General features: G+C 50.7%; 54 protein-coding genes and 1 pseudogene (1 of these 55 running past the window's edge). 34 read left to right on the top strand and 21 right to left on the bottom strand.

Features of this window, described 5'->3' with window-relative positions:
- Positions 1-32: 32 nt before the first annotated feature.
- The 5 genes from AC0YN0_RS15745 to AC0YN0_RS15725 all read left to right on the top strand — a co-directional run bounded on the left by AC0YN0_RS15745 (position 33) and on the right by AC0YN0_RS15725 (position 4,070).
- A complete protein-coding gene (locus AC0YN0_RS15745) occupies positions 33-1,001 on the top strand; it encodes an iron-hydroxamate ABC transporter substrate-binding protein (protein WP_475822093.1) in 969 nt (322 codons plus the stop codon).
- Positions 1,002-1,110: 109 nt separating this feature from the next.
- Positions 1,111-2,118 (top strand): FecCD family ABC transporter permease, encoded by a 1,008-nt coding sequence (locus AC0YN0_RS15740; protein ID WP_475822092.1) that lies wholly within the window; start codon positions 1,111-1,113, stop codon positions 2,116-2,118.
- Positions 2,118-3,125, top strand: coding sequence for a FecCD family ABC transporter permease (locus tag AC0YN0_RS15735; protein WP_475822512.1), 1,008 nt, complete (start codon positions 2,118-2,120; stop codon positions 3,123-3,125). Before AC0YN0_RS15740 ends, AC0YN0_RS15735 begins: the two co-directional genes overlap by 1 nt.
- Positions 3,126-3,261: 136 nt before the next feature.
- Positions 3,262-3,681: a MarR family winged helix-turn-helix transcriptional regulator gene (locus AC0YN0_RS15730; protein ID WP_475822091.1), complete on the top strand. Its 420-nt coding sequence runs from the start codon at positions 3,262-3,264 to the stop codon at positions 3,679-3,681.
- A gap of 20 nt (positions 3,682-3,701) precedes the next feature.
- Positions 3,702-4,070, top strand: a complete 369-nt coding sequence (locus AC0YN0_RS15725; protein ID WP_475822090.1) for a VOC family protein — start codon at positions 3,702-3,704, stop codon at positions 4,068-4,070.
- Between the two features lie 411 nt (positions 4,071-4,481).
- Here AC0YN0_RS15725 and AC0YN0_RS15720 read toward each other — a convergent pair whose 3' ends face one another.
- From AC0YN0_RS15720 to AC0YN0_RS15705, 4 genes are all read right to left on the bottom strand, one after another.
- Positions 4,482-4,958, bottom strand: coding sequence for a hypothetical protein (locus AC0YN0_RS15720; RefSeq protein ID WP_475822089.1), 477 nt, complete (start codon positions 4,956-4,958; stop codon positions 4,482-4,484).
- Positions 4,959-5,062: 104 nt separating this feature from the next.
- Positions 5,063-6,895, bottom strand: a complete 1,833-nt coding sequence (locus AC0YN0_RS15715) for an ABC transporter substrate-binding protein (RefSeq protein WP_475822088.1) — start codon at positions 6,893-6,895, stop codon at positions 5,063-5,065.
- 126 nt (positions 6,896-7,021) lie between these two features.
- Complete coding sequence (locus AC0YN0_RS15710) at positions 7,022-8,530, bottom strand: ABC transporter permease (protein WP_475822087.1); 1,509 nt, start codon at positions 8,528-8,530, stop codon at positions 7,022-7,024.
- 14 nt (positions 8,531-8,544) lie between these two features.
- The gene (locus AC0YN0_RS15705) at positions 8,545-9,975 is read right to left on the bottom strand and encodes an ABC transporter permease (RefSeq protein WP_475822086.1); all 1,431 of its coding nucleotides are present in this window, start codon (positions 9,973-9,975) and stop codon (positions 8,545-8,547) included.
- Positions 9,976-10,165: 190 nt separating this feature from the next.
- Here AC0YN0_RS15705 and AC0YN0_RS15700 point away from each other — a divergent pair, with 190 nt between their 5' ends.
- The 6 genes from AC0YN0_RS15700 to AC0YN0_RS15675 all read left to right on the top strand — a co-directional run bounded on the left by AC0YN0_RS15700 (position 10,166) and on the right by AC0YN0_RS15675 (position 16,445).
- Positions 10,166-11,911: an ABC transporter ATP-binding protein gene (locus AC0YN0_RS15700; protein WP_475822085.1), complete on the top strand. Its 1,746-nt coding sequence runs from the start codon at positions 10,166-10,168 to the stop codon at positions 11,909-11,911.
- Positions 11,912-12,010: 99 nt separating this feature from the next.
- Positions 12,011-13,057 carry a LytTR family transcriptional regulator DNA-binding domain-containing protein gene (locus AC0YN0_RS15695; protein ID WP_475822084.1) on the top strand — a complete coding sequence of 349 codons (1,047 nt, stop codon included), beginning with the start codon at positions 12,011-12,013 and terminating at the stop codon, positions 13,055-13,057.
- A gap of 145 nt (positions 13,058-13,202) precedes the next feature.
- Complete coding sequence (locus tag AC0YN0_RS15690; RefSeq protein WP_475822083.1) at positions 13,203-14,048, top strand: ABC transporter ATP-binding protein; 846 nt, start codon at positions 13,203-13,205, stop codon at positions 14,046-14,048.
- Positions 14,045-14,764, top strand: a complete 720-nt coding sequence (locus AC0YN0_RS15685) for an ABC transporter permease (protein WP_475822082.1) — start codon at positions 14,045-14,047, stop codon at positions 14,762-14,764. Before AC0YN0_RS15690 ends, AC0YN0_RS15685 begins: the two co-directional genes overlap by 4 nt.
- A 247-nt stretch (positions 14,765-15,011) precedes the next feature.
- Complete coding sequence (locus tag AC0YN0_RS15680; protein WP_475822081.1) at positions 15,012-15,794, top strand: SDR family oxidoreductase; 783 nt, start codon at positions 15,012-15,014, stop codon at positions 15,792-15,794.
- A 63-nt stretch (positions 15,795-15,857) separates the two neighbouring features.
- On the top strand, positions 15,858-16,445 hold the full coding sequence (locus AC0YN0_RS15675) for a GNAT family N-acetyltransferase (RefSeq protein WP_475822080.1): 588 nt from the start codon (positions 15,858-15,860) through the stop codon (positions 16,443-16,445).
- 59 nt (positions 16,446-16,504) lie between these two features.
- Here the strand turns inward: AC0YN0_RS15675 and AC0YN0_RS15670 are convergent, their stop codons facing one another.
- Positions 16,505-17,269, bottom strand: coding sequence for an SDR family oxidoreductase (locus tag AC0YN0_RS15670; protein ID WP_475822079.1), 765 nt, complete (start codon positions 17,267-17,269; stop codon positions 16,505-16,507).
- A 125-nt stretch (positions 17,270-17,394) separates the two neighbouring features.
- Between AC0YN0_RS15670 and AC0YN0_RS15665 the strand changes: the two genes are divergently transcribed.
- The 3 genes and pseudogenes from AC0YN0_RS15665 (at position 17,395) to AC0YN0_RS15655 (ending at position 20,276) form a co-directional block, all read left to right on the top strand.
- Positions 17,395-17,610 carry a helix-turn-helix domain-containing protein gene (locus AC0YN0_RS15665; protein WP_475822078.1) on the top strand — a complete coding sequence of 72 codons (216 nt, stop codon included), beginning with the start codon at positions 17,395-17,397 and terminating at the stop codon, positions 17,608-17,610.
- A gap of 64 nt (positions 17,611-17,674) precedes the next feature.
- Positions 17,675-17,848 (top strand): annotated as a pseudogene (locus tag AC0YN0_RS15660) (small acid-soluble spore protein H); the annotation flags it as partial.
- A 337-nt stretch (positions 17,849-18,185) separates the two neighbouring features.
- On the top strand, positions 18,186-20,276 hold the full coding sequence (locus AC0YN0_RS15655; RefSeq protein ID WP_475822077.1) for a carbohydrate-binding protein: 2,091 nt from the start codon (positions 18,186-18,188) through the stop codon (positions 20,274-20,276).
- A gap of 78 nt (positions 20,277-20,354) precedes the next feature.
- Here the strand turns inward: AC0YN0_RS15655 and AC0YN0_RS15650 are convergent, their stop codons facing one another.
- Positions 20,355-20,513 (bottom strand): hypothetical protein, encoded by a 159-nt coding sequence (locus AC0YN0_RS15650; RefSeq protein WP_337100422.1) that lies wholly within the window; start codon positions 20,511-20,513, stop codon positions 20,355-20,357.
- A 202-nt stretch (positions 20,514-20,715) separates the two neighbouring features.
- Between AC0YN0_RS15650 and AC0YN0_RS15645 the strand changes: the two genes are divergently transcribed.
- From AC0YN0_RS15645 to AC0YN0_RS15625, 5 genes are all read left to right on the top strand, one after another.
- Positions 20,716-21,366: a response regulator gene (locus AC0YN0_RS15645; protein WP_475822076.1), complete on the top strand. Its 651-nt coding sequence runs from the start codon at positions 20,716-20,718 to the stop codon at positions 21,364-21,366.
- Complete coding sequence (locus AC0YN0_RS15640; protein ID WP_475822075.1) at positions 21,366-22,499, top strand: sensor histidine kinase; 1,134 nt, start codon at positions 21,366-21,368, stop codon at positions 22,497-22,499. Before AC0YN0_RS15645 ends, AC0YN0_RS15640 begins: the two co-directional genes overlap by 1 nt.
- Positions 22,500-22,624: 125 nt before the next feature.
- On the top strand, positions 22,625-23,563 hold the full coding sequence (locus AC0YN0_RS15635) for an ABC transporter ATP-binding protein (protein ID WP_475822074.1): 939 nt from the start codon (positions 22,625-22,627) through the stop codon (positions 23,561-23,563).
- Positions 23,564-23,607: 44 nt separating this feature from the next.
- Positions 23,608-24,702 (top strand): ABC transporter permease, encoded by a 1,095-nt coding sequence (locus AC0YN0_RS15630; RefSeq protein WP_475822073.1) that lies wholly within the window; start codon positions 23,608-23,610, stop codon positions 24,700-24,702.
- The gene (locus AC0YN0_RS15625; protein ID WP_475822072.1) at positions 24,702-25,850 is read left to right on the top strand and encodes an ABC transporter permease; all 1,149 of its coding nucleotides are present in this window, start codon (positions 24,702-24,704) and stop codon (positions 25,848-25,850) included. The genes AC0YN0_RS15630 and AC0YN0_RS15625 overlap by 1 nt, the downstream gene beginning before the upstream one ends.
- A gap of 77 nt (positions 25,851-25,927) precedes the next feature.
- Here the strand turns inward: AC0YN0_RS15625 and AC0YN0_RS15620 are convergent, their stop codons facing one another.
- Both AC0YN0_RS15620 and AC0YN0_RS15615 read right to left on the bottom strand, forming a co-directional pair.
- Positions 25,928-27,157, bottom strand: a complete 1,230-nt coding sequence (locus tag AC0YN0_RS15620; RefSeq protein WP_475822071.1) for an S-layer homology domain-containing protein — start codon at positions 27,155-27,157, stop codon at positions 25,928-25,930.
- A gap of 179 nt (positions 27,158-27,336) precedes the next feature.
- Positions 27,337-28,092: a BTAD domain-containing putative transcriptional regulator gene (locus AC0YN0_RS15615; protein WP_475822070.1), complete on the bottom strand. Its 756-nt coding sequence runs from the start codon at positions 28,090-28,092 to the stop codon at positions 27,337-27,339.
- Between the two features lie 320 nt (positions 28,093-28,412).
- On the opposite strand from AC0YN0_RS15615, the gene AC0YN0_RS15610 reads away from it, so the two are divergent.
- Positions 28,413-29,258, top strand: coding sequence for a phosphotransferase family protein (locus AC0YN0_RS15610; protein ID WP_475822069.1), 846 nt, complete (start codon positions 28,413-28,415; stop codon positions 29,256-29,258).
- Positions 29,259-29,355: 97 nt separating this feature from the next.
- On the opposite strand, the gene AC0YN0_RS15605 is transcribed toward AC0YN0_RS15610, so the two are convergent.
- A complete protein-coding gene (locus tag AC0YN0_RS15605; protein WP_475822068.1) occupies positions 29,356-30,030 on the bottom strand; it encodes a YitT family protein in 675 nt (224 codons plus the stop codon).
- Positions 30,031-30,183: 153 nt separating this feature from the next.
- On the opposite strand from AC0YN0_RS15605, the gene AC0YN0_RS15600 reads away from it, so the two are divergent.
- The gene (locus tag AC0YN0_RS15600) at positions 30,184-30,624 is read left to right on the top strand and encodes an Lrp/AsnC family transcriptional regulator (RefSeq protein ID WP_475822067.1); all 441 of its coding nucleotides are present in this window, start codon (positions 30,184-30,186) and stop codon (positions 30,622-30,624) included.
- 17 nt (positions 30,625-30,641) lie between these two features.
- Here the strand turns inward: AC0YN0_RS15600 and AC0YN0_RS15595 are convergent, their stop codons facing one another.
- From AC0YN0_RS15595 to AC0YN0_RS15585, 3 genes are all read right to left on the bottom strand, one after another.
- A complete protein-coding gene (locus tag AC0YN0_RS15595; protein ID WP_475822066.1) occupies positions 30,642-31,394 on the bottom strand; it encodes an alpha/beta fold hydrolase in 753 nt (250 codons plus the stop codon).
- A 288-nt stretch (positions 31,395-31,682) separates the two neighbouring features.
- Positions 31,683-32,219, bottom strand: coding sequence for an SRPBCC family protein (locus AC0YN0_RS15590; protein ID WP_475822065.1), 537 nt, complete (start codon positions 32,217-32,219; stop codon positions 31,683-31,685).
- A 227-nt stretch (positions 32,220-32,446) separates the two neighbouring features.
- Positions 32,447-33,247, bottom strand: a complete 801-nt coding sequence (locus AC0YN0_RS15585; RefSeq protein ID WP_475822064.1) for a stalk domain-containing protein — start codon at positions 33,245-33,247, stop codon at positions 32,447-32,449.
- A gap of 338 nt (positions 33,248-33,585) precedes the next feature.
- Here AC0YN0_RS15585 and AC0YN0_RS15580 point away from each other — a divergent pair, with 338 nt between their 5' ends.
- The 3 genes from AC0YN0_RS15580 (at position 33,586) to AC0YN0_RS15570 (ending at position 39,629) form a co-directional block, all read left to right on the top strand.
- Positions 33,586-35,700, top strand: a complete 2,115-nt coding sequence (locus tag AC0YN0_RS15580) for a serine hydrolase (protein WP_475822063.1) — start codon at positions 33,586-33,588, stop codon at positions 35,698-35,700.
- A 222-nt stretch (positions 35,701-35,922) separates the two neighbouring features.
- A complete protein-coding gene (locus tag AC0YN0_RS15575) occupies positions 35,923-36,372 on the top strand; it encodes a HEAT repeat domain-containing protein (RefSeq protein ID WP_475822062.1) in 450 nt (149 codons plus the stop codon).
- A 188-nt stretch (positions 36,373-36,560) separates the two neighbouring features.
- Positions 36,561-39,629 (top strand): S-layer homology domain-containing protein, encoded by a 3,069-nt coding sequence (locus AC0YN0_RS15570; protein ID WP_475822061.1) that lies wholly within the window; start codon positions 36,561-36,563, stop codon positions 39,627-39,629.
- A 71-nt stretch (positions 39,630-39,700) separates the two neighbouring features.
- On the opposite strand, the gene AC0YN0_RS15565 is transcribed toward AC0YN0_RS15570, so the two are convergent.
- Positions 39,701-40,384, bottom strand: coding sequence for an MBL fold metallo-hydrolase (locus tag AC0YN0_RS15565; RefSeq protein WP_475822060.1), 684 nt, complete (start codon positions 40,382-40,384; stop codon positions 39,701-39,703).
- Positions 40,385-40,389: 5 nt separating this feature from the next.
- Complete coding sequence (locus tag AC0YN0_RS15560; protein ID WP_475822059.1) at positions 40,390-41,019, bottom strand: TetR/AcrR family transcriptional regulator; 630 nt, start codon at positions 41,017-41,019, stop codon at positions 40,390-40,392.
- A gap of 141 nt (positions 41,020-41,160) precedes the next feature.
- Here AC0YN0_RS15560 and AC0YN0_RS15555 point away from each other — a divergent pair, with 141 nt between their 5' ends.
- Positions 41,161-41,484, top strand: a complete 324-nt coding sequence (locus tag AC0YN0_RS15555; protein WP_475822058.1) for an antibiotic biosynthesis monooxygenase family protein — start codon at positions 41,161-41,163, stop codon at positions 41,482-41,484.
- A 31-nt stretch (positions 41,485-41,515) separates the two neighbouring features.
- On the top strand, positions 41,516-42,478 hold the full coding sequence (locus tag AC0YN0_RS15550) for a D-2-hydroxyacid dehydrogenase (protein ID WP_475822057.1): 963 nt from the start codon (positions 41,516-41,518) through the stop codon (positions 42,476-42,478).
- A gap of 59 nt (positions 42,479-42,537) precedes the next feature.
- Here AC0YN0_RS15550 and AC0YN0_RS15545 read toward each other — a convergent pair whose 3' ends face one another.
- From AC0YN0_RS15545 to AC0YN0_RS15535, 3 genes are read right to left on the bottom strand one after another with little or no spacing between them, the layout of a single operon-like run.
- A complete protein-coding gene (locus tag AC0YN0_RS15545) occupies positions 42,538-43,533 on the bottom strand; it encodes an ABC transporter ATP-binding protein (RefSeq protein WP_475822056.1) in 996 nt (331 codons plus the stop codon).
- Positions 43,534-43,548: 15 nt separating this feature from the next.
- Complete coding sequence (locus AC0YN0_RS15540; protein ID WP_475822055.1) at positions 43,549-44,367, bottom strand: ABC transporter permease; 819 nt, start codon at positions 44,365-44,367, stop codon at positions 43,549-43,551.
- 9 nt (positions 44,368-44,376) lie between these two features.
- Positions 44,377-45,174, bottom strand: a complete 798-nt coding sequence (locus AC0YN0_RS15535; RefSeq protein ID WP_475822054.1) for an ABC transporter permease — start codon at positions 45,172-45,174, stop codon at positions 44,377-44,379.
- 293 nt (positions 45,175-45,467) lie between these two features.
- Between AC0YN0_RS15535 and AC0YN0_RS15530 the strand changes: the two genes are divergently transcribed.
- The 3 genes from AC0YN0_RS15530 to AC0YN0_RS15520 all read left to right on the top strand — a co-directional run bounded on the left by AC0YN0_RS15530 (position 45,468) and on the right by AC0YN0_RS15520 (position 48,169).
- A complete protein-coding gene (locus AC0YN0_RS15530) occupies positions 45,468-45,971 on the top strand; it encodes an AAA family ATPase (RefSeq protein WP_475822053.1) in 504 nt (167 codons plus the stop codon).
- Positions 45,972-46,087: 116 nt separating this feature from the next.
- A complete protein-coding gene (locus tag AC0YN0_RS15525) occupies positions 46,088-47,866 on the top strand; it encodes a glycerophosphoryl diester phosphodiesterase membrane domain-containing protein (protein ID WP_475822052.1) in 1,779 nt (592 codons plus the stop codon).
- 57 nt (positions 47,867-47,923) lie between these two features.
- Positions 47,924-48,169, top strand: a complete 246-nt coding sequence (locus tag AC0YN0_RS15520; RefSeq protein WP_475822051.1) for a hypothetical protein — start codon at positions 47,924-47,926, stop codon at positions 48,167-48,169.
- 19 nt (positions 48,170-48,188) lie between these two features.
- Here AC0YN0_RS15520 and AC0YN0_RS15515 read toward each other — a convergent pair whose 3' ends face one another.
- On the bottom strand, positions 48,189-49,058 hold the full coding sequence (locus AC0YN0_RS15515; protein ID WP_475822050.1) for a LysR family transcriptional regulator: 870 nt from the start codon (positions 49,056-49,058) through the stop codon (positions 48,189-48,191).
- 115 nt (positions 49,059-49,173) lie between these two features.
- On the opposite strand from AC0YN0_RS15515, the gene AC0YN0_RS15510 reads away from it, so the two are divergent.
- Positions 49,174-49,677, top strand: a complete 504-nt coding sequence (locus AC0YN0_RS15510) for a GNAT family N-acetyltransferase (protein ID WP_475822049.1) — start codon at positions 49,174-49,176, stop codon at positions 49,675-49,677.
- Here the strand turns inward: AC0YN0_RS15510 and AC0YN0_RS15505 are convergent.
- On the bottom strand, positions 49,674-50,567 hold the full coding sequence (locus AC0YN0_RS15505) for a LysR family transcriptional regulator (protein ID WP_475822048.1): 894 nt from the start codon (positions 50,565-50,567) through the stop codon (positions 49,674-49,676). The two genes, AC0YN0_RS15510 and AC0YN0_RS15505, sit on opposite strands and share 4 nt — an antisense overlap.
- Positions 50,568-50,688: 121 nt before the next feature.
- On the opposite strand from AC0YN0_RS15505, the gene AC0YN0_RS15500 reads away from it, so the two are divergent.
- Positions 50,689-51,969 carry an adenylosuccinate synthase gene (locus tag AC0YN0_RS15500; protein ID WP_475822511.1) on the top strand — a complete coding sequence of 427 codons (1,281 nt, stop codon included), beginning with the start codon at positions 50,689-50,691 and terminating at the stop codon, positions 51,967-51,969.
- Positions 51,970-52,242: 273 nt separating this feature from the next.
- On the opposite strand, the gene AC0YN0_RS15495 is transcribed toward AC0YN0_RS15500, so the two are convergent.
- Entirely contained in the window at positions 52,243-53,226 is a 984-nt protein-coding gene (locus AC0YN0_RS15495) for a sensor domain-containing diguanylate cyclase (RefSeq protein WP_475822047.1), read from the bottom strand.
- Positions 53,227-53,250: 24 nt separating this feature from the next.
- Positions 53,251-54,057: an alpha/beta fold hydrolase gene (locus AC0YN0_RS15490; RefSeq protein ID WP_475822046.1), complete on the bottom strand. Its 807-nt coding sequence runs from the start codon at positions 54,055-54,057 to the stop codon at positions 53,251-53,253.
- Positions 54,058-54,264: 207 nt separating this feature from the next.
- Here AC0YN0_RS15490 and AC0YN0_RS15485 point away from each other — a divergent pair, with 207 nt between their 5' ends.
- From AC0YN0_RS15485 to AC0YN0_RS15475, 3 genes are all read left to right on the top strand, one after another.
- Positions 54,265-55,455 carry a GntR family transcriptional regulator gene (locus tag AC0YN0_RS15485; RefSeq protein ID WP_475822045.1) on the top strand — a complete coding sequence of 397 codons (1,191 nt, stop codon included), beginning with the start codon at positions 54,265-54,267 and terminating at the stop codon, positions 55,453-55,455.
- Positions 55,456-55,637: 182 nt separating this feature from the next.
- Entirely contained in the window at positions 55,638-56,930 is a 1,293-nt protein-coding gene (locus AC0YN0_RS15480) for a glycoside hydrolase family 125 protein (protein ID WP_475822510.1), read from the top strand.
- 86 nt (positions 56,931-57,016) lie between these two features.
- Positions 57,017-57,240 carry the start of an ABC transporter substrate-binding protein gene (locus tag AC0YN0_RS15475; protein ID WP_475822044.1) on the top strand. It continues 1,090 nt past the right edge of the window, so the window shows 224 of its 1,314 coding nt (coding positions 1-224); the start codon lies at positions 57,017-57,019; its stop codon lies beyond the right edge, outside the window.

The following is a 57,240-nucleotide window of genomic DNA, read 5'->3' as shown; positions in this document are numbered from 1 at the left end:
TGATAATCAATATCAATAAAAGGGGTATGAAAATGAATAAAAAGTTTCTATTGTCCATCTTTCTTATTTTGTCCGTTATTTTCGTAAGTGCTTGCGGTAACAATGCAGCGAACAATGGTGCAAATAATGCATCGTCGGCAACTAACACTCCAAGCGCAACGGATGCGCCTGCGACGGACGCTCCAGCCGAATCCGGCACGATCACATATGAATCCGAGGTTGGTCCAGTAGAAGTGCCAGCGAATCCACAACGTATCGTTGCTTTGACGAACGCGCCAAACATCCTGTCGTTGGATGGAAAGATCGTTGGCGTAGACGAGTGGACGAACAAGAGCCCTCACTTCACAGATAAGCTGGCTGGTGTAGAGGTCGTATCCGATGAGAGCCTTGAGAAGATCATCGAGCTTGAGCCGGATTTGATCATTGCCGGTACACATAACAAAAACATCGACAAATTGCAGGAAATCGCGCCAACTGTTGTGTACACTTGGGGCAAACTGGATTACTTGACGCAACAGCTCGAAATTGGCAAGCTGCTGAACAAGGAGCAGGAAGCACAAGCATGGATTGACGATTTCAAGACGCGTGCGGCAGCAGCCGGCGAAGAAATCAAAGCGAAAATCGGCGCGGACGCTACGGTGTCGGTATTGGAGACGGATTCGAAGAGCTTCTACGTGTTCGGCGACGCTTGGGCGCGCGGAACGGAAATTCTGTATCAAGCAATGGGACTGAACATGCCTGAGAAAGTTAAAGCCGACGCTCAAGGGCCTGGCTACTATACACTCTCCAACGAAGTTCTTAGCGACTATGCCGGCGATTATATCGTTCTCAGCAGAAGCGCTACGGGAGACAATTCGTTCATGAAGACGGAGACTTGGACGAAAATCCCGGCTGTTCAAAACAATCATGTCATCGAGATCGACACAGAAGCTGCTTCTTACAGCGATCCGATAACGCTTGAATACTTGTTGAACATCTTCAAAGAAGGTTTCTTGAAATAAGCGTTTGCTTAACGCACTGGCTGATGAAGAAGGCCGAGTTGCCTCAGTTAACAAAGAGGCTGTCTCGGTCTTCTTCTTGCCCGTTATGCCCTAAAGGAGGAATGGCAATATGAGTGCTATTCGGAAGCCAAAATCGTTTGTTCTCAAACTTATACTCAGCATAGCGGTACTAGCAGTCATGTTCGCGCTCGCTATGTTGCTTGGCGCGAAGGATGTATCCTTGCGCGAGCTCTGGTTAATATTAGCTAACCAAGGCGGAGATGATGATAAAATCTCGATGCTCAGGGAGATCCGTTATCCGCGGGAAGTGGCGGCTGTGCTTGTCGGTGCCGCGCTTGCGGTAGCCGGGGCAATCATGCAAGGGTTGACGCGCAATCCGCTTGCAGACCCCGGGCTTCTCGGTCTAACTGCCGGTGCGAGAGCGTCGCTCGCCTTGGCTATCGCCGTATTGCCGGCGATGAATTATGTCGGAATTATGCTCGTCTGCTTCGCTGGAGCCGCGCTCGGCATGTTCCTCGTTATCGGAATCAGCTCGGTGAAGAAAGGCGGCATGTCTCCGTTCCGGATCGTATTGGCCGGTTCGGCCGTATCCGCATTTCTATATGCCGTAGCGGACGGTATCAGTCTTCTAACGAAGACATCTAAAGAAGCGACGATGTGGACATCCGGAGGGCTGATCGGTACCACTTGGGGGCAGGTTCAAGCGATGAGTCCTGTCATCATCGTTGCGATTCTGGTTGCAATGGCCATGTCCAAGTCACTCACGATATTAAGCTTGAACGAAGAAGCTGCGGTTGGTTTGGGCATTCGCACGGCATACGTCAAAGCGGTATTATACATTATGATTATTCTGCTGGCCGGAGCCTCCGTTGCGCTTATTGGGAACATGGCGTTCATCGGGATGATGATTCCTCATATCGTAAGAGCGTTGTTCGGGACCGATTATCGCATCGTCATTCCAATGTCGGCGATCTGGGGTGCGACATTCATGCTGATGGCGGATACGGTGGGCCGAACGCTCAATGTGCCGTTCGAGACGCCGGTTGTGGCGATTATGGCCGTACTCGGACTTCCGTTCTTCTTGTTCGTGGTTCGTAAAGGAGTGAAGACGCTGTGATGTTCTCGAATGCGAAGGTTAAGAAACAAGTGGTCGTCTTCGCGGCATTGCTGCTGCTCATCGCGGCAACGATCATTGTCGGAATGAGTTTAGGCTCTGGGGCACTAACGATCAATCGACTGTTCCAGACGTTATTCGGGCAGGGGACGACCAAGGAAAATCTCGTGTTGTTCTCCATCCGCATGCCGCGAATCGCTGTAACGTTGCTGGCCGGCATGGCTTTGGCATTGTCGGGCGCAATCCTTCAGGGGATTACGCGGAACGACTTGGCTGATCCCGGCATTATCGGCATTAACGCCGGGGCCGGCGTGGCGATATCGGTATTTTTCCTCTATGCGCCTCTCGATCCGAAGTCGTTCGCTTATATGCTTCCGATTGTCGCATTTTTAGGAGGACTAATTACGGCCGCTCTCATTTATTTGTTCTCGTATTCGAGAAGAGACGGACTGCAGCCCGTGAAGCTGGTACTTGTCGGGATTGGGTTCGCCCTTGCCTTGTCCGGCCTGATGATTGTGCTGATCTCGTCCGCCGATTATCGGAAGGTTGAATTTATCGCGCAGTGGATGGCGGGCAACATATGGGGAGCGGACTGGCCATTCGTATGGGCGCTGCTGCCGTGGCTTGTCATTCTGCTCCCGTACACGCTGTACAAGTCGAACGCGCTTAATCTATTGTCGATGGACGAAGCGGTTGCCGTCGGGGCAGGCGTCTCCATCAATAGGAACCGGCTGCTGCTGCTCGGAACTGCCGTTGCTTTGGCCGCTGCGGCGGTATCCGTCACCGGGGGCATCGCGTTCGTCGGCCTGATGGCTCCCCATATTGCGAAGTCCCTTGTAGGGCGCCGTCATCAATATTATGTCCCCGTTGCCGTTCTGATGGGCGGGTGGCTGCTCTTGTTCGCGGATACGATTGGACGCAATCTTGTCGATCCGTCAGGCATTCCGGCGGGCATAATGGTCGCGCTCATCGGCGGACCGTACTTCTTGTATCTTCTTCTGAAAAAGTAGTGTAGTCGCTGTGACAGGTCATGAGCAATCATGCGGTCACAGCTTTTTTTATGAAAAATTAGTTGCAATAGCATTATATTTCTCGTATTCTAAAATTAGTTGCAATAGCATTCTATTCGAGAGGAGGATGAGAACAATGGAATCCGAATCGCACGGCCATTATATTTCAGCAATTTATCGTCATATGCAGGTGTTCATTTCAGCAGAGCTGGCACCTTATCGAATAGGCAGCGGCCAGTATATATTTCTTATGGCGATTGCGAATCAGCAGCCAACCACACAGAAGGAGCTAAGCGAGAAGCTGCTCATCGACAAGACGACTACCGCGAAGGCGATCGCCAAGCTGGAGGTGGAAGGTTATGTGCGAAGGGAGGCCGATCCTGCCGATAATCGCTACCAGCTGCTTTTTTTGACGGAATCGGGTCACGAGGTTGTACCTAAGGTTCAAGAAGCGCTGAATCGGGTCAAGAGCAAGTCGAAGAAGGGCATGAGCGACGAGGAGTATGAGTTGTTGATAGGTCTGCTGAAGAACGTGCTTCGCAATATAATCGAATGATATTTGGGAGGGTGTAAGAGATGATTGCACAACCTTTTATCGCAGTGGAAAATTGCAAAGAGGAAATCAAGTATTATCAAAGCGTCTTTGGCGGAGAGATCACGATTTTGCGCAAGCAGGGGGAAGAGGTGCTGAACGCGGATCTGCTTGTTGACGGAGCAAGCCTCAAGTTTGCGGATACAAAGGCGGCGAAGCCGTCCGCCAAGGGCGACTATGTGCGGGTATTCTTGAAAATCGATACGGAGGAAACGTTCAGAAGCATTTACGGCGAATTCGCGGCAAGCGGAACAGTTCAAACGGAAGTGTATGAAGCACCGTTCAACGGACTGCTGGCCATCGTGACCGACCGGAACGGCGTGTGCTGGGTATTGTCGTATTATCGCAGTTAACGATCAGAAGAGAGAAGCTCCCAACGTGCATTTTGCCAGATAGTTAATTTATACGATTTTTCGCATAAGATCAGTTAAACAAGGCGTAACTTGTAAAAAGTTATGCGATATTTCATACAAAAGCGTATAAATCATAGATGCGGCCGATGATTTTGTGCGATTTTTCGATCAAATGCTTTGATATGACTTATTGGTAAGGCTGCTTTATACGATTTATCGTACCACTATAGGTTAGTCATAGTTAATCTACAGCCTCAATCATCCAGTCAAATTGTCTCCGGGAGATGGAAGAAGCGCTTTTGAGTGGAAATCATACAGCCTAATTCGCCCAATTTGCTCGTTTCCGCCAATCTAGCTCCATTAGCCTGTATGAAATCCAATCTAACTACCTTTTTAATGTTATTAAGCCCGTTAGTCTGTATGAGATCCATTCAAACTGGCAGGCGCTATGCGGTAGACCGCACGGTCATCCTCTGTCGGCTGCTCATCCAAGCGGCTGGCTTCCCAGCCGAAGGAGAGAACGCTTGCCAGCTTGTCGGCCTCTGAAGCGGTCAGACGGGCAGTAACCTGTTCCTCGCCTGCATCCAAATGCAACTCCGCCTCTATCCCCAGGGCAACCAAAATCCAGCTATGAATGCCGCGAATCGTATTGTATTTGATCTGATAGCCTTGCGTCACAGCCTGCTGAAACGTATCTACATTATCTGCGGCAAAGGCCGTTAGCTGCGAATAATCGAAATGAAATTTGCTGTCGTCTTTAGGCAGTTCTTCTCCGGCAACAACTCTCCGTATAAGCTCCTCGTCGGACCATCCGAGGGATTTGAGCGATTCCAGCATAAGCGCATCCCATTGGGACAGCTTAGCGAGCGGGGCAGATAAGTTAGACATAACAATGACCTCCATAGGCTTCAATGTAAGTAATTGATAAGAATGGCAGAAGACTGCCCGGCCATCCGCGATGTCCTGGGCAGTCTTCGAACTTGCCTATTACGTTATTTGCTTGCTTTGTAAGCGTCCAGGTATTCTTTCACTTTGGCCGAATCGGCTTTCAGCTCAAGACCGGTCTTAACCATTGTGCTAAGCGTAGAGATCGCTTTGAATTTGTTGCCTCCGTAGAAGGCGAGAATTTCGTCTTGGTTAATGGAGTAAAGCACTGCTTTTCGCAGATCGGCGCTTTCGGCAACCGCACGGTTTTTCGTGTTGAACAACAGGTACGAAACCGCATTGCTCGGTACAGTTTGCAGTTCAATCTTGCTGTCGCCTTTCACAACGTCGAATTTGTTCTCAGGTACGGAGTACAACAAATCGATTTCGCCGCTGCGGAGCGCGGACAAGCTTGCGTCCATATCTTTGATAAAGCGGATTTTGATGCTGTTCACGTTAGGCTCGTGCTCTGTGCCCTTCATGTAAGCCGGGTTTTTGTAGAATACAGCTTCATACTCGTTCTTGTAGGACAGGATGTACGGACCGCTTGTGTAAAGCGTATTGTTGTACGTGCTGCCTTCGGTTACCGTGTTCTGGTCGCCGTAAGGGATGTCCTTGTTCACGTCGAACTTAGCCACGTCATACGTGTTGATTTTCTCGACTTGTTTCTTCGATACGATACCCGCCGATTGGTGAGCCAGATAGTTCAGAACTTGCGGGAAAGGCTCGGTAGTCGTAAGTTTCACGACTTGGTATTTGCCATCTTTGCTGCTGGCTTGCGTTTTGTCGGATACAAGCGAAGAAATTTTTGCATCCAATCCATTTTCAAGCGCTGTTTTTACCGTATCGCTGCCGCCCGATACTTTAACGGCATCAAGAGCTGCGACGTCGGTTACTAGCTCGACTTGTCCGATATGCTCGTGCAGCGTAAACGTACGGTGGTCAGGTACGGAGTTTTTGTCTTTAGCACGGTTCAGGGAGAAGATAACGTCGTCTCCGCCTACGCGTTCGCCCGTATCGACCGCCAGCTTGTCTTTAACTGCAGCAAAGTTGATGTTGTCTCTCAGAATGAAATAGTAATCGGAATTGCCTTCCGCAATAGCGTGATTGTAGGAAAGGGAGCCTTCGGACGTAATTTTGTCGTCGTCGGTCAAGTTCACAAGACGCACGTATTGGTTTGTGTTGATAATGTTGATCGAGCCGTCATTGCCTTTGATCGGATCAAGCGATGTCAATGTAGGCATCGTCGATTGAAGCACGATCGGATCTTTGTCGCGTTTACCCGCATCGTTGAAATCAAGCTCTTCCCAAGGAAGGGAACGCGATTTGGACAGGCGAACCGAATCCGATTTCAGCACGTCCTTATTGAACGCTTGCGACTTAAGCGAGCTGTAGAGCGGCGCGATATACGCTTTGTCGAACACAAGCTGTTGCTCGAACTGCTTGTATGTTTCCGTGTATTGCTCAGGCGTCTCGGAGCCAGCCTTATCGATAAGCGCATCAATCTCGGAATCAGCAAGAATGCTGTAGTCGCCGCCTGTTTTGAACAGGGAACGAACCGCGTAGTCAGGGTTGCCCGTTACGCTCGTCCAGCCGGACAATGCGATATCGAAGTTGCCTGCATCTTGCTGGGATTTGAAGCTGCCGTAGTCGGCTTGAATGTTAAGCTTTACGTTAAAGCCGTTTTTCGTCAATTGGTCGCGAACGATGTTGAGGTCGGCTTCGTTGGAACTCATGCCGAGCAATTCAATGTCCACTTTCGTTCCGTCGCTCGGTGTTTCCGAGGTTTGCGTCGGCGCCGGCGATTCCGCGGCGTCGTCTTTGGTCGTCAGTTTGCAGCCGCTGAGCATAAGCGCAGCACTGATTAACAGCAGAGCGGCAAATTTGGTTTTTCTTTTCATGATGATTCCCTCCACTTATCTATTTTTTTATATTAACTCACATTCATGTATCGTCCATACATCGTTTCGTAACGTAGAGGCCGTAGGAATATGAATGAGGTTACCAAGGTTGATTGACCTACCGTGTTAGTCCAGCTTCGGATCGAGCGCATCGCGCAGCCCGTCGCCCAGAAAGTTAAAGGAAAGCACAAGCGCGATAATCGCCAGTCCCGGGTAGATCGCCGTGAACGAGTGTGTCTCCAAATATGCGCTTCCCAGCTTAAGGATGTTGCCCCATTCCGGAATATGCGGCTCAACGCCGAGACCCAGATAGCTCAAGCTGCTTGTCGAGATGACGGCGGTGCCGATCGTCAGCGTTGCCTTGACTATCATGGGCGCTATCGAATTCGGAACGATATGCTTGAACAGGATTTTACCGTCGCCGACTCCGAAAGCGCGTGCCGCCTGCACATATTCAAGCGTCGATACGAGCATGACATTCGCTCTCATCGTCCTTGCGTAGGTCGGAATGGCACCGACGCTAAGCGCCAGAATCAGATTGGCGGTGCTTGCCCCGAACGCCGCAATAATCGCGATGGCGAGCAGAATGCCGGGAATGGCATACAGGACATCGAGCAATCGCATAATGATATTGTCCGTGCGTCTTCCGTAGTAACCGGAGATCGCGCCAAGCGCACCGCCGATTAGCAGCGGAATAAGAGTGGAGAGCAGACCGACGACAAGCGAGATCCGTGCTCCAAAAATAATGCGCGAGAACAAATCTCTGCCGTAATTGTCCGTACCGAGCGGGTAGGCTAGGTCAGGAGAGTGTAAGATCAGGCTATAGTTATTTTCAATCGCCATACCGTAATCGAATGTGAGATAGCTCGTTATGGCGATCGTTAGCAGAAAGACGATAAACAGCAGTCCGAGCATAGAGGTGGAGCTTCGCGACAGCTTATCGATCACTTCGGCGAGTCTTGAGCCGGAAGAATAATTTTTGTCCCGCAGTCTCGCAATGAGCAGCAGGCCAAGGAAGAGCGCGAACAAGTTGCCGGTAGCTGATGTGACAATGAGAATGCCTGCTACGAGACCCATCCACCCGGGCAGGACAGCATGGTCTGCGTACTTGGCGATGAGCAGCAGGGAAACCAGCTGCACGACCGCAATAATGATTAGCAGCGTCATGCCAAGTAAAAATCCGTTAGCTACGAAAGGCTTGAATACGTTCAAGGAGGATACGGCAAATACGAACAATGTCGTGAGAAGCGTGTATACGGCGAGCGTATACGCGGCGTTTTTTCTCCGTCTGATAAGTCCGAAAGCCGATGTCGCTATGAATACGTTAGCGGTTAGAAGGCTTAGCAGCAGCACGTAACCAAGCCGCCTGGTCGAGGTCTTGATCTCGCCGGTCTTCAATAAATTGCCCCGGATGACCGCCCATACCAACGTTTGGAGAAAGGCAAAGACGATCCAGGCGATGCCGCCGAAGAACGGCAACGGGTTAAACGCGCCTTGGGCCGGCACATAGCTGGCGAACAGCAAGGCGGCGCCCAGCGCAACTGAGACGATAGCGGAAAAGCTGGCATGGCTATATTCGGAGCTCGACTTCAATCGGAACTGCGCTTCTTGGTTGTTAATGGCGTTATTTTTCAAAAGTAGCACCTGCTTTAGTATTGTTTCATCTTGGAGCGGATTCTAGGGTCAAAAAAAGCATACAGCAGGTCGACGATAACGTTGACGATTGATATGGTAATAGCGGTGTAGATTACGCCGCCCATAATGGCCGGTATATCCGGAATAAACTGCTTGTCGACAATGTAGCTGCCGATCCCGTTAATGTTGAATACTTTCTCGGTTACGGCCGCGCCGCCGAGCAGGGCGCCATATTGCAAGCCGACAATCGTAAGAATCGGAATGAGCGCGTTTCCGACCGCATGCTTCCATAACACCTGTCCGCGGCCAAGCCCCTTGGCTTTGGCAGTCGTTATATAATCCTCGTGAATGACTTCAAGCGTCGATGAACGGGTCATTCTCGCGACGGCAGCGGTTAGGCCGGTACCGAGCACGACAATCGGCATAATGGAAGATAACGAATTGTCGGGATTATACGTTGCAGGAAGCCAGGAAAGCTTGATCGAAAAGTTCAAGATAAAGATAAGTCCCTGCCAGAAGTTCGGAATGGACAAGCCAAGCAGAGCGATGAACATAAAGGTATAATCAAAAAAGGAATTCGAGCGCGTTGCCGATATGATGCCGATCGGAAGAGCAATCAGCACGGCAATCAAGGTCGAGATTGTCGTCAGAGTAAGCGTAACGGGAAACTTGTTCGCAATCGCCGTCGTCACGGATTCATTCCCGGCAAATGACTTGCCCAGATCAAAAGTTAGTATGCCCTTTAAATTGTTCCATAACTGCACAAGATAAGGCTGATCCAGTCCATATAAATGATTGAAATTGGCGATCTGTTCGGCGGTAGCCGTCTCGCCTAGCAGATTGGCAGCCGGATTCATCGGCGAAATATAAAGGATCGTAAATACGAGAAACGATACGCCAAGAATGACGAGAGCTGCCATTACGAGCCGTTCGGCTACGTACTTGACATAAGGGCTTGCATATATGGCCATCAGCACATACATAGGAAAGCCGATAATGACTGATAGCGCCATAAAGACAGGATTAGCTGCAAGCGACTCATAAGTATCCGCTAAGGTATAGGTATGAATCCGCAATCCTTCAAGCCGGTCGTGGAGCTTCTCCTCGAGCTTATCGGAGGCGATGCGTTCCGCTTCCCGACGCGTATGCTCTTCGGTGACGGTTTGACCAAAAAAGGCGTGCTTGCGGCGCAATTGCTCCGTTGCTTCCTTAAGCAGCTGCTCTCTAGTGCCGCTCTGAAGCAGGAGCTTGCGGTTTTCTTCTATTAGAGCCTTCTGGCCGTCTTGCGCTTTGCGTGCTAGATGTATAAAGTAGACAACGATGGACACTGGCAACCCGGCGAGCAGCAGCAGGAATCCATATGTTTTATGAAGAAGCATCTTACGGTAGATGGCTGCTATGCGAGCCGTATAGCCATTACTTGTTGAAGTTGCGTGCCCTGTCAAGCTATTCCGCTCCCTTTCATCTAACAAAAATTTTAAATTGAATTATTCCGATCGATATAGTAGATTTTATTTTAACGGCTATGAAATGTCAATAAAGTTATAGTTGGTTAAAGTTCCTTGTTATTATACCTAAAACAATGAAGTGACGCATCATTACACAGCTGAATTTTACAGAATAGCAGGTGCTTATATGGATACATTGTTACAAGTGAAAGATTTATCCGTTTCGTTTTTTGCGCATGAACGTGAAGTAGAGGCGGTGCGCCGAGTAAGCTTCGAGCTGCGCAAGGGCGAAACGCTGGGCATCGTAGGCGAATCGGGCAGCGGCAAGAGCGTTACGGCGCGTGCGATTATGCGGCTTTTGCCGTCGCCTCCGGCCATGGTCAAAAACGGAGAAATATTGTTTCAAGGCCAGAATCTCGCTTTCAAAACCGATAAGGAAATGGAAGAGATTCGCGGCCGCGACATCGGCATGATCTTTCAGGACCCGATGTCTTCATTGAATCCGACGATGCGCATCGGCAAGCAGATCGAGGAAAGCCTCGTCAAGCATCGTAAGCTTAATAAAGCGGAAGCGAAAGCCGAAGCGATCGCGATGCTGCGTATGGTAGGCATACCGAATAGCGAGACGCGGTACAGTCAATATCCGCACGAATTCTCTGGCGGCATGCGCCAACGGGTCATGATTGCGATCGCGCTGGCATGCCGTCCTTCGCTGCTTATTGCGGACGAGCCGACAACGGCGCTCGATGTAACGATTCAAGCGCAAATCCTTAATCAGATGAAGGATCTTCAACAGCAGCTCGGCACATCGATTATTCTCATCACGCATGACTTGGGTGTCGTGGCAGGGATGTGCGATCGGGTCGTTGTGATGAAGGATGGAGAAATCGTGGAGACGGGAACGACGGAGCAAATATTCGCCGATCCGCAGCATCCGTATACGATTAAGCTGCTTAATGCGCTGCCTCGTCTGGACGAGAAGAAGAAGCCGAAGGCTGTATCAAGCGCCGTTAAGCGCGAGGAGGGCGTACCTCTGCTTCAGGTTCGGTCGCTTAGACAGCATTTTGACCTAGGCAAAGGACAGCTGATTAAAGCCGTTAACAATATATCGTTCGACATCCATGCAGGGGAGACGCTTGGGTTGGTCGGGGAATCAGGCAGCGGCAAGTCCACCACGGGACGCACCATTCTTCGATTAGATGAAGCGACGGGAGGAGAGGTGCTGTTCCGCGGCATTCCGCTCCAGCAATTGAACCGAGGCGAGATGAAGAAAATACGGAGCCATATGGGCATGATCTTCCAAGATCCGTACGCCTCGCTGAATCCTCGGTTGCGCATTGTCGATATTATCGGCGAAGCGCTGGATGTGCATGGCATCGCCACGTCGAAGAGCGAGCGGTTGCGGCGTGTCGAGGAACTGCTCGAACTCGTCGGCTTGCAAGCTTCGCACGCGATGCGTTATCCGCATGAGTTTTCCGGCGGCCAGCGGCAGCGGATCGGCATTGCCAGAACGCTTGCGGTCGAGCCGGAGTTTATCGTCTGCGACGAGCCGTTGTCCGCGCTGGACGTATCGATTCAAGCGCAAATCGTGAAGCTGCTTGAAGAACTGCAGCAACGGCTCGGACTTACCTATCTGTTCATTGCCCATGATTTGTCAATGGTGAAGCATATTAGCGACCGCGTTGCGGTCATGTACAAGGGCAAAATCGTCGAGCTAGCGGAAAGCGAGGAGCTGTACAGCAATCCGCTGCATGATTATACGAAATCGCTGCTTGCCGCGATTCCGGTTCCCGATCCGAAGGTGGAGGCGCTTAAGAAACGTGTCACGAACAACGAGGCAAGCAAGGCCGACCCATATGGATTGGAACACTCCGAATTCATTGAAGTAACTCCCGGTCATTGGGTAGCCATGGCTACGGCCAATATAAGATAGCGATGAATGAATGAAAAGCCTGACTGGAAGGTGTGAACCCTACCGTCAGGCTTTTCGTATATATCGATATAGAAATTCGGTGAGCAGGAGGCAATTTACATGGATGAGTTAGACAATAATAAGGCTTTTAACAAGGATGGTCGAACGGATGTCATCGAGCTCGTCTCTGGACAATGCGTCGTTATACAATGCAATCCCGATAGCGGACGTACATTCATCCGGTCCATGAGAGGAGAGCGCGTATCATCGGAATATGGGATCTCTTATCAAGGGGAACGGTTAGCTCTGGAGGGCCCGGAAGCTGTCAAGCAAGTCGGATACAGCACGTTGGACGAAGGGTTATATGAACGGCTGAAGGTGAGAGAATACCTTTCCTTTTGGGCAGAGCTCCATGAAGTTCAAGCATCGTTAGCGGAGCTGCTTAGCATCATCGGATTGGCGGGCAAAGCCCATGAACGAATATCCAAGCTTAGTTATTCGGAGAAGCGGCTGCTTAGCTTCGTACGAAGCGTTGTTCATGATCCTGCCATTATCATATGGGAAGATCCGGAACAGAATCTCGATCTGGAGAGCTGCATCATCGTCAGGAGGTTGATAGACGAGCTCATCCGCAGGGATAAGGCGATTCTCATTACGTGCGCGACGTTGGAGCAAGCGCATTCGATTTCGAGTATGATCTTCCGGCTGACGGGAAGCGGACTGGTTCCGGTTAGCGTACCTGAGCAAACGGAAACGATTGAGACGAATGCAGGCGTTGACGACGTTGAGTCTGCGACGTTTAACAGCAGCGAGCTCCCCGATCATGCTGTGAAGCTAGCTAAGCTGATGGTAAAAACCGAAGATAAATATGTGTTCATCGATCCCCGGGAAATCCATTTTATCGAGAGCAACGAGGGTATCACCTGCGTACATACGAACGAAGGCATTCTACCTTGTGCTTGGACGCTGGCTGAATTGGAGGATAAGCTACGGCCGTTTCGATTCTATCGCTGTCACCGTTCCTATATCGTCAATCTCGATCGGTTAACGGAGTTAATCGTGTGGAGCCGCAACAGCTATAGCTTGGTTCTGAGCGACGATCGCAAGTCGCGGATTCCGTTGTCGAAGGGGAAATTCGAGGAGCTGAAGACGATCGTAGGGTTATGAAGTTGGTTCCGTTCATCCCGCGAATGGCGTCGTTCGGCTATCGAATAGCTCTTTTCGCGGTGAATATGAGGCTGTCGGACCGCTTTGCGCTTAATCTGGAACGGAGCTTACAAGGCTACGCGTCTTAAGGGAAGGTGTAATCGTCATGCAATCCATTATTGAGGTTGAACACCTCGAGAAGCTTTACAAAAAGAAGCATGCCTTGAAGAAAATCAGCTTTCGCGTTCAACGGGGCGAAATATTCGGATTTCTCGGTCCAAGCGGTTCGGGGAAGACGACAACGGTGAAAATCCTTACCTCTCAGCTGCTGTACACATCGGGGCGGGTGAACGTGCTTGGAAGCGATCCCGGGCGAAATCGTCATTCGCCGTTTCTGGGCAAAATCGGCGTGCTTACCGATAATAGCGGCCTGTACGAGCGGCTTAGCGTGTACGACAATCTGGAATTGTTTTGTCGGTTGTATGGCGTCGCCGACCAAAGAATTGAAGCCGTCTTAGAAGCGGTTAATCTGACCGAAGACATGCATACGCTGGTCGGGCGGCTGTCCAAAGGAATGAAGCAGAGGGTTACGCTCGCAAGGACGATTCTGCATGAGCCGGACATTCTTTTTCTGGATGAGCCCACGTCAGCTTTGGACCCGGTGAATAGCGCCCGCATTCAGGAAACGCTGCGCGAAATGAACCGCCGGGGGACGACCATTTTTTTGACCACGCACAATATGCAGGAAGCGGAAGACCTTTGTCACCGCGTTGCCTTTCTGAACAATGGTGAAATTTCCGCCCTCGACACCCCGCAGGCATTGCGCCTGCAGTACGGCGATCGCTCCATTACCGTGACGACCCGGAAGGGGAAGCTGGTTATGGAGCAAAACGAAGCGAGTGCGGATTATGTACGGAACTTAATGAACGGCGGAGAGCTGCTGGCCATCCATTCCAATGAGCCTACGCTAGGCGATATTTTCGTGAGATTGACGGGGAGGGGACTGGAATGACGAGGTTCTCCATGCGCCGATTCAAAGCGATCGTCAAGAAAGAATGGAAGGACGCGGTTCGGAATCCGCAAATTTTATTGAACGCGGGCATGCCCCTATTGATTGCCGTATTATTCAACCAAAAAGGGGCTGACCCGAGCGACCTTTCGTTTATCTCTGTTCCCATACTGGTTGCCATATCCATTACCGGTGCTTTCGTTCAAGCGAATATGATCGCGGAAGAGAAAGAGAAAAATACGCTGCGTTCGTTAATGCTGTCGCCGGCTACGAAACTGGAGGTGCTTGCGGGCAAAAGCGCGACGACCACCTTATTTGCAATAATTGTAATCGCAGCGTGCTTGGCCATATCCGGCGTACCTCACGTAAATTACGCTTACTTGTCGGTGTTGGCTATTTTATTGTTACTCATCTTTATGGCTTTGGGTACGGTTATCGGCCTTATCGCGCGAACGGCATCGGAATCCTCCATCGTCGGCCTTCCCCTGCTGCTGTTCTTTATTTTCGGACCTATTTTTGTTCCCGATCTGGATATGCCAGCCTTGATGAACATCATTAACTTGCTGCCCTCGCATCAATTCGTGCTGGCGGTAACCGAGCTTCATCAGGAGGGCGGACTTTCTCCGATTCTAGGGAATTTGACCAACTTGATTGTATGGACGCTTATATCGGTGGCGTTATGCTTCCTCGTGTATGGGAAAAGAAGATTCGATAAGTAAAGCTGCGGCGGCGCTATGCCAATAATAACGGAGATGGAGGAGTTTCGATGAATAAATGGACCAAAAACATCATTTTTGGCGTTGTCCTGCTCGCGGTATGCTTGGTTGTAAGGAAGTTGTGGCTGCCTGACGGGATCTTCGGTCTATTCGATTAACGGAAATACCATGGAGCTCTCCTTATGATTACCTTTAACGGAAGAAGGGTATAACGGTTTATATCCGGTTATTTACGAGGGGGCCATGAGGGATGAGCGAGTTATTGAAGGGTAAAGTAGCGGTCATTACGGGGGCGGGGTCGGGCATAGGACGTGCAGGGGCGCTGCAGCTGGCCCGGAATGGAGCAAGCATCTGCCTGTTCGATCTGAACAACAATCGGACCGAAGAGGCAGAGCAGGCTATTCACGATATGGGAGGACAATCGTTATTCGTGGACGTGGACGTATCGGATCCGCAGCGGGTGCAGCAAGCGGTACAAGCTGTGATTGAGCGCTTCGGGCGGATCGATATCGTATTCGCCAATGCAGGCATCAATGGCACGCTTGCCCCTATCGAGGACTTAACGCCGGAGGCATGGGACGAGACGCTGTCGACCAATCTGAAGGGAACGTTCCTGACCGTTAAATACGCGGTTCCGCATATGAAATTAGATGGCGGCAGCATCATTATTACGAGCTCCATCAACGGAAGCCGGAAGTTCTCCGGATTCGGCATGTCGGCCTACAGCGCATCCAAAGCAGGCCAAGTCGCCTTTGCCAAAATGGCCGCCCTTGAGCTGGCCCGCTACAAAATCCGCGTCAACGTCATTTGCCCGGGAGCGATCGAAACGAATATCGGCGAAAATACCGATCGCACGAAGCAGGTCGATAAGATCAGCATTCCCGTCGAATACCCAGAGGGCAATCAGCCGCTTGAGCACGGTCCGGGCCAACCCGAGCAGGTCGCCGACCTTGTCCTGTTCCTCGCATCTGCGCAATCCAGCCATATCTCGGGAACGGAAGTTTTCATAGACGGAGCGGAGACGCTGCTGTAATTAATGGGTTGAATGAATAAAAAACTTCCGCTATATTATAGGAATTATATTCCTGGGGGAGGGATGGTCATGAAAAGTCCAAATCCAATTTTATTATGGATACCCGAGAGTTTTGAATCCAATCGATTAATAATCCGTGCACCCCAGTGGGATGATGGTCAAATGGTCAACGAGGCCATTAAAGAGAGTATTGAGGAGTTGCGTCCCTGGATGCCCTGGGCACAACAGATTCCTACGTTGGAAGAGTCGGAAATCATCTCTCGACAGGGTCGCGTTCATTATTTAGAACGTTCGGACTTAAGGCTGTATCTTATCGATAAGATAACAGGCGAGTTTATTGGAAGCAGCGGCCTTCATCGGATCGACTGGGATGTAAGGAAGTTTGAGATTGGTTATTGGGTCAACACGCGCTTTAGCGGACAAGGGTACGTTACGGAAGCGGTTGAAGCTATTACAAGCTTTGCAATAAAGGAACTACAGGCGAATCGGATAGAAATTCGTTGCGACTCTCGGAATTTGCGGAGTGCTAGAGTCGCAGAACGTTTAGGCTTTACAAAGGAAGGCATTCTAAGAAATGATAAGTTGGATATGAATGGTATAGTAAGAGACACCATCTTATTTTCTAAAGTCCGAAGCGCAGAATTCGAGTAAAATGAGGCTCGCCAACAGCAGATCATCTGCCTAGGCAGAGCCTCTTAATCGTTCAATCCTTACAAATGCGAGCCTCCGCTAGCATCGATGCATTGCCCCGTGATCCAGCGGCTGTCCGGAGAAGCCAGGAAGGCCGCAACATCAGCTATATCTGCCGGTTCGCCCCATCTGCCGAAGACGGAGTAATCGGCGCCGAATTGCCTTGAAGCAGGGTCATGAAGCATCCCAGCGTTCATGTCGGTGGCGACGAACCCAGGCTGGATGGCGTTGATCGTAATTCCGCGGGCAGCGAGCTGATTGGATAGGGAGAGCGTTAACGTATTAATCGCTCCTTTGCTCATGCTGTAAGCCGGAATGCTTGGGAGAAAGATTCTTGTGACGGCAGAGGAAAGGTTAATAATGCGGCCTCCTTCCCGAAGCCGCGGCAGTGCCTGTTGAATGAGGAAAAACGGCGCTTTGACATTGATGTTCATTACTTCATCAAAGACTTCTTCCATAGTTTCCTCGATGGACCTAACGAGACCGATTCCCGCGTTATTGACCAAAATATCGAATTGGTAGTCGCCCGTACGTTGAACTAACGCGTCGTCCAGCGCATCGTACAGCAACTTGATATCATTAGCGCCGCCAAGCTCTTTGCCTATTGCAAAAGCGGCTCCGCCATTTTGCTCGATCATGCGGACGACCTCCTCGGCAGCATCCTTGTTTTTGCCATAGTGAACGGCAACCAGCGCACCGTCTTGCGCCAAACGCAAAGCGATGCCGCGTCCAATCCCCCGGCTTGCTCCAGTTACCAATGCTACTTTTCCACTCAATGCTTTCATTTGATATCAGCTCCTCTTCTTGTTTCAATTAATGTTTTAACACGGAACGGATTTCGAGATGTTGCTGTCGTATTCGAAGGACGGATAGGGAAGACTGGTGATGTATCCAAAAAGGGGGACGTGTTATGAAGCTCGAACTCGGGCGCTGCTTGTTGCAAGAGCGATTGGAGGAGGCTGGAATGACCAAAGAAGAGCTGGCCCAAGCGTTGCTTTATAAACGCGAACTGCTATCGGACTATATAGAGAACAAGAGAGTGATGCCTTTGAAAAATGCGGTTGCCATCGCTCGTATGGTTGGTTGTAGGGTCGAAGACCTGTATGAATGGAATGCTCTTGAATAGATCCCTCCTCGTGCGCGCACAATGTAAGTGGTACTAACAAGATACAGAGGAGGCCTATTCTGATATGGACATTCAACGGGCACAGGAGATTGCGGCTTCGCCGACCATGGAGAACGTGGAGTATAACGGGGCTCGGATTTATATCCAGCATGTGAACGAGGAGAATGAGACAGCTAGAATCTATCCTCTCGACCAACCCGATCAAGAGCAGGACGTTCCCTTGCGAAGCCTCTCAGAGCCTTCTGCGCAGGTGGCAATGGAAGTCGAGCAGATGGAGTGCAGTATTCCAAGCGATACATAACACAAGCAGATGCGCAAGCCGGCTATCCTCACAATGGTGTGAGGATAGCCGGCTTTTTTTAGGATGACAATGAACTGTAAAAGTCAAGATCGCCTTATGTACCAATACCAAAAATTGTATGAATATGGAATGGACAGGTCGAGCGGCAAGCGGGAAAAATCATCATGGCGAGGCGGCGCGCTCGGGATTGTGGAGAAGGAGGGATCGGACAACCGTTTGGAACGGTGGACAGGCTATGTTTGCATGCAATCATTATGATTGAGGAGGAGAAAGAATGAATCATGCAGTTGACAAGCAAGTCTACAAAAAGTGGTTATCGGCAGTGCTCATAGCGGCAATGCTGCTGGTGACGCTGACGTTAACGCCGTCGCACGCCCAAGCAGCGTCTGCGTTCACGCAGACAGCGGCGTCGAGCTACAATGCACAGTCGGGCATCCAGTTGGAGTCGTCGAGCGAGGGCGGGCAAAATGTCGCCTTTATCGATAACGGGGACTACCTCAGATTCGATGGTGTTGATTTCGGAACTGGTGCAAGCGCTTTCTCGGCGCGAGTGGCCAGCAATGCAAGCGGCGGAGCGATCGAGGTGCGACTGGGCAGCTTGACCGGCACATTGGCCGGAACCTGTACGGTTGCAGGTACGGGCGGCTGGCAGAACTGGTCGACGATATCCTGTGCCATTAGCGGCAATCCGACGGGAACGCAGACATTGTTCTTGAAATTTACCGGCGGTACGGGTAATTTGTTCAACCTGCTCTGGTTCCAATTCTCCGCAGGAAAGTCGGCATTCGTGCAGACGGAAGCGGAGTTGTATGACGTACAATCGGGCATACAACTGGAAACGGCGAGCGAAGGCGGACAGAATGTCGCCTATATCGATAATGGCGATTACATCCGCTTCAACAACTTGAACTTCGGCAGCGGCGCTAATACGTTCTTGGCTCGCGTCGCAAGCCAGTCGATCGGCGGCTCCATCGAAGTTCGTCTGGGCAGCTTGACCGGCACATTGGCAGGCACATGTACGGTTCCCGTAACCGGCGGCTGGCAGAACTGGACGACGGTATCCTGTGCCGTCTCGAACATAACGGGCGTACAAAACGTGTTTCTTAAATTTACGGGCGGAGTAGGCAGCCTGTTCAACTTGAACTGGTTCCGCTTCGATCCGTCCGCGCCTCAGCCGTCAGGCGGCGACGTTGTCGGCAAAGTCATTGCGGGTTATCAGGGCTGGTTCAACGCTGCCGGGGACGGTTCTCCGAACGGCGGCTGGATTCATTGGTCCAAGAATAGCTCCGCCCCTGGAACAGGCAGCAACGTGAATTTCGACCTGTATCCGGATCTCAGAGAATATTCCAAGACGTATGCAACCAGTTTGCAAAATCTGAATAACGGACAGCAGGCCAAGCTGTTCTCATCTTATGACCAAGAGACGGTCAACAAACATTTTGAATGGATGCAGGCCTACAACATAGACGGCGCGGCCTTGCAACGGTTCGGCGCCAGCACGAGCAGCACGCCGGACAACTGGCGGACGAATCGGGACAGCGTTGCGGTTAAGGTTAAGAATGCGGCAGAAAGCTATGGCCGCAAATTTTATATCATGTACGATATTACAGGCATGGATGCGAATACATGGGACGATGCGGTCAAATACGACTGGACGAACAACATTCTCGGCGGCATGAATCTGACCTCCTCCTCCGCCTACGCGAAGCAGGATGGGAAGATCGTCGTCAATATATGGGGGATTGGTTTTAACGATCGTCCGGGAACGGCGTCGGAATCGGCGGCGCTTATCCAATGGTTCAAGGATCAGAACGTCTACGTCATCGGCGGCGTTCCGACTTACTGGCGGACGGGCGTCGAGGACTCCAAGGCGGGTTTCATGAGCGTTTATCAGTCGTTCGACATGCTCTCCCCTTGGTATGTCGGCCGCTTCGGAGGATTGGACGGTGCGGATCACTTCAAGAACAATCTGATGCAGCCGGATCTAGCGGTGACGAACCAATACGGCATCGATTATCAGCCGGTGCTATGGCCAGGCTTCTCCTGGCATAACCTTCATGCAGGGCCGCAGAACCAAATTCCGCGATTGCACGGCGATTTCATGTGGCGGCAGGCGTACAATGCCAAGAGTCTTGGCATTAACAGCGGCTACGTAGCCATGTTCGATGAATACGATGAAGGAACCGCTATTGCAAAGGCCGCGGAAAATTCCTCAATGATTCCGGCCAATCATTATTTCCTGACGCTTGATGCGGACGGCGTTGCTGTTTCCTCGGACTTCTATTTGAGGCTGACGGGCGACATCAACCGAATGCTGAAGGGCCAAATACCGGCAACCGTGCAGCATCCGACAAGCCATCAATAATACAGAACGGCCCGCAGGCATTCCAGATGCCTGCGGGCGGTTTTTTTTGCATGTGTATGGTAGCGTATCAAGAGTCGGTTAATTAGCCAAATACCAATTCGTATCGAGGCCGGTTACGGGACAATACGGGAATTTGTCCCCTTCTTTCAATGCAGCGCGCCGGCCTGCCTCGCAAATGTACTCGCCTTCTTGATCGACTTGCTCGCCCGTGTAATAAGAAGTTTTTGTCTGACTCATAACGACACCTCTTTAATTAGGATTTGCGAACGAATAGCCTGCGGACCGTCTGCTATAATGCTGGCCTATGCAACGTTCGCTTGCTTATTAGTAAACGGTTCAGGCGAAGTTGAAACACCCTATCGACAAACAATAGCCATTCCATATAGCGTTATCGCCTATCCTATAGCATAATAATGGAAGGATGGAAGGGGATGAGAGAATGCCGAACATTAAGGTGCTTATAGCCGACGACAATTCCTTCATTCGCGAAGGAATGAAAATCATATTAACGACGTTCGAAGGGTTCGAGGTTGTAGCGACGGTCGAGAATGGGCTGGAGGCCGTAGCCTATTGCGAGCAGCATGAGGTTGACGTGGCGCTGCTGGACGTGCGGATGCCGGAGATGAACGGGGTGGAAGCTACTCGGCTGATAACGGAACGGACAAAGACAAGGCCGCTTATCTTAACGACCTTCGACGATGATGAATATATACGTGATGCCATTCGTTACGGAGCCAAAGGTTATTTGCTTAAAAATAACGATCCCGAGCGGATCAGCGACGCCATCAAAACGGTCTATCACGGCCATAATGTTCTGCAGGATTCGGTGCTGGATAAGCTGAAATCGGCGAAAGAGCCAGAGTCGCCCATGCCTAATGAAGCTGCGAAAGTCGACAAAAGCCTCTTTACGGAGCGGGAACTCGATATTATGGCGCTGATCGCCAAGGGGAGAACGAATAAGGAGATTTCCAAAGAAATCTTTATTTCTGAGGGAACGATCGCTAACCACATTACTTCGATATTGAGCAAAACAGGTCTCACCCACCGTACGCAAATCGCGATTTATTACTTGACCGGAGAGTTAACCTGATGACCGATCCAAGAGCAAGAGATGTATCGGAGCTTGCCGGAATCGGTTTTAAAGCGGCTCTGCTCGTCTTTACGACGGGCCAATCGCTAATCTCGGAAACAAGCGCAACGCCTTGGTTTATATTATCTGTATTAGTCTATCTTTCTACGAACTTATCGTTTTATATTTTGCGAAAAGAGAAACTTCGTCCTGCTATCGCAGCTTTATCCATAGGGGTAACCATCCTTGCCTGTCAGGATTATCCGCTCATGTTCCTGCTGCTGCCGGTCCATCTGTGGGAGCTGTCGTCCATCGCCTACGGCAGCCAAAGGGCTGTATCTTTCCTGCTCATGCTTATCCCATTAGCATTGCTGCCCCGGCAGCTGATGTTCATGTACCTATTCGTTGCGGCTGTGACGTGGATATATTTTGCTGTCCTGCAGCGATACGGAAGATCGCTGCGAGAACAACGTTCCGAGCTGGAACGAATGCGGGGCGAGCTGGAACGGCTGCACGTCAAGCTGCAGGAAAACGATGAGTTTCTGCGGCAAACCGAATATACGCTTAAGCTGGAGGAGCGTAACCGGATGTCCCAGCATATCCATGATCACATCGGACATGCCATGACGAGCGCGCTCATTCAGATGGAGGCCGCGAAGCGCTTGATTGCGAACGATCCGGACAAGACGTCGCTGCTCCTGGACAATGCCATTCATATCTCGAAGGAAGGGATCGAAAGCATTCGAATCGAGCTGAAGCGGATGAAGCCGCCGACGGAACAGATGGGCGTCAATCGAATGAAATTGTTCATCGACGAATTTGCGGCCAAGCACCCGATCCGGACGGCCTTTTCCTACGAAGGAAATATCGATTTCATTACGCCGATTCATTGGAGAATCATTCAGGAAAATACGAAAGAGTCGCTTACCAATACGATGAAGTATGCCATGGCTTCCTCGGTCTCGATCCATGTGCAGGTGCTGCCTACATTAATCAAGGCTACAATTACGGACAACGGACAGGGACAGACGAAGATTGTGAAGGGAATTGGCATCGTGGGGATGGAAGAGAGGACGGCGGCCGTGGGCGGTAAAATCATCGTCGACGGCTCGAGGGGATTTTCGGTGACGACTTTAATGCCGTATACCCCGTGAAGAAATGAGGGTTACGTCATGAACTATTTCATGGGAGAAGGATGAACTTGTGCACTTCTGCAAGGGCGTCCTTTTTTTGTAAGATAAGAACAGAAGAACGGAACTAACGGGAGGGTGAAATAACGGTGAACGTACTGGAGATTAATCAGCTGACGAAAAAATTCGGTGATTATACCGCCGTGGATAACTTATCGCTGTCGGTGCAAGAAGGAGAAATATTCGGTTTCTTAGGGCCGAACGGCGCAGGCAAAAGCACGACGATTCATATCGTGGCTTCCTTGCTCTCCGCGACCAAAGGCGAGATTGCTATAATGGGCCGCAATGTCGCCAAGAACGGCAAACTTGCGAAGCAGTCGATTGGCTTCGTACCGCAGGATTTAGCGATCTACGAGAATATGACGGCTTATGAAAATGTTCACTTTTTCGCAGGGTTATACGGCTTAAGAGGAACGGAGCTGAAGCGAAGCGTGATCGAAGCGCTGGAATTCGTCGGACTATCCGATCGGCAAGGAAGCTTCCCGAAGAACTTCTCCGGCGGGATGAAGCGAAGGCTCAATATCGCCTGCGCGATTGCGCACAAGCCGAAGCTGATTATCATGGATGAGCCGACGGTAGGAATCGATCCGCAATCGCGCAGCTATATTTTGAACTCGGTGCGGAAGCTGAATCGAATGGGCAGTACGATCATTTACACGAGTCATTACATGGAAGAGGTCGAGGAGATCTGTTCGCGAATCGCGATTATCGACCATGGGAAGATCATTGCGGAAGGAACGAAGGCTGAGCTGAAGGCGATTATTACGAATCAAAAGAGCATCAGCATCGCCGTGCGATCGGCCGACGATGTTCCGCTGGAAGGGCTGAAGAGCATTGTTGGCGTCAGTACGGTTGAAATCGCGGATCAGACGATTCATATTAGCTCGGCTGTAGAAATCAATAATCTAAATGCGATCATCCAGCTGCTCGTGGCAAGCGGCGTGGAAATTCGGGGCGTGGAAGCGCAGGAGCCGAGTCTGGAGACCGTGTTCCTGACGTTGACCGGCCGAACGCTGCGCGATGAGTAATCAAGCGGCCAGTGATGACGCGACAGAGGGAGGGAGTATAGCCAATGAACGTATTGCGGATCGCAGGGAAAGAACTGAAGATACTCCGGGATATTAAAATGCTGCTGTTCATGCTGGCGACGCCCGTCTTGCTCATGCTTATTTTGGGGACGGCGCTGTCTGGCAGTTTTCAAGCAACCGTGAAGGTGGAGCCGATACGGGTTGTTTATAGCTTCGATGGAGCAAGCGGAGAGGTACAACAGGAGTGGGAGGCTTTGCTGCAGGATGGAGCAGCTTCCGGCATCGCCTTCGAGCAAGCGGCCAACCGCACGGATGCAGACGTTAAAGACGATGTGCAAAACGGACTCTATACCGGTTATGCGCGGATCTCTGAGGACGGCATCAGCTATTATGGCAACAGCGGCAGGGCCATGGAGAACGGCATCGTCCAAGGATTATTGACTCCGCTAACAGATCGTTACAAACTGTCGGTCGCCGAGAACGGTATTCCTAGCTCAGACGGCAATTATGTAGCGGAGACGCCGATCGATACGGGGCTGCAGCCGAGTGGCCTGGACTATTTTGCGGTAGCCGTCACCACCATGATCATCCTGTACAGCGCCTTAACGGCGGGGCAGCTTATCGAGACGGAGCGAAGCGGGCATACCGATATCCGCCTGCTGGCGTCCCCTGTGACGAAGGGAGAAATTTTCGCTGGTAAAATTGCCGGAACGTTTGTGCTGAATGCGATTTTCGTCGTCATTGTCGTATTGCTCAGCAAATATATGTTTGGCGCCAACTGGGGCGGCCATCTGTGGCTTGTTTTCTTGGTCCTATTCAGCGAGATTGTGTTAGCGCTTAGCCTCGGACTCGCCTTTGGTTACTTACTGAAGGGCAATGTGGCCGGCAGCGTCTTGATGATGATTATTCAAGTAGCGGCTTTCGTAGGCGGAGCGTATACCCCGGTTGAAAATACGTCTGGACTCATGTATGCTCTCGCCGCGTATTCGCCGCTGCACTGGTCCAATGAGGCTATCCTGCAAATTATTTATGCGGGTGAGCTTGAGGCTTCGCTTCCAGCTATGCTGCTAAATATAGGCTGCTCGGTCCTGTTGCTTGCACTGGCTATCGTGTTGATGAGAAAAAGGGAGGGTCTGTAATGAAAGAGACGACATGGCTCGTTCGCCGCATGGCGCTAAGCACGGTCAAAAACTACAAAGTCATGCTCTTGTATTTATGTCTGCCGATCTTCGGCATCCTGTTATCCTCATCGATCTATGGCAGTTCCGATCAGGAACCGTTAACGCTCGGGGTAGTCAATCTCGATAACGGTCAGGCGGCTTCCATGGATCTGGTAGCGTATATGAGTGAGCTTGATCAGGTGGAAGTGGTGGAGATTCAGGCAGATGAGGCAGAAGACCTTTTGCGGGACGGAGATATCGATACGGCATTGACGCTGCCGGAAGGCTTCGCGGTCAGTTTGCCGACAGGCGAACCGGCGAACGTCTCGCTGGCTTCCGTCAAGGGTTCGCAGGTTGCCCCTTATATCAAGTCGTATGTGAATGCCTACATCGGAAATCTGGCATCAATCGGGCTGGCATCGGGTGGCGATCAATCGAAATTTGACGAGTTGTATAAAAGCTTTGTTCAAGCGAATTTTGCACTCTCCGTCGAGAAAGTAGAGGATCGCTCCTTGGAGCATCGCAAGTCTTCGCAAACGGTAGGTTATTTAATCATGCTAATGCTGTTCTCGGCCGTCAATCTGTCGGCGATGATTCTGAAGGAGAAGGAGAACCGGACGTTGTTCCGACTGTTCGCCGCGCCGGTCACGGGCCGAGCTTATGTAGGGGCTAATGTCATAGTGAACGTCATCGTCATGCTGATCCAGATCCTTGTGACGCTGATGGTGATGACCCGGCTATTCCATATGGAGTCCGGTATCCCGATTGTGCAGCTCTACCTGCTGCTGGGACTGTTCGCTATAGTAGCGGTAGGGCTGTCTCTGACTATTGTAGCCTTCTCTGCAAGCTCGATGGCGGCGAGCGGCATTCAGACGATGGTGATTATACCAACCAGCCTGCTTGCCGGCTGCTTATTCCCGCTCGCGACCATGCCTTCATTCATGCAGCAGATCGCCCAGTTCTTGCCCCAATACTGGCTGCTGGATACGGTCAGCAAGCTTCAGCAGGGTGAAACGGTATCCGGCGTAGTGCTGAATCTAGCCATTCTAGCCGCATTCGCGCTCGTCCTGTGCCTAACCGCCGCTTACAAGTTCGGAAGGAACAAGGAGATGCATTCGTTTATTTAACAGCTAAGTTGAAATAACTGGGAGCAAAAGAAAGATCGGCGCAGGGATTATTCCTGCGCCGATCTTTTATGAGCTATTTAAATTGGAAATTCAGGAAATTGAGGAAATTGAGATGAATAAGTTTCCACTAGCGTTTCGCAATATTGCTGTGCGATGCTTATGTCATCTCCGTCGACCAATGCCCCTGATTTAAAGGTAACCCGCACAGTGTCGCCTATGTTAAGTATGGTAGTGGGAATTGTAATATCGGCCATTGGGGTAGAGCTCGTCTTGCCCTCCCAGTTAATAGAATCGTCTGCGGAGCTAAATAGCACGGGCTTCGGATCATCACCATCCGGATTAATGACTATGGAATCAATCAGATTAACGATATCAGTGATGGATGTAGTGGCGCTTCCAAGCTCCGTCTGGAATGTAATGATGAGATGCTCCGTATCACTGCCTGCATATAAATTCGATAGGAAGGCTACATCTGCTGTCGGTTCCGGCGTTGATGTAGGCAACGGCGTCGGTGTCGTCTCCGGAGTAGCCGTAGGCGAAGGCGTCGGCGTAGCCGGTCTGCGAGTAGGTTGCGTTGTCGGCTCCGGAGTAACCGTCGGTGTCGGTGTCGGTGTCGGTGTCGGCGACTCTGAAGGCGATGGTGTTGGTGTCGGATTAAGCTTAACGAATTGGTCCTTCGCTTCATAAGCGCCGAGAACGAGCAAATCTCTCGTGGCATTGGACTTGCCGCCGAAATTACCGTCTGCGCCGTTATCCAGAAGCTTTAATTGCAAAGCTAATTGTACATATCCCTTAGCCCAGTCGGAGACAGTCTCGTCTTTTACGCCAGGCAAGGCTTGGGCTTCCTTATTTTGTCCGAGCCCTTTAACGAGAAAAGTCGCAAGCTGTTCCTTTGTCACCTCTCCTGCCGGATTGAATGTTCCGTTGCCGTATCCTTCCGTAATACCGGCTGCCTTAATGGCCTCGATATAAGGAAGGGCATAGCCGCCGGGACCATCAGATTTCACGTCGGAGAAGCTGGAAGTCGTCAGAGAAGAGTCGACCTTAAGACCGTAGATAAGTGCGGCAACCTTAGCGAATTGGGCGCGGTTCATTTCATCCTTCAATCCGAATGTGCCCTCGCTGACCCCGTCAAATACGCCGGCGCTAATCAATGCATCGAACTTGGCTTTCGTCGCCGCGTCCAGATCTTTGAGATCGGTGAAGTCGGCGGAGGTTTTGGCCGCTGTTGCGTTATCCGGCAAACCGGCGAAAGCAGTTGTACACAGGAGCGCAAAAAGACATGCATATAACCAAACTTTTTTCATAATCGCTATTTTCCTCCCATAAATAATAGATGACAAGATAAGCCTCATTTTAACAGCTATGACCTTAACAAAAATAGGTCGAAACTCACACTGAAAAAGCCTGGAAATCCCTATCCGTCAAGGATTTTCAGGCTTAAATTAACATTTTTCCAACATTTTCAAGTTTGTCAAAGAAACCTTTAATATCGGTAATCTTGACGAATGATGTCATTTCTCCGAAAGGTAAGCAGGGACTTGATCTCGTCATTCGGCTTAAGCTGGAATTCCCGCTTCAGCGAGCGTTTGAGCGCATCATACTGCTTCATGGCGGATAGATGATCATTGGCTGCCAAGTGGGAGCTAATCAGCTTCGCGTGAATAGCCTCGTTCCATGGCGAATGCTTAAGCGCCTTCCTTAAAGCTTTTATGGCCGAAGGGTAGAGGCGCATCTGCCCGTAGTAATCATTCATTCGGAGTAAAAGGGCTATGTATTCGTTCTCTAGCGTTACCCGCGTCTGTGCGGCCCAGCCGTAATCGTTGTCTGCCAGATAGCCGCCTGCGTACAGCTTGACCATGCTCTCGCACATGTCGATATTTCCGCTATGGACAGGTTCGGAGGTCGATAGAAATGCGATGAAATCCATGTCATCGCTCTTCAACTGATGAACCTCAATCCGGTAGTGCCCTTGGTTATGGAGGAGTAGATCCGCTATGCCTGCGGTTAACAGATTTTTGCGCAAATAATGGACCGTCGTATTGAAATAGGCAGCCGTAGGCTTGGAATCGTTGCCCCATAAGGCATTCATGATCCGGTATCTGTCTACGTTCTCGCCTTGATGATGGTTGAGATAGGCCATGAGCTCCTCTGCCTTGGAAATGCGCCACTTCACTTCCGTACCATTGCCGGCTATGACCTTGAAGCGTCCAAAGATTCGGATGGTTGCTTTGGGCTCCATCGGCATACTCCTCCTTTGCATTTCCCGGGCAGGCATGTTGCTCGTTCTGCTTTTTGTATAGTGTAGCATCACTTCCAGTCCCAGCCAATAGCCGCCGTTCGCTATAAACTGACATTTTGTGTGTCATTTATGTACGAGGAGCACATGCTCCTCGACTGATTCTATAAACTACTCTTCATCGATAGGTAAATGTTCGAATTTCTCGCCAATCTTATGTTCGCTTAGTGTAATTGGCCCAAAGGCATGGTACGCTAACGAATGACAGGATATAATTGGATTATTTTACAACTTCATTCGAAGTAAGGGGGCTGCTATTAGTCATGCTGGGCAAATGTATAGGCGTGGGCTCGAGCTGCGAGGTGTATGAATGGGGCGGGGATGAGAAGGTCGTTAAACTGTTCCATACCGGCACGTCAAGGGAAGAGGTAGAACTCGAATATCGGAACAGCGCTTCGGCATGGGGCAACGGACTTCCTGCCGCCCGCCCGTTCGAGCAAGTCGAGTGGGATAACCGATACGGTATCGTATTCGAGAAAGTGGCCGGACCGACGTTCGTCAATCGGTTTTTCGAACAGCTGTATGCTTTTCAGGTCATCGATTACGATGATGAGAAAAGCGATTTGCGGAAGTTCGCGAGGGTGCTCCACGACATTCATAAGGAAGGCATCGACGGCGTCGTCACTGAGCAGAAGGAGCATTTGAAGGTCATTATCGGCCGGCCTGCGTTGTTGTCGGATGACGATATAACTGCACTTCATGCTTATATAGATCGATTGCCGGCGAACCGGCGGTTATGCCATGGCGACACGAACCCCAACAATCTCATTATGAGAGAAGGTACGCCGGTCATGATCGATTGGATGCATGCCGCGATCGGGAACCCGGCTTCGGATGTCGCGGAAGTGTGCGTGACGATTTTGTATGCGGTGCTGCCGCCGGAAACGCCGCCGGATGTGCTTGTTTTTTTCGAGGATATGAGAGAGACTGCCTGCCGTATATTCGTTGATGAGTACGTCAAGCTTTCCGGTTTGACTGCAGCGGAAATTACGCCGTGGTACGTTCCGTCCGCCGCCCGCCAGCTTGCTTCCGGAGCGTTGTTGGACGATCAAGCGCTTAATCTCGCTAAGATGATTCGTGCTGAGCTTCATATCTTCAGCGGGCAATAAAGTCAACGAAGAGGGGGCACAAAATGGTGTCCCCTCTTTGTGCTGCGTACAGATGCTGCCGATAGCAGCATCGTACCGAGAAGGCCGTGCACGAGTTTTATGGATATCGGCGAGGCTGCCCGGCAGCAGGATCGCCAGGCGAATGCTTTGGGTACGTTGCTGTAGATGCGCGGCGTTCGTTATTCGTTTTTTTGTAAACGGCCATTATGAAGGAAGTTACGGCAATCGATATCGCGGAAAGAACAACTCCCTTTAAGGTGTAGCCGGCCAAGCTGATAAGCAGTACGATGCAATCGAAGAGAAAGTTGGTTAAGCCCGGATTGATCCGGTATTTGCGGTGTAGGTAGAGTCCGAGGATATTGGAACCGCCCAGCGAGGCGCCGTGACGGAATAAGAGGCATACGCCTGATCCAATGAGTATACTGCCGGCTATCGTACCGAACAGGGAAGGTACGGAAGGGTAGGGAATGAAAGGGTACGCGGAGGAAAAAACGAAGAGAAGCGCGATAGCGGCTATCGTATGCACCGTGAACTTGCGTCCCATCGCCACATAAGAGAAGAGCAGGAACGGAGCGTTAATCAGCAGCAGCAAATAGTGAAACTTTATATGCCACATATGGGCAAGACTCAGGGATAGCCCGGCAGTTCCCCCCGTAAAAAGCCCCGCATGCTTAAGCATAATCAGGCCCGCGGCCGTCCATAAACAACCGGTTGCAATTGGAAGCCATTTGCGGCCCTGCGCCTTCATTCTGATCACCATAATCCGTCTCATCTAAGATGCACCGCCTGTTGCTTATTGTTCCTTTAAGCATACTGAACGGCCTTAGCTCGTTATATAAGTAAATGAATCGAATTCGTGTGAGAATGGGTAACATTGAACGGATTACCCTCATAAAATATGCAAAATGAAGGGTGGTGCGCGGCAATGGACAGATTGGACCGGGAGATGCTTCGAATGCTGCAGGAGGATGGGCGGATGACGGTAAGCGAACTGTCCAAACGGCTGGCGCTTAGTCGCCCGAGCATCTCGGAGCGGTTGTTGCGGCTGCAAGAGAAGGGAGTCATTACCGGCTTCCGAGCCCAAGTATCGCCGGCCGCAGTCGGAAGGTCGATGCTGCTCATGATTCAGATGAGCGAGCTGAAGGTATCGCCGACCGACTTCGAGAAGCGGATCGCAAGCGACGAGGCGATATTGGAGTGCCACCGCGTAACGGGCACGGTCAGCTATATGATGAAAGCGGCCGTTACGGGCATGGAGTCGTTAACCTTGCTGGTGGAGCGGCTCATGCCGTACGGCAACGTCAATACGTCGGTTATTCTGTCCTCGCCGGTGACGAGCCGTCTCGTTTTACCGCATGAGGGATGAAATTTCTTGCGACAATATTACATTCGATCTTGAACCTTCTCAATGCAAGCCTTGATCGCATCAATAACGAGCTTAGGCTCCGAAAATTGAGGGAAGTGACCGCTTTTGTCTGCCGAAATATGCGTGCTGGACGGAGATAATGCCAGAAGCTCAAGCTGATTGTGGAGCCGCTGCTTCCGGACGGTCTCCGGCATCATCGGATTTTGTTTGCCGCCGGTTATGACATATACCGGAACGGCAGGAAAGCGGTCAAGCGCATGAATGTGATCGACCGTTTGTTTCACGTAATGAACCTCGTCGTATTTCTTATGCGGTGACAAGAAATCGAACATCGCTAGCAGTTTGTTCATCGCCTTGACCGTCTTGCCTTGGTGTTGGTCGAGGCTGATATCTCCAGGCGTGCTTGATTCCAGGAAGACGACGCCGGCAACCTCGTCCGGGTATTTCCGCGCATATAAGTTCGCATAGAGTCCTCCTAGTGAATGACCAACGAGCACGAATGGAGGCTTCAATCCAGCAAGCTGCAATGCCTCGCGCAAATGCTCGACAATCGTAACTCCGTCTTGGGGATGCTGAGGCTTGTCGCTGCCTGCAACGCCCAAACGGTTATACGAAAATACGGTGGACGCCTCAGAGATGTCAGGCATTATTTTCATCCAGCCTTCAATCGGGCCCGAGCCTCCGTTGATCAGAACGAGAGTCGGTTTGCCGCTGCCGTCGATCTGGTATTGCAACTTTCCTTTTGATGTATGTAAGTCGGATTTCTTCATGACCAATCCCTCGCACCTCGCCTCGCAACGTCTTTCTTCCATTAGTGATACGTTCTGATCGCGAGTTGGAAACATTTTTATCCAAATTACTTTTATAGGTTTGAAGTCACTACGACGAATAAGGAGAGCCTATGAATAAACGATTGGTGTATAACGGGGAATGGTGTTTTCAAAACTTTGGAAAGCTGGAAGTGGAGAGGCTGCAGCTTGAGTGAATATGCTGATTTGAGGTTTCATAGTTAAAGAGCGCGGCCAGGGAGGCCGCGCTCTTTGTTTGTTTTTGCATGTTTAGAACTTTGCGAGGTACTCGTCCAGTTGGTCGAACGTGCTGCCGAAGCCCTGCTGCATCGATTCGAACATGCCTTTATAGAAGGCATGCTCTGCTGGAGCAGCGTTCTGGGGTCCTCCTTGAAGAGTAAGGGTTGTTCTCCCATCCTGTTCTTCGAAATGTACGATATACAATATTTCAAGCGGAAACTCCGAGCTGAATGGAGGACGTATGGTATTGCCCTCTGCATCTGCGAAGGTGCTAATGTAGACGAGTTTATGCGGCGCATCGATTTCTTGATAGATGAACTTGGCCCACATTTGATCGCCGTCAGGAGAGGTCATGCTAAAGTGGAAGATGCCGCCTGGACGCAGATCGAGTGTCTTTACTTCCAGGGCCATGCCTGTCGGTCCCCACCAGTGCTTCAAATGCTCGGACTCCGTCCATACTTTGAATACTAACTCGCGAGGTGCCTTTACGGTACGGGTGATGACGAGTTTTCCTTCTTCGGTGTTCACTTGATTGGCGTTAGCCGGGTGGCTGTCGGTCATGTTCATTCATTCCTCCAAATGTAATCGTAAATGGATGTGTTCCCAGTTTTCGCGCACATTGTCATAGCTTACCCTTGGGGTCTGTGCCACTAAACATCAAGAGTGGATCGCGTTGCTGCATTTCTTGGATTAAATATATCTTATCGAGAATATTCCTGTCAAGGAATATATAAGCTGGAAATAAAGGATGCGCAGAAGACCTAAGATCTTCTGAGCATCCCATTCAGCGGCAATTAGTAAATAACGACTTGCGCGAAATATAGTTTGTTGGTGTCTTGGTTTAAATTATAAATGAAGTATATACCGAACTTGTCTTCGAATTCTCCGCCAACTGCCTCAATGTAGTATTTCAAGTCTCTGGAATACGTATATTCATCATATTCGGAATCTGACGATAATTGCTGCTTGTCGGCCTTTGCAACAAGATCTTTAGCGATTGGCGCAATGGCGTCGACGCCGTAGGTTTCGTGAATTCCTTTCACGGTATCTTGAATGCCTTCAATACTGATTTCTAAAGCAGAAGTACCATATTCATTTTGTTGGATATTGTTTTTCATCCATGTTTCGACGGTCTTTGTATCGCCGGTTTGCAGCGCTTTGCCGTAAAGGCTAATGAAATACGCAGCGGCGGCTTTGTTTTCCTCGAATAAGGTAGCTCCCGATGTGCCGGCATTGTAAAATTTCACTGCATTCGTGGTCCCTGAAGGACTAGGCGTCGGAGTCGGCGTCGGAGTCGGAACCGTCGTACCTTTGCTATAGATTTCAATCGTTTGAGCGGCAGAATTCCATATGACGGATGCACCTAATTGTTTGGCTATAAGAGCGGCAGGCACGTAGTTGCTGCCTTCATAATTGAGTGGGGCTTGTCCGTTCAAATTAACGTTTTTGCCGTCTACCGTAATCTTAAGATTAGCATTCTGATAGGCGGTAACTTTCTTCAATGCTGATGAGGCGAATGCAGTCGTACCTATGGTCATGACGAGGGATGCCGCTGTAATGATAGCTAACGTTTTTTTGCTAAAAGCCAATTTCATTTGTAAAACATCTCCTTTTTCTGTGTTGGCAATCAAATTTTCTCAGTTAAAACCAAAATTTAATGATGTTAATACTTTCTAATATGATAATACACTTCCAAGTAAATGGGAATATCTATTAGATACGGATATTTTATAAAGAATAATTTACCTATAGTTATGTGAGCGATATCAAAACAGCATTGCCGGTCTTTGATTGCAGGAGCAAGCGCTGTTCCTGAGCGACCGATCGGCGGCAAGGGCTTGTAGGAACAGCTCCTCCAAAAAGGTGAAACTTCCTAATAATTGGGTGCGTATTAAAGGCTTGGCACCTAAAACTTGGGAGGGATCAAGTGATAATGAACAAAGTCAAGTACAAGCCTAGAACCGCACTATGGATCAAATCATTTGCTGCAGCCTTATTGATCTTATGTCTGATGACCTCAACCGTCTATGGCGCGGCATCAGGGACGGAAAGCAACGGTCAAACAAAGGAACTGAACGCAGAGAGCGCAGTAGCTTTCCTCGATTCGTTCTTCGCTTCGGAAACAACCAAACCTCATTACACAGGCGCTTCGGTCGTTGTGGTAAAGGACGGCAAGGTTATTGCCCAGAAGGGCTATGGTGTTTCGGACAAGGAAACGGGCAAGGCGGTTGACCCAGCTTCGACTGTCTTCCGTATCGCTTCGGTATCGAAGACGTTCACGGCTGTCGCGGCCATGCAGCTTATTGAACAAGGGAAGCTTAGCCTAACGGATGATATTCTGAAGGTTTTGCCGAACTTAAAGCTTGTTAATCCGTTCAACACTCCTGTCACGATCGAGCATTTGTTGACGCATACGACGGGATTCGAGATTCGTGATCCTAAACCGGAAGATCTTCATTTCGATTTCAACAAGATCGTCTCTATTGAAGAATATGTACAAGCCAACTTGCCGCCGGTTGTTCGCAAGCCTGGCAGCTCTTATATGTATGACAATTTCGCCTCTCTAGTGCTCGGACTAGTCGTTGAGAAAGTAAGCGGCGTACCTTATGAGACGTATATGGATCAAAATGTTTTCAAACCGCTGGGCATGAACAACAGCGGCTTCAAGCTTGAAGGCAAATTAAAGGAACAGCTGGCTGCCGGATACAGCGCGGCAGGCCAGAAGGTTGAACCGTATGCCGTTACGCCAACGATTATGCCGCATGGAGGCATGCTTTCGACTGCCGAAGACGTAGGCAAATTCATGATTGCTTTCCTGAATGGCGGAGCGACGGAATCCAGCCGTATCCTCGCGGAGAACACGGTAGATCAGATGGAGGTGTACCGCTCATCCATTCATCCGCTATTGCCGGATACGACTTACGGATTCGAAGCACCGTTCCAGATTCCTGGTGCGGGAAGCAGCTCCAAGATTATTACGAAAGCCGGCGATCTGACTGATTTCAGCTCTTATTTATTCCTTATTCCGGAGCAGAATACCGGCGTGTTCTTGACGTACAACCAGCAAGGCGTTCTGCGCAACCTGTTCTACCCGCAATTCATTCAGACATTTTTCCCGCAATATGCTGCGCCTGCGCAACTGCCGCAGTACTTGCCTGCTTCGGCAGACGAGTTGAACAAGTTCACCGGCTACTATGCGGATCTTCGGATCAAGAGCATTATTTCGAATCTGAAGCCGGGTGAGGCAGGTCTGACCATTGCCGACGCATTCATCGGACCTCGCCAGCTGAAGCAAGTGGATGCCAACTTGTTTGTCGACGGACTGACAAATCAATTCACCGCCTTCAAGCTGGATGAGAACGGAAACGTTCTCTATATGAAAGAGCCTTATCTGAACCCGCTTGGTTATGCGAGCAAAGGTGTAAAGGCTGCTGGCTTTACGGATGTGACTGCCGAGCATGCGTATGCAGAGCAAATATTTGCTCTTCAGTCGCTTGGTTATTATGCGAACGATGCAAGCATCGCCTTTCAGCCTGAACGGCAGGTGACTAGAGGGGAATACGTGCAATTTATATTGGAATCAAGCAATCTGAAAGGAAGCGAAACGACCGAGCTAGCGTTCAGCGACTTGACCGGTCATCCTTCGGCAGCTTTCATTCAGATGGCATATGAGCTTGGCATGGTGAAGGGAACCGGTAATGGAAAGTTCGATCCGAACCGTGCCATTACACGCCAAGAAGCTGCAGCTGTGTTATGGGGCTTGTACAGTCTTCAATACCCGCCGCAGCTGTTCGAGAACGTGAAGCTTGGCGGAAAGACCGACGCTTGGGCAATACCAGCCGTTAAGATGATGGTCGCGCTCGGTATTCATGGACCGGAGATTAAGCTTAATGCGGACGGAACAGCCGATTTCGGATCCAAGAACGTGCTGAAGAACCAAGAGTTGGCGGCTATTCTATACGCCTTGCTGACACAGCCGACGGATCAGATCGTAACCGCTCTCGCTAATCCAGGCGCGACTGCGAATCTCTTGCCGCAAGCTTCTTAAAGTCTAGCGTCGATACATCTAAATAGCATTAAATATTAATGCAGAGCCTGCGATTACGTGAACCGGCAACGGAAGCGATAATGGCAGGCTTTTGTGTTTTTAAAATAAATGTTGTGCAGAATGGTGAGGTATACGAGTAGGTTAGTTAGGTTCATGCTATAATAGAATCCGCTAGTATGATATTCATCATTTGCCAATGGCGATGATTAAGGAGATTAAACGTTGAACAACAATCATATTGATGCCGTAAGCGAACTGCCAGAAAACTTCGAGGAGCTTAAGAAAGCCGTCAATCGGACAGCGAGCTGGAGAGACCGTCTGAATGCCGTGAATGAACTCGGCCAATGGGACACGGCGCCTACCATTAAACTATTGCAGCATGTTATGAATGGCGATTCCGTATTTCAAGTGCGCGAGGCGGCATACCGCAAGCTAAAGCAATTGGGTGAAAATGTGCAAATGCCTGCTAAGAGCAAGGGCGAGCTGTTTAAGGGACTTAACAAAATTTTGTTGCGCATCAAGAAGAGCCTGCCAGAGGGACATACGTTCGAGGAATTCAAGGAAAAGCTGCAAAAGACGCGTTCGGATATCTACGATACGTACGAGGGCGACAAAGGCGCGGAGTTTGATTCCTGGCTTCAAGCGATTTGGGAAACGCCGGCTAGAAAGTAGCGGGTGCTCATTTCAATAACAGGGGAAATATGCAAAAAGGGAGCGTGGACGTCTGTCCGCGCTCCCTTTTTGCATATAATTTGCCGCGGATTCTTTCACAATTCTTTTATTGGGGGTTGCTACCATGATAGAGAGGGGTACATGGTTACCCGTTTCTACGTTAAAAGTTGGTAGAGGAGAGATTAATAATGAGAAAATCTGCTTTATGTTTAATCATCGCATTGGCAGTCGGTTGGACAACGATATTTCAGGCACAATATGCTTATGCGGACGAGGAAGGAGACTATACGTACATCATTGACGGGGGGACTGCCACGATTACGGATTACCCTAGAGGGGCTCCGGTGGACGTTATCATTCCAGACACGCTGGGAGGGGTGCCCGTCAGTGGAATAGGTGAAACCGCGTTTTATATTACCGATCTCACAAGCATCACTTTCCCGGATAGCTTGACGAGCATCGGAGATGCTGCGTTCGGCTATAACTATCTCACAAGCGTGGAGATCCCGAACGAAGTAGCCTATATCGGAATGAGAGCATTCGCGAATAACCAGTTGACCAGCGTTGTCATTCCAGACAGCGTAACGACAATGGAGCAGGAGGCTTTTAGGGATAATCAGCTTACCAGCGTTGTTCTATCGAAAGGTTTGACAAGCATTAGCGACTTTGCTTTCAGAGGCAATCTGCTTACTAAAATCGTTATACCGGCGAGCGTAACTTCGATTGGCGGCTATTCCTTCCGTTATAACAGCCTGTCGAGCGTAGTCGTGCTGAATCGCTCCACCGCAATTGATCCACTATCGTTTAATAACAATCAAGCCGTACCGGCAAACTTGAAAATATTCGGTTTCGCGGGTTCGCCCGTACAAACCTATGCGATTGGCAAAGGTTTTACCTTTGTAGACGGATCATCTTTGTTCGGCGCTCTGGCAACGGCCAAGCAGTTATTGGAGGACTATGCTCCGGGCACGGCGATAGGAGAAGTGCCTGCGGGCATCTATGATGATCTAGCGGTCGCTCTCAGCGATGCCGAGCAGTTTATCGATGCGATTACCAATGCATCGATAGCCTCTGATTTGGCTGCTGCCGCTGCCGAACTGAACGCGGTCATTCAGTCATTTAATGGAGCAATCGTTGAGGCGGGGGATGCCGCAGACTTGGTATCGTTGCTGGCGGATGCGGCGCAAATGCTAACCGATCATCCCGCAGGCGCGAACGTAGGCGAGGCGACAGCGGCGGCAAGGGACGCCTTCCAAGCAGCTATTGAAGCGGCGCAACTAATCGCTGACGATGCCGAGAACTATACCCAGCTTCAATTGGATACGGCGGTTGCCGATTTGAATGAGGCTATCGCGATTTTTGAAGCCGCTTGGGTGGAATTGGTGCTGGAGGCTCCGACTGCCGGAGTATATGGCATTCAAGACAGCCTTCGCTTTACGGTGAGCTACGGATACGGAGTAACCGTGACAGGGACGCCGACCATTCCGATAACCATCGGCAATCACGGTACGACAGTCGTCGTTCAGGCTGCGTATACGGGAACGCGCGATACTGCATTGACGGAGCTAACCTTTGAATACGAAGTGCCTGAGGGTTTCTTGGATGAACACGGTATTGCTATTGCCGCGCAAATCAATGTTCCAAGCGGAGCGGGTATTACGCGGGCGGTCGGCGTTGCGGCCTCTCTTGCGTATGCAAGCGTGGACGTGAGCGGAATCCGCGTTGTATCGATCGCGCCGACGATTACGCTCGTCAGTGGCGGGGTTGTCGGCAATAAGGTTGACGTTACGGTAACAGCCGATGTACAAGGGATTATGACAGGAAACACGTTGTCCAAGCTGGCTTGGATGAAAGGAAGCCATGGCACAGCCGGTTTTGCCGGCGGCGCGGGGACGGATATTTTGACGGCCGGACAATTCCAAGTATCAGCGAATGGCATCTATACGGTCTACGCTAAGGATGCCGCAGGCAATGAAGCGGTGAAAGAGATTTCCGTTACAGGAATCCAGACACCGTCCCCCGGTTCCGGCGGGAGCGGATCCGGCAATCCTGACATTGAAATTCCGGCAACGGCAATCATTCTCGTGGACGGCATCCAGACGGAAGTAAGCATTACGACCGAAATAACCTCCGACAAGCAGTCTGTTATCAAGCTTTCGCTGACACCGGAGCAGTTAGCCCAATCTTTCGGATCTGGCCGAACGAATATGGTCATTACAGTCAATGGCATCGGCTCGTCCGTACAGGTGAACCTGCCAGTGCCGACGCTGCTGCAACTGCTGAAAGAACGGCCTGATGCCCGCGTTCAAGTGATCGTGAACGGAAATAGCCTGGATATTCCGCTTACCGCGATCGAACAGCTTTCGGCAACAACTACCTTCTCCCTGAGCGTGACGGAAGCTTCCAACACAGCAAAAGATGCTTTACAATCAGCGGTCGACAAGCGGGGAGCCGCCGTCCTCTTAGATCGTCCGCTTGTATTCGCCTTGGAGGCGGACGGCCGAATCGTGGATGATTGGCAAAGAATTAACGCTCATAAGACGATAAAGCTGACGGCCGCAGTCGACCCTGACAAAGCGACAGTCGTTTGGATGGGTGACGATATGAAGCTTCGTTTTGCGCCAGCGATATTCGCAGGCGACGGGACCGTAACCATTCGGTCTCCGCATGAGGGCATGTATACGATTATTCGGTTGGACCGAAAGTTTACTGATCTGCAAGGACACTGGGCTCAAATCGATATCGAACGGCTTGCAAACAAGCTGATTGTGGACGGAAGACCGAACGGTTCGTTTGATCCAAATGCGACCATTACCCGGGCGGAGTTCGCCGCGCTGCTGGTTCGAGCGCTTGGCTTGCCCGAGACGAGACCAGGAGAGCCCTTCACGGACGTTGATTCCGTGGATTGGTTCGCCGGGGCAGTGGGAGCTGCGAAGCAAGCCGGCTTAATAGGCGGTTATGAGGATGGCTCATTCCGGCCGGAAGCGAACATCACCCGTGAGCAAATGGCCGTCATGATCGCCAAAGCGCTGATCTTCGCCGGGCAATCGCCGCAGATGGAGAGCGCGATACCGACCTTCAGCGATGCCGCCGAGACTTCAAGCTGGGCGGCTGAGGCGACGGGACAATTGGCAGGCTTGGGCATTATCCGCGGCGTTACCGATACGACATTCGTTCCGCAAGCGAATGCCACCCGGGCTCAAAGCGCCGTTATGATTACTCGGATGCTCGCTTACTTGCAAGTCATCCATAAATAAAGGAAAAGAAGCCCTCGTCATCCTTAGGATGGCGTGGGCTTCTAGTTATATAAGGTTTAAGCATCGGTCAACTAATTTGTAGTAACGCTTGGATGGGTCTTGCGGATACCTGCTACATACTCATCCAATTGCTCAGCGGGCTTAAATACCGAGCTGCCGTGGCAAACTTCCAATCTGGCAGGGCGCAGCTTGCTTACGATCGTGCTGCTATTCAGCACTTCGCTCATATCCGGAGTAAAGAGGGGCTTGTGCAGCTTTCCGTTCTTGGACGAGAACAAGTCGCCTGCAAGCAGCACTTGATCCGCTTCATGATAGTAGACCGTATGACCGGGAGAGTGTCCGGGCGTGAAGTAAGGCACTAAGCCGCCGATCGGCTGCGGCTGGCTTTGCCCGTTTTCCTGCAGCGCATGCGTCGCTCCCCTCGGCAAGGTCGTCATTAGCTTCTTGCCCGAGTAGGGGAGCTCGCCCTCGATGAACGGAATTTCTTTGCGATGCGCGAAGACCGGTACATTATGCTTGTTTAGAATGGCCTTAAGCGACCCTACATGGTCCGAATGCCCGTGTGTCAGAAGAATCCGTTTGAGAGGACCGGCTTGAAGCTGCTCGATGAATTTCATAATGCCTTTCGCCATTGTCGGGATGCCGGTGTCGATTAAAGTGACTCCATCTTCCTCGACGACAACCCACACCGTTATAGGGATGATTACCCACGTTCTTAGACTCCACACTTGTTTCGAAATTTGCGTTGCTTTCATTGTTATCATCCTCCAATAGCTAATTTGGATTTAAATCCGATTAACAGAGAGTCGAAGGCTTCCTCGAAAGTGGAGTGAAGGCGCGCCATGATGTCGTCGAGAGGTTCTTCGGTCTGCGAGTAAGTGCTGACGATGCCTTGCAGCATATAGAAAAAGATGCGGTTATAGGCTAGCAAACGTTCATCGTTCATTTGCAGTTGCAAGCATTGTTGCAGCGTATGCCCGAATTGATTGAATAATTCAAGGCGGATTTTGTTGATGGCGAGCTCCGGCTCTTGATCCACTCGAGTTCCTTTCGTGATGAAAATAACCGAGTACATCGATTTATGCAGCAAGCAGACGCGGATGAAGGCGATGCTAATTTCTTGAAGTCTCGTTTCAGGCGGTAGCTCGCTTTGCGCGGCAATCGATAGGAAACGTTCCTTAAGTTCGGTTAAAGGGTTCATGGAGAGCTCGTGCAGAAGCACCTCCTTGTCTTTAAAATAAATATAGATCGTTGTATGAGAGCAGCCAGCCTCCTTGGCGATCTCTCTCATCGTTACAACGTCGTAGCCTCGCTCGGAGAACATCTTGCCTGCAGCGGATAAGATCGCTTGCTTCGTCTCCTCGGAGCGAAGCCGTTGTCTTGTCGTCATGATGGAAAACCTCGTTTCAATGCGATTAAGTAACCGTTGGTTATAATATAACCGACGGTTACTTAAGTGTCAACAAATTCCTTAAAAGTGGTATAATCATCATTAGACGGAACATGAAGACGGAAGGAGAGAGAGGCTGTTATGGGGCAGAAGCCGGATGGATCGTATTACGCGGTTATTTTTACGAGCAAGCGTACGGAAGGTGATCAGGGCTATGGACATATGGCTGATCGGATGGAAGAGCTTGCGGGGAAGCAGCCGGGCTTCATTGGAGTCGAGAGCGTTAGAGATGGCGCGGGAGTCGGAATTACCGTTTCTTATTGGGATAGTCTTGAGGCAATCAGCAACTGGAAGAGAAATGAAGCCCATCATGTTGCCCAGGAGAAGGGCAAGCAGGTGTGGTACGAGCATTACACGGTTCGAATCTGCAAGGTCGAGAGGGAGTACTCGTTCGGATTAGTTTGAATGAACGCACTGACATAGGAGGTAATGATAAATGAGATCAATCCTTTGTATACCGGAATTAACGTTGGAACAGCAGGAGATGGTGCGGAGTGCTGCGCCTGGTTTATCGATACAGTTCGGGGAAGCGTCTAAGAGCTTTGATGAGCACGACTACAAGGAAGCGGAAGTTATATTCGGCTGGGATGCGAAGGTGAGGACGGCAGCTTTGCAGGAGGGGACGAAGCTGCGCTGGGTGCAGAGCTGGTCTTCGGGCATCGACAGTCTGCCACTGACGGAGCTGGAGCAGCGCGGTATCTTACTTACCGATGCCAGCGGCGTACATGCAAGATCAGTATCTGAGACGGCTGTCGCTATGATGCTCGGCCTCGCACGAGGTATTGCAACGGCCGTTCGCAATCAGCATTCGGGCTTATGGGAAAGCCCGGTAACGCTGGCGGAGGTGAACGGAGGCACGGTGGCGATAGTCGGCGCAGGGGAAATCGGCCGAGAGGTTGCCCGTATAGCGCGGGCGTTCGATATGCGCGTGATTGCCGTACGCCGATCGGGAGGCACGATGGCGGAGGCCGACGTCGTCTACGAGACGGCAAGACTCGATGATGCGCTGAGGGAAGCCGATTATGTCGTTAATATTTTACCTCTTACGAACGAGACGGAGCATATATTCAATGCGGAGCGATTCGCCGTTATGAAGCGCGGCGCATACTTTATTAATGTTGGACGAGGTGGGACGGTTCGGACTGATGATCTCATTGAAGCGCTGAATAAGGGGATCATCGCTGGCGCAGGACTTGATGTGTTCGAACAAGAGCCGCTGCCTGCGGACCATCCTCTGTGGTCGATGCCGAACGTCATTATAACACCGCATAATGCCGGTGGAATGACCGTGCGCAACACGGAGCGGCTAGTGAAGCTGTTCGTGAACAATCTGAAGATCTATTTATCCGGCGAGTCCGGAAGCTTGCGCAATCTGGTTGATTATAGCAAGAAGTACTAATAGAAGAAGGAGGTGTCTCGAAAGCCGTTGGCTTGAGGACACCTCCTTCTTCTTAATCGTTATACCGTCGCCGTCGTCTTATACACTTCACGGATCGCGTCTTCGACGTTGGGCTCCTTCACGCTTATATCTTGAATCGGAAGCTTCTGCGACAGCGCGGCGATCAGTTCGGAAGCCGATACGGTTTCCTTCTCGAATTGATACCAAATTTTGAGCCCCTCTTGTTTGATTACGGTGGCGTTAGGGGTGGATAGATCGTCGCACGGCTCTTGAAGCTCTACGACTAACATGCGGTGAGGCGTCAGCTTATGAATAATCGAGTCGATGGGCCCGTCCTCGACGATCTTGCCGTTATTGACGACAATGATTCGGCTGCATAGCTGTTCGACGTCGTCGAGGTCATGCGTCGTCAGAATAACCGTTACATTCCGTGTACGATTAATCTCCTTAATGAAATTGCGGATCGCATGCTTGGCATCGGCATCAAGCCCGATTGTCGGTTCATCCAGAAACAGCACGGATGGGGAATGCAGCATCGCCGCCGCGATATCGCCGCGCATGCGCTGGCCAAGCGATAGCTGACGAACGGGCGTATGGATGAAGTCCTGCAGCTTAAGAACATCGGTCAGCACGGCGAGATTTTCCTCATAGGCGGCTTGATCGATCTGATAAATTCTTCGCAATAGCTCGAACGATTCGCCAAGCCGGAGATCCCAATAAAGCTGCGTGCGCTGGCCGAACACGACGCCGAGCTTGCGAACAACGGCCTTGCGGTCCGCTTGCGGGGAAATGCCGCATACTTTAATCGTGCCGGCAGTCGGGTGGAGAATACCGGTAAGCATTTTGATGGTCGTGCTTTTGCCGGCGCCGTTCGGGCCGATGTAGCCGACGATTTCGCCGGGAGCAATGGAGAAGCTAATGCCGTTCACGCCGTTAAATTTTGTTTTTTTCGGAAACAGCAAGCTTTTGAGCGAGCCGCGAAGTCCGCTTTCTTTTTTCACGATGATATATTCTTTCACGAGATCCTTTACTTCGATGACGGCTTCCATTCCCATTCTCGTAATGTCCCCCTATGAGCCTGCGCTCTCGTAGTTTTTCATGCCGTATCTAAAAATAATGCTCGCAAGCAAGAAGCATATCAATCCGACTGCAGGCGTCCAAAGCGCGAAGCTGAGCGGAAGCTCAAACCCGCCGTTATCCGTACCGAGAAACTCGGCAGCGGGGTAGAAGCTGATGAATCCGATCGGAATGACGAAAGTGAATAGCGCTTGCAGAAAATAAGGGTACATGCTCAGCGGGTACATCGTTGCGCGTTCCAGCATGGCGAGGGCGAAGCCTACCATGGAGCCGTTCCGCTTCGTCCAGAAAGCAATCGCGCCCAAGCTGGTGAACAGGGCTGCCCGAATCAGAATACCGCCGATCAGCACGAGAATGAGCTTGCCGACGTTGACCAGCGTCCATTCGAAACCGGCTATTTCACAGCCGTAGATGAATATAATTACGCCAGGAATGCAATCAATGAGTCCGATAAAGTTCACATAGCTTGCTATGAGCTGGAAGAACACGTTCATCGGCCGCAGCAGCAGACGATCGAAGCCGCCGTTAATGACCATTTGATCGATACTCCATGTATTGATGAAGAAGACGACGAAGATGCCGTGGCTAATCAGTCCGAGTCCATACAGGAACGTAAGCTGGGGAAAATCCCATCCGTTCAGCGGTTGGAACCGGTCGACGATAATCTTCAGCATCCAAATGCCGGAGAAATATTGAATAGGGATCATAAGCAGCCAGCTGAACAAGAAGAGCGGGTACTCCAGCTGCCGCTGAACGGCCAGGCGAGCGAAGCAGGAAGCGACGGATACATAGTGCTTAATCGAGGAGACCATATCGGGTCATCATCCTCCTTGGATTAATGTTTTTTTCTTCGTGCGTGCCCATCCGGCTGCAAGGAAGAGAAAGAGGATAACGACCCACGCGCCCTGGACGGTCATAGCGATTAAGGCATCACCTGCGTTCGTATTGCCGATATAAATGCCGAGCGGTGTCTGGTACGTGTATTGAAAGGGCAGAAACTTCGAGATGGTCTGGACGCTGTCGGGAAAAAACCATAGCGGTATGATGCTGCCGGATAATACGCGAACGATGCTGTCTTTGACCATCCCCATATTGCCGAGTTCCATGACCCAGAACGCGATCAGTCCGACGAGCGCGCTGAGCAACCACAGAATGGCATAGCTTAACAGGCAGCTCGGGAGAAAGAGGAGGAAGCTTTGGAAGGAAGCGGGCCAAGGGATCCCGAAGAAGATGGAAGCAAATACGATGAGCGGAAGCGCTTTGTTCATGAATGAACTGAGCATATCGCCGATGTCGTCGGCGAGGTAGCAAGCTAGAAGCGGAATCGGGCGATAAAAGTCGGTGACGATCTGTCCTTCTCTTATTTTGTAATAAATCGTATTCTGTACGTCGCAAACGAAGATGGTCGAGAGTGTAATCGCTAGAATGGTGTAAGTCGTTACATCCTGCAAGCTGAGCGTTTCGACGGCTCCGGTGCCGCCTTTGTAGGCGGTCTGCCATAAGAAAACGGATGCCAGCGTGAGAATGAGGTTGGTGGCTACAGCGGTGAATACTTCAAAACGATAAGTCAGATTGGTAATAAGCCTCATCTTCGTTATGTACCAATAAGCTTGAAGCATATGAACCCCCTCGAATGCAGCGTAATAAGAAATTATAATGTTAATATATTAATATATGTAAAAGAATTAGGCTACGGATATTTTTATTATAATTATTTGTTATTGATTATTTACCATATAGGCGCCGCAAGGCAGTCTTGAAGGACCCGCAAGTCCCGATCGTGGGATTTGCGGTTTTTCTTTTTTTAAGCGGTTCTCTTATTAGCCTATACCTTGTCCTTTCGTGTCGCATAGCATGTCATATGGACTCCGTTTCGTCAGGAGATGAGCGAAAGAGCAGAGGGGAAATAATAATGACGCATTCATTGTTTATTGTTACGGGATTAAGCGGATCTGGAAAAACAACGACCGTACCGGTACTTAGAAGTATGATGGGAGCCGGATTCAATGTGTATGATATGGATTCCATCGTGGTGAAGGGCGACTATCAAGCCGCTTGCAACAACTGGATAAGAATAGCTTATTTTAATAGTTTAAGTGGACACTGTACGGTTTTATTCGGGGTCATCCCCCAAGCGTATAACCTTGAGCTGTGCGATTATTTCCATAGATTCGATTCCGTGCATTATTTGCTTCTGCATTGCAGTAATGCAGAACGGACCAAACGATTAACAGCTCGCACTCGCAACGTGTGGACGGAAGAAGGAATTGCAGCTGCAAACGATTTCGCCAGCAGGATGTTTGAAGAAGCGATGTTATCTTCGCAGCCTATAGTCGATACCACAGATACACCTACGCCGATCGTAGCGTTTCAAATCAAGGAGTGGGTGATTAAACATTGGGGTGAGCGGAATTAACGCAGTTCATTGGCATCAAAGCAGGTTCATCGTGTAAAATGGTCGTTCTACAGCTATAATTGAAATAGCTGGCGCTGACGCGCCAATTATTATGTGCATAGATAGGATGAATAGCCATGATGAGGCTGCTAGGCAAAAGCATTCGTGATTTTCGCGCCTCGTACCCGAAATTGCTTCTTTTCGAGTATTTATATATGCTACTGACGAGTTCGGTCATCATTCCCGTTATTACGTTTATTTTCAACCGGATATTGACGGTCGTCGGCTCAGGCTCACTGCTCAATGGCGAGGTCTATCGGCTGGGCTTCAGCTACGAAGGTGTTCTTGGACTGATTCTGATTGGACTCGTCGCGTCCTTCGCCTTATTCATTGAACTATGCGTGCTTATCATTATGGTGCAGCAGAAGTACTTCGGCAGAGAAGTGGCGATTATGGACGCCTTTCTGACGACGCTTCGCCAGACGCCGCGCCTGCTCGGTTTCGGTATCGTGCAGCTGTTCGTCTTCCTGCTTGTTCTGATCCCGTTCATCGACTCGCCGCTGTCCGCATCGTTTTACGCGCTGTTCAACGTTCCGATTTTTCTGCGCAGCAAAGTGTTATCGGCCTCATTCATAATGACCTTTGTTTATATTCTAGTGCTCCTGGCTGCCTTGTACACGGTGCTGCGCTGGATCTTCGTATTGCATTTCATGATGCTGGAGGGCAAGACCATTACGGAGGCGATTCGAAGCAGTCTCGTGCTGACGCGGGGGAGAAGGCTGCAGCTTTTCTTCTCGTTATTTTTGCTGAATGCGGCTATTTTCGGCTTGGGCTTTGTGTCGATTCGCTCGTTGTCGCTGTTGCCATCATGGCTTGATATTAATGTGCTAAAAGTGTTTACCGCCCATTATTCGCTTACGGTTTCGACCATTCTTACATATATGCTGACGCTGCTGCTCTTGCCGATTAACATGATCTTTCTGACTCGGCTGTTCTATTCCTTCGGGCGTTCTAAGGGCGTAATGCCGCTGGATAAAGTTCGCGTATATCGGAGTCGGCTGGGAAGGCTGGAAGAACAAATATCTTCGTATATGCGGGAGAAGGGACGAAGCAAGACAAGGCTGATTTACTTGGTCGCCGCTGCTGTTTACTTGTGTTTGGCGTTATTTCTAGGCTTCAAGGCGAATGACAATCTCGTCTATGCCAAGTGGAGCGTACTGATCTCCGCCCATCGAGGGGATACGGAGGATGCGCCGGAAAACTCAATTCCATCGATTACATCGGCGATTGATAAAGGCATCCAATCGGTAGAGATCGACGTGCAGCTGACGAAGGATGGCGTACCGGTTCTAAATCATGATTATAATTTGAAGCGAGTGTCTGGCGTGGAGAGACGCGTATCCGAGCTTACCTATGTGGAGCTGAGCGAAATTGCGATCGGCAGGGATGAGAACGGGGACGTTATTCACATTCCGACGCTTAGCGAAGCGCTCGCGGAGGGGCAGGGAAGGATTAAGCTGCTGCTGGATCTGAAGCCTTACGGTCCGAGCGACGAGCTAGTGAGAAGCGTCGTAGGTCTCGTGAAATATTTTGGCATGGAAGAGGACGTCTATATTCAATCGTTCGACAGCCATACCTTGCAGCAAATTCGAGCGATTGCACCCGATATTAAGATCGGGCAAATCTTATATTTTGCGTTAGGCGACTTGTCGGCGCTGGACGTTGATTTCTATACGATCGAGAAAGTCATGCTGACGGAGCAGCTCGTCGAGCGGGTGCATGGCGCGGGGCGCGAGCTATGGATTTGGACGGTGAACAGCAGGAGCAATATGAAGGAAGTGCTCAAATTCCAAATCGACGGAATCATAACCGATTACCCGGTTCGAGCCCAGTCAATCGTCGAACTTAACCTGTAATGGATGCAAGTGTTATAAAAAAGAACCGCAGCTCTCCATAAGAGGCTTGCGGTTCTTTTGTTCGTTAGGATGCGGGATTTCTCGTCATGGCCGCGGCGTGGATACGGCTCAACGCCAGCTCATCGAAACCGAATTGTACGACTCTGCGTGCCGCCTCTTGCCAAGCAGGACATGATCTTCTTGACGAACGATGGCGAAGACATAGCGGTCTCCCTGATCGGACGCTTGCCGAGCGGCTTCAATCCATTGTTCCGCGGCTCCATCGGGGTAGGGGTGAGGGATGGCCAGCGTTGTGCTGGCTAGCTCGTCTACCATGCTTTTGCTAGATAACGCTGTCTGCCCCGTGTACGCCGAGCAGCTCTAGAGCTGATTTTACACTGGCATCGTTGGCTTTATCAGTCAGATAACTTGCATATAACCGGAGGGTCAGAGTGTCAAAATCATTGCGAAGAACAAAAAGCTTACGCGCATCGAGAAACGGCTGGGCAATGGACTTCGGCAAGAAGCCGAATACCGATCCTTGCAGCAGCATGGTCAGCATGATAGCAGAGTGATCAGTCTGTAGGGCCGGAATGTAGCCAGGTCCAACTAAGGATGAAAACCAGGCCGGGAACGGAAAACCCCACTCGATATGACAGTAGCTTGGAGAGTGGAAGTCGGCCGCAGAGGCTTCTCGATGCTCTTGCGCGGATACGAGCACAATATCGTCCTCGTACAGCAGCATTTTGGCAACTTTCGGGTGATCGGGTGGGTCATAGCGAAGCGCAACATGGACGACGCCGTCGAGCAGCAGGTCGCGAATCATATAGCTGGAATCAATGTAGCTGAGAAATTTAATTGCAGTGTTCTTGTGGCTGCTTCGGTAGGCGAGGATGCGATCCAGGTACTGATAATGCCAGACCGCGCCTGGTCCGCTCAGAACGATTGACTGATCGTATTGCTCGGTAAGCGTCAGCTTGCTTTCTTCGAATAACCGGAGCATCCGCTGCGCGTAAGGATGGAAGGATACGCCGGCTTGCGTCAGGCTTACATTGCGGTTGTCTCGAAGAAACAACGGTTTGCCGACAGCGCTCTCGAGCGCTTTGATCCGGGCCGTAACGGCGGATTGAGAAATATGCAAGTGCTCCGAGGCTTTGGTGAAATTAAGCGTTTGGCTAACCGCCAGAAAAGCTTCCAACTGTGATATGTCCATCTTGCACACCTCTATTATTCGAAATATCGATTATTGTAATAAGAAAGATTCGTTATACAAATTATAATCACGGATTTATGATCTTTCTATACGTTTCGAAGAGAGGGGATTGCAGATGAAATTTACATTTGAACAAGTCATGCAAATCGAGGACATTTTGGAGGATCTGTCTATCCTGCTCAAGGCAGTCGTAGAGGATGGAGCGTCGCTGGGCTTCTTGCCGCCGCTTGCCGATAAGGGGGCGATAGACTATTGGAGAAACGTACTCCAGCAGGACGTATTACTCTTCGTTGCCAAGCACGACCAACGAATCGTCGGTACGGTACAGCTCCATCTATGTACGAAGCCGAACGGACTCCATCGCGCCGAAATCGCGAAGTTGATGACCGATCCGGATTATAGGCGCAAGGGGATTGGCCGTAAGCTGATGCAGATAGCAGAGCAGCGCGCCATACAGGAAGAGAGATCGCTGCTCGTTCTCGATACGAGGGAGGGCGATCTGTCGAACTTGCTCTATCGTTCGCTTCATTACGTACAGGCCGGAATCATCCCGCATTACGCGAGATCGGCGAGCGGTGAGCTGGATGCAACCGTTATGTATTACAAGCTGTTCAGTTAGGCATCATCATAGCTGGGTAATAATGCAAGGAACGCTTTCGAAGCAGACGATAGCGGTACGCCATGGAGTGAAGCGACGCCAATGCTTCGCTCAGGCAGCGGCGGAAGGAGCGGCAGCTCGAGGAGCTCGCCGCTCTCTAGCCGTTCTTGAATGAATTCGCGGATAACGAATGCAAGTCCGAAGCCGCGAAGGGCGAACTGAACAAGCAGATCGATGCTGCCGAGCTCAATCTCGGGGCTGAGCCTTATGCCATTCGCTGTGGCAAACTCATCGATATAGGTCCGTGTGCTTGAGCCCGGTTCAAGCATCAGCAATGGATACTGGCCTAGGTTATCCAAGCCGAGAGGCGTGCCGGCCAAATGTTCGTAGCCTTTGCCGGCGACAAGACAATCGTGAATCGTTGCGGTTTTGCGAAAATGGATTTGCTTATCCGGAGCGGGCGAGCCGACGATGCCAAAGTCGATTTTCCCTTGTCTAAGCAGCGACAGCGTCTCCGGCGTCGTCCGATTCGTGATATGAATGCGGATATGGGGATGTCTCTCATGGAATTGCTCCAGATACGGCAACAAATAATAGTTGCACAGCGTATCGCTCGCTCCGATATGAATGTCTCCGCTATGAAGCTGATTCATCTCCGCAATGGCGCGTTCGCCGCTCTCGATATTCAGGAAAGCTTGTTCGATATACCGAAGCAGAACATCGCCTTCAGTTGTTAGCTTTACGCCTTTGGACGTACGGAAGAATAGAGCCCCTCCCATTCGCTCCTCTAATTGTTTAATGGTATGGCTCACCGCCGGTTGCGTAATATGAAGTTTTTCCGCTGCCGCAGTTAAGCTGCCAGTCTTAGCGACCCGGTAGAATACGCGATACCATTCCAAATTAACGTCCATGTCATTACCTCGCCTTATATCAGATATTACTAATATTAATTTTATTTATATAATAAGCGTAATTATAATGGGGGATGTAACCAAATACAAGCGCGTCCTTGACGCGGCGGAGGCGGATTCCATGACGGTGACGGCAATCGTAGGAGCTAACTGGGGAGACGAAGGGAAAGGAAAAATGACGGATATGCTGGCGGCGCAATCCGGGTATGTCGTCCGCTATCAGGGCGGCAGCAACGCGGGGCATACGATTATTAACCACTACGGAAAGTTTGCTCTGCATATGCTGCCTTCCGGGGTGTTCTACCCTGGAGTCCATAACGTGCTAGGACCGGGAGTTGCGCTGGATATTGGCAAGTTGAGGGAAGAGTACGAGGCGCTTATCGGGCGAGGCGTGCGGAAGCCAAGCCTGCATGTATCGGAGCGGGCGCAGGTTGTGCTTTCCATTCACCGGCTGTTCGACGAGCTGGAGGAGGAGCGGCTAGGTCAGCGAGGATTCGGCTCGACGAAGCGAGGTATTGCGCCTTTCTATGCGGATAAGTTCGCGAAGCTGGGAATCCAGGTTGCTGATCTATTTGAACCGGTTAGATTACGGGAAAAGCTTGAGCAATCCTTAGCTGCGAAAAACATACTGCTCCAGCATTTATATGGACGTGAGCCCATTGAAGCAGAAGTGTTGCTGAACAGCTTGCAGCAGGAGGCGGATTGGATTCGGCCCTTCGTCTGCGATACGACTGACATGCTGCAGGAGGCTTGCAGGAATGGGGAGCCTATTCTGCTGGAAGGGCAGCTCGGCGCGCTTCGTGATCCCGATCACGGCATTTATCCGTATTCAACCTCATCTTCGACAATTGCGGGCTACGGTCCGGTTGGCAGCGGCATACCTGTACGAGCCGTAACGGATGTGATCGCCGTTGTTAAGGCATATTCCAGCTGTGCCGGGGCAGGTCCTTTCATATCCGAGATTGAGGGAGAGGAAGCGGACGAGCTCAGACGCCGCGGCGGCGACGCTGGCGAATATGGCGTTACAACAGGGCGTCCGAGGCGCATGGGATGGTTCGATGTCGTTGCTACAAGGTACGGCTGTATGATACAAGGGGCTACAGAGGCGGCACTTACTAATCTCGATGTGCTTGGCTACCTCGACACGATTCCTGTGTGTACGGCCTACGAGTTGGAAGACGGTACAGTTACAGACAAGTTTCCGTCTACGGGAAAGCTGCAAGGAGCGAAGCCAATCCTGCAGCATTTGGCAGGCTGGCGAAGTGATCTATCGGGCGTACGGAGTTTTGACGAGCTGCCGGAAGCGGCTAAAGCGTACGTTCTATTTATCGAGGAGAACATCGGGGTTAAGATTACGACGGTGTCCATCGGCCCGGGGCGGGAACAGGTTATTATCCGCTAAATTGAAACGCTGTACGGGAGTTAGAGTCTGCCTGCGCTTGTATAAGAGCATATGTGCTCTTACAGGGGAAAGCTGGTATGTGATTGTGTCTGTGAGTGCATTTAGGCTCTTATGGAGCAGATATGGTGGTTCGAGCCTGTTAACGCTCCTCTGTAAGAGCATATGTGCTCTTACAGAGAAAGGCTGGGTATGTGATCACGTTTGTAAGTGCGTATAGGCTCTTATGGAGCGGATAAGATAGCGCGGCTCTAAGAGAGATCGAGTCATACGTGGCTAGCTTTCTACTGAATGTGCGGCATGCGTCACGCGGTTTCTTCCGCCGGCTTTGGACTGATAGAGAGCCAAGTCGGCTTGATGAAGCAACGTTTGCTCGGTATCTGTATCCGTTACGGTCGATATGCCGATGCTAATGGTGATCTGGTAATTGTCCATAGGGGTCTTAGCTACCGTACGGCAAATATTGTCCGCGATAACAATCGCTTCGTCTTGCTCCACGTCCGGCAAAAGGGCTACGAATTCCTCGCCGCCAAAACGGGCCACAACATCCCCTTCGCGCAATAAGCGCTGCAGCAAGCGAGCCAAACTCGACAGCACCAAGTCGCCAACCGGGTGGCCGTATGTATCGTTAATATGTTTAAAATGATCAATGTCGATAATGAGCAGCGATAACGGCTGCCGTGTTTCTTGATATTCAGCGATGAGCTTCTGCAGGCTCTCTTGGAAGTATCGGCGGTTCCGCAGCCCGGTGAGCGGGTCAGTCGACGCTTTGACCTCGAGCTCATGGTTGATCCGCATTAATTCCTGCTGCTTGATCTCATACTCTTCATGCAGCCGTTCGAGCTGCTTGTTCGCCTCGCTGGTCGCCTGGTACAGGTGTTCCAGCCTTTCCTTCGTCTGCAGAACGTCCTTCTCATGCTCGATCCGCTTACGCATCATAACGACAACGCAATCGATGACGATCTGTCCGTCACGTTCTTGGCGAACACCGTTCAGCAGCACGGGTACTTCCTGGTTGTCGCTTGTTCGGAACGACAAGTACATCTCATTCACATGTCCATTGATCTGAATGTATGGATAGAAGTAAGTGTGAAAAAAAAGCTTGTTCGTGACGGACATCGTTGTTTCAATATGACGGCCCAGCAGCTCGTCACGCTCCAGCAGGAGCATATCGAGCAGCGTCTGATTAACGGATTGAACGATTCCCGTATCCAAGATCGAGAAATAGCCGCAAGGGGCTGTTTCTAATTGTATATCCATGTTAACGTTCCTCCACGTATTCCGCTACGCACTGGCCAAATACTGCTTAATGAACCGAATCGTTTCCTCAGGGTGACTCAGTTGAGGGTAATGGCCCTTGGCAGTCATTAGCCGAAGTGTACTCTGCTTCAGATGGTCGTGCAAGTATTGACCTACTTCAACCGGTGAGATGCTGTCGTCCGCGCACTGGAGAATAAGCGTCGGTATCGAAGCGAGCTCAAGCTGGGTACGGCAATCGGAGAGGAAGGTTACTTCCGCGAACTGCCGGGCAATATGGGGGTCTCTCGAGCAGAAGCTCTGCTCCAGCTCTTCGGAGAGCTCGCGCCGTTCCGGATTTTGCATCACGATGGGTGCCAAGTAGCTGGCCCAACCGATGAAGTTCAGCTGCATCATGCTCAGCAATTCGTCAATATCGCTGCGTTCGAAGCCTCCATAATAATCGGGGAGGTCGTTGACATAGCGAGGAGAAGGTCCAAGCATGACGATTCGCTCAAAATATTCGGGATTCCGGATGGAAGCTAACATGCCGATCATGCCGCTTACGGAATGGCCGACAAAGATCGTGTCTCGCAGCTCGAGCCTGTCCATAATGTCCAGTACATCTTGGGCATAGCCTTGCAAATCGTTATATTTGGTCGAATCATAATCGTTAATTTGGGATTTGCCCGAGCCTACATAATCGAATAGGACGACGCGATAGTTTTGTTCGAAGGCAGGGACGATATAGCGCCACATGTGTTGGTCGCAGCCAAAGCCGTGGGCAAACACGATGGTTCGGCTTCCTTCCCCTAATACTTTCACATTGTTACGTACGAGAACATCTAACGTCATAGTAGTCTCCCTCTTTCCTGAGGTAGTTGCTTCTCTCACATTATAGCGGAAAAACACGAATAATGGAGAAGATTCTCCATTCATATCCACTAGATTTATCGGCATAACCGTCAATTTTAAAAATAATATAGCATGATATATCATTATGTGATAAAACTAATATATAAGGAAAAACGAGAGCAGGACAGGGAGTTTGGAGGTATAGGAATGGCGAACGAAACATCATCGAAGCCGATGTACGAGAAAATTTTTGAAACGGTGAAAAACCAAATATTAAGCAAGGAATATGGGGCTGGCGAACGAATACCGTCGGAGAAGGAACTGGCCGATGAGTACAGCGTCAGCCGTATTACGAGCAAGAAGGCGCTCGAGATGCTGGCTGGCGAGAAGCTTATCGTCAGAATACCCGGCCGAGGCTCGTTCGTGCTGGATCCATCTGGAGAGACGGGGGCTGCAGATTCCGAACCATCTGCAAGCCAACTGCCGAGAAGCGCGGGGAGCACCGCGAATAGGAACGATTGCACCACGATCGGGCTTGTTATCACCGACTTCGGCAACAGCTATGGAACGGGCTTGATCTACGGCATGGAACAGGCGTCCAGGGATAATGACTGTTTCCTGGTGCTGCGTCGTTCGTTCGGCATTCCCGACAATGAAGAAGAATCGATACAGAAGCTGCTTAAGATGGGCGTAGACGGACTAATCGTGTTCCCGGCACAGGGCGAATATTTCAACGCGGAGATTCTGAAGCTGGTTATTGCCAAGTTTCCGCTTGTGCTTGTCGATCGCCATCTGAAAGGGGTTGCCGCGGCTTCTATCAGCACGGACAACGTGACGGCAGCCCGCGTGGCGACCGAATATTTATTCGGTCTCGGCCATCGGCATATCGCTTTCCTCTGTCCTCCGCCAACCGACACGTCGGCCGTTGAGGACCGAATCGAGGGCTTCATTCAGGCGCATGCCGAGCAGGGCATTATGGTGGACAAGGAGCTGTGGGTAGCCGATTTGTTCTCTACGCTGCCCGATTCCTTCCGTGATGACGATAATGTAGAGCGTGACGTGCTGAGGTTAATGGAGCATCTGCGGAACAATCCATCCATTACGGCTGTATTCGCTATTGAGTACAATATCGCGCTGCTGGCCAGAGCGGCAATCGAGCGGTTAGGCATGCGCATTCCGCAACATATTTCCGTTATTTGCTTCGACAGTCCGCCTACCGATCTCGGGGGAACCTATGCGTTCACGCATATGCGGCAGAACGAAGAGGAGATGGGGAGGCTGGCGATTGAGCATGTCCTTAGGATCAAGGAGGGGCAAGCGGTCACCAATAACAAAGTCACCTTGGACGCCAAGCTTGTTATTGGGCAATCGACAGGCGAGGCGCCTAACCGGATATAGACAGAGCTTGATTGTTATACCCTCATCGCATCGCGGTGGGGGTTTTCTTTTTAACTGCATTAATATATTAGCATACTAATTCACAGTGAAAAATCAGTTATTGACATACCATTAACATACTAATATACTAGCTACATGAAAGCGGTTTATTATACAGTGCAGAACGGAGGAGCAAGATGGAGATGACGACCGAGAAGCGGTTGCCAGAATCGGTGAAGGCTTTAGTTGCAACCGTAAAGGAGAAGCTGCCGCATCGCGAACGGATTGCGGCCATGTTCGAGCAATGCTTATCCAATACGTGGAATACAACCATCAGACGCGAGGAGGATGGCACCACATTCGTTATAACAGGTGATATACCAGCTATGTGGCTGCGTGATTCAGCTGCTCAAGTACGGCCGTTCCTGCTCGCTGCCGCTGGGGACGAGGAGATTGCCGATATGATCGAAGGTTTGGTCGAAAGGCAATTCCGGTACGTGATTCACGATCCATATGCGAATGCTTTCAATGAAGAGGCAAGCGGCAAGGGACATCTTGGGGATAAGACGAAGATGACCCCTTGGATATGGGAGCGGAAATACGAGATCGATTCCTTATGTTATCCGATTCAATTGAGCTACCTGTTATGGAAAAACACGGACCGAACCTCCCAATTCGGACAGTCTTTCCGGAATGGGGCAGAGGAAATCCTAAAGCTGTGGACGCTTGAACAGAATCATGAGAACGCTTCCAATTATTCGTTCGAACGATTCGGATGTCCAGCATCCGATACGCTTCCGCGTGAAGGCAGAGGGACGCCGGTTGCTCTAACGGGAATGACTTGGTCGGGATTTCGGCCAAGCGACGATGCTTGCCAATTCGGCTACTTGATTCCTTCCAACATGTTCGCTGTTGTTTCTCTTCGCCAGTTGGCGGAGATCGCGCGGCGCGTGATGAATGACAATGCGCTGGCGGAACGCGCCGAGACGCTTGCCGACGAGATCCATCGCGGGATTGAGCAATACGCCAAGGTGGAGCACCCGTCGTTCGGTACGATTTACGCTTACGAAACGGACGGCCTCGGTCAATACAACTTGATGGATGACGCCAACGTTCCGAGCTTGCTGTCTATTCCGTACATCGGTTATGCCTCGGCGGACGATCCGATCTATGAAAATACGCGCAGCTTTGTCCTAAGCGAGAGCAATCCTTACTACTACGAGGGAACGTCCGCGTCAGGCATCGGAAGTCCGCATACGCCGGAGCAGTACATATGGCCAATTGCGCTGGCGATGCAGGGATTAACGGCCAAGGAGCAAGAGGAGAAGGAAAGACTGCTCGATCTTATGGCGCATACCGATGCGGGAACGGGCTATATGCATGAAGGATTTCACGCCGATGACCCGGCTGCCTATACCCGGCCTTGGTTCTCGTGGGCAAACATGATGTTTTGCGAGCTTGTACTTGACGTATGCGGTATACGCGTACGCAAGTAACGACGGTTAGACGGGGAGCAATCCTCTTATAACATAAATAAATGAGAGAACGAAAACCATTAGAGATTCAAGGGAGGCTAGTTCTAATGAAGAAGTGGTTCAAGATGGGGACGATCGCTTTGGCAACGACGGCCGTGCTTGCCGGCTGCAGCGGCAATAACGCAGGTTCGAACAATTCGGGAAGCGGCAATGAGACAGAGAAGCCGGCAGGAGACAGCGGAAGCAAAGGCGCGGTGGAGCTAACGTTCTGGGGCGACTGGGGCGGCGAAGGACAGATTCAATTCGAGACGATGGTTGACGCGTTCAACAA

The sequence above is a fragment of the Paenibacillus sp. J22P218 genome, from assembly GCF_056269195.1.
The sequence above is the reverse complement of the archived record's forward strand: the minus strand, read 5'-3'. Positions and strand labels throughout refer to the sequence as shown.

Bases quoted from the DNA above. Each gene is read 5' to 3' on its own strand.
- AC0YN0_RS15745 (WP_475822093.1), top strand. From the start codon at position 33: ATGAATAAAAAGTTTCTATTGTCCATCTTTCTTATTTTGTCCGTTATT.
- AC0YN0_RS15740 (WP_475822092.1), top strand. From the start codon at position 1,111: ATGAGTGCTATTCGGAAGCCAAAATCGTTTGTTCTCAAACTTATACTC.
- AC0YN0_RS15735 (WP_475822512.1), top strand. From the start codon at position 2,118: ATGTTCTCGAATGCGAAGGTTAAGAAACAAGTGGTCGTCTTCGCGGCA.
- AC0YN0_RS15730 (WP_475822091.1), top strand. From the start codon at position 3,262: ATGGAATCCGAATCGCACGGCCATTATATTTCAGCAATTTATCGTCAT.
- AC0YN0_RS15725 (WP_475822090.1), top strand. From the start codon at position 3,702: ATGATTGCACAACCTTTTATCGCAGTGGAAAATTGCAAAGAGGAAATC.
- AC0YN0_RS15720 (WP_475822089.1), bottom strand. From the start codon at position 4,958: ATGTCTAACTTATCTGCCCCGCTCGCTAAGCTGTCCCAATGGGATGCG.
- AC0YN0_RS15715 (WP_475822088.1), bottom strand. From the start codon at position 6,895: ATGAAAAGAAAAACCAAATTTGCCGCTCTGCTGTTAATCAGTGCTGCG.
- AC0YN0_RS15700 (WP_475822085.1), top strand. From the start codon at position 10,166: ATGGATACATTGTTACAAGTGAAAGATTTATCCGTTTCGTTTTTTGCG.
- AC0YN0_RS15695 (WP_475822084.1), top strand. From the start codon at position 12,011: ATGGATGAGTTAGACAATAATAAGGCTTTTAACAAGGATGGTCGAACG.
- AC0YN0_RS15690 (WP_475822083.1), top strand. From the start codon at position 13,203: ATGCAATCCATTATTGAGGTTGAACACCTCGAGAAGCTTTACAAAAAG.
- AC0YN0_RS15685 (WP_475822082.1), top strand. From the start codon at position 14,045: ATGACGAGGTTCTCCATGCGCCGATTCAAAGCGATCGTCAAGAAAGAA.
- AC0YN0_RS15680 (WP_475822081.1), top strand. From the start codon at position 15,012: ATGAGCGAGTTATTGAAGGGTAAAGTAGCGGTCATTACGGGGGCGGGG.
- AC0YN0_RS15675 (WP_475822080.1), top strand. From the start codon at position 15,858: ATGGTCATGAAAAGTCCAAATCCAATTTTATTATGGATACCCGAGAGT.
- AC0YN0_RS15670 (WP_475822079.1), bottom strand. From the start codon at position 17,269: ATGAAAGCATTGAGTGGAAAAGTAGCATTGGTAACTGGAGCAAGCCGG.
- AC0YN0_RS15665 (WP_475822078.1), top strand. From the start codon at position 17,395: ATGAAGCTCGAACTCGGGCGCTGCTTGTTGCAAGAGCGATTGGAGGAG.
- AC0YN0_RS15655 (WP_475822077.1), top strand. From the start codon at position 18,186: ATGAATCATGCAGTTGACAAGCAAGTCTACAAAAAGTGGTTATCGGCA.
- AC0YN0_RS15650 (WP_337100422.1), bottom strand. From the start codon at position 20,513: ATGAGTCAGACAAAAACTTCTTATTACACGGGCGAGCAAGTCGATCAA.
- AC0YN0_RS15645 (WP_475822076.1), top strand. From the start codon at position 20,716: ATGCCGAACATTAAGGTGCTTATAGCCGACGACAATTCCTTCATTCGC.
- AC0YN0_RS15640 (WP_475822075.1), top strand. From the start codon at position 21,366: ATGACCGATCCAAGAGCAAGAGATGTATCGGAGCTTGCCGGAATCGGT.
- AC0YN0_RS15630 (WP_475822073.1), top strand. From the start codon at position 23,608: ATGAACGTATTGCGGATCGCAGGGAAAGAACTGAAGATACTCCGGGAT.
- AC0YN0_RS15625 (WP_475822072.1), top strand. From the start codon at position 24,702: ATGAAAGAGACGACATGGCTCGTTCGCCGCATGGCGCTAAGCACGGTC.
- AC0YN0_RS15620 (WP_475822071.1), bottom strand. From the start codon at position 27,157: ATGAAAAAAGTTTGGTTATATGCATGTCTTTTTGCGCTCCTGTGTACA.
- AC0YN0_RS15615 (WP_475822070.1), bottom strand. From the start codon at position 28,092: ATGGAGCCCAAAGCAACCATCCGAATCTTTGGACGCTTCAAGGTCATA.
- AC0YN0_RS15610 (WP_475822069.1), top strand. From the start codon at position 28,413: ATGCTGGGCAAATGTATAGGCGTGGGCTCGAGCTGCGAGGTGTATGAA.
- AC0YN0_RS15605 (WP_475822068.1), bottom strand. From the start codon at position 30,030: ATGAGACGGATTATGGTGATCAGAATGAAGGCGCAGGGCCGCAAATGG.
- AC0YN0_RS15600 (WP_475822067.1), top strand. From the start codon at position 30,184: ATGGACAGATTGGACCGGGAGATGCTTCGAATGCTGCAGGAGGATGGG.
- AC0YN0_RS15595 (WP_475822066.1), bottom strand. From the start codon at position 31,394: ATGAAGAAATCCGACTTACATACATCAAAAGGAAAGTTGCAATACCAG.
- AC0YN0_RS15590 (WP_475822065.1), bottom strand. From the start codon at position 32,219: ATGAACATGACCGACAGCCACCCGGCTAACGCCAATCAAGTGAACACC.
- AC0YN0_RS15585 (WP_475822064.1), bottom strand. From the start codon at position 33,247: ATGAAATTGGCTTTTAGCAAAAAAACGTTAGCTATCATTACAGCGGCA.
- AC0YN0_RS15580 (WP_475822063.1), top strand. From the start codon at position 33,586: ATGAACAAAGTCAAGTACAAGCCTAGAACCGCACTATGGATCAAATCA.
- AC0YN0_RS15570 (WP_475822061.1), top strand. From the start codon at position 36,561: ATGAGAAAATCTGCTTTATGTTTAATCATCGCATTGGCAGTCGGTTGG.
- AC0YN0_RS15565 (WP_475822060.1), bottom strand. From the start codon at position 40,384: ATGAAAGCAACGCAAATTTCGAAACAAGTGTGGAGTCTAAGAACGTGG.
- AC0YN0_RS15560 (WP_475822059.1), bottom strand. From the start codon at position 41,019: ATGACGACAAGACAACGGCTTCGCTCCGAGGAGACGAAGCAAGCGATC.
- AC0YN0_RS15555 (WP_475822058.1), top strand. From the start codon at position 41,161: ATGGGGCAGAAGCCGGATGGATCGTATTACGCGGTTATTTTTACGAGC.
- AC0YN0_RS15550 (WP_475822057.1), top strand. From the start codon at position 41,516: ATGAGATCAATCCTTTGTATACCGGAATTAACGTTGGAACAGCAGGAG.
- AC0YN0_RS15545 (WP_475822056.1), bottom strand. From the start codon at position 43,533: ATGGGAATGGAAGCCGTCATCGAAGTAAAGGATCTCGTGAAAGAATAT.
- AC0YN0_RS15540 (WP_475822055.1), bottom strand. From the start codon at position 44,367: ATGGTCTCCTCGATTAAGCACTATGTATCCGTCGCTTCCTGCTTCGCT.
- AC0YN0_RS15535 (WP_475822054.1), bottom strand. From the start codon at position 45,174: ATGCTTCAAGCTTATTGGTACATAACGAAGATGAGGCTTATTACCAAT.
- AC0YN0_RS15530 (WP_475822053.1), top strand. From the start codon at position 45,468: ATGACGCATTCATTGTTTATTGTTACGGGATTAAGCGGATCTGGAAAA.
- AC0YN0_RS15525 (WP_475822052.1), top strand. From the start codon at position 46,088: ATGATGAGGCTGCTAGGCAAAAGCATTCGTGATTTTCGCGCCTCGTAC.
- AC0YN0_RS15515 (WP_475822050.1), bottom strand. From the start codon at position 49,058: ATGGACATATCACAGTTGGAAGCTTTTCTGGCGGTTAGCCAAACGCTT.
- AC0YN0_RS15510 (WP_475822049.1), top strand. From the start codon at position 49,174: ATGAAATTTACATTTGAACAAGTCATGCAAATCGAGGACATTTTGGAG.
- AC0YN0_RS15505 (WP_475822048.1), bottom strand. From the start codon at position 50,567: ATGGACGTTAATTTGGAATGGTATCGCGTATTCTACCGGGTCGCTAAG.
- AC0YN0_RS15500 (WP_475822511.1), top strand. From the start codon at position 50,689: ATGACGGTGACGGCAATCGTAGGAGCTAACTGGGGAGACGAAGGGAAA.
- AC0YN0_RS15495 (WP_475822047.1), bottom strand. From the start codon at position 53,226: ATGGATATACAATTAGAAACAGCCCCTTGCGGCTATTTCTCGATCTTG.
- AC0YN0_RS15490 (WP_475822046.1), bottom strand. From the start codon at position 54,057: ATGACGTTAGATGTTCTCGTACGTAACAATGTGAAAGTATTAGGGGAA.
- AC0YN0_RS15485 (WP_475822045.1), top strand. From the start codon at position 54,265: ATGGCGAACGAAACATCATCGAAGCCGATGTACGAGAAAATTTTTGAA.
- AC0YN0_RS15480 (WP_475822510.1), top strand. From the start codon at position 55,638: ATGACGACCGAGAAGCGGTTGCCAGAATCGGTGAAGGCTTTAGTTGCA.